Annotated in this window: 50 protein-coding genes, 2 pseudogenes and 2 riboswitches; of the genes and pseudogenes, 26 read left to right on the top strand and 26 right to left on the bottom strand. The window is 76.8% G+C overall.

The genetic code is table 11. The features are described from left to right. Window positions 1-36: 36 nt before the first annotated feature. A riboswitch (guanidine-III (ykkC-III) riboswitch) is annotated at window positions 37-100 on the top strand. Window positions 101-137: 37 nt separating this feature from the next. Beyond that, window positions 138-458, top strand: coding sequence for a quaternary ammonium compound efflux SMR transporter SugE (gene sugE, locus LO771_RS00785; protein ID WP_230647262.1), 321 nt, complete (start codon window positions 138-140; stop codon window positions 456-458). A 118-nt stretch (window positions 459-576) separates the two neighbouring features. Here the strand turns inward: sugE and LO771_RS00780 are convergent, their stop codons facing one another. Further along, window positions 577-1,107, bottom strand: coding sequence for a gamma carbonic anhydrase family protein (locus LO771_RS00780; RefSeq protein WP_230647260.1), 531 nt, complete (start codon window positions 1,105-1,107; stop codon window positions 577-579). A gap of 135 nt (window positions 1,108-1,242) precedes the next feature. On the opposite strand from LO771_RS00780, the gene LO771_RS00775 reads away from it, so the two are divergent. Both LO771_RS00775 and LO771_RS00770 read left to right on the top strand, forming a co-directional pair. Then, window positions 1,243-1,674 (top strand): VOC family protein, encoded by a 432-nt coding sequence (locus tag LO771_RS00775; RefSeq protein ID WP_230647258.1) that lies wholly within the window; start codon window positions 1,243-1,245, stop codon window positions 1,672-1,674. A gap of 7 nt (window positions 1,675-1,681) precedes the next feature. Continuing rightward, window positions 1,682-2,167 (top strand): SRPBCC family protein, encoded by a 486-nt coding sequence (locus LO771_RS00770; protein WP_230647256.1) that lies wholly within the window; start codon window positions 1,682-1,684, stop codon window positions 2,165-2,167. A gap of 343 nt (window positions 2,168-2,510) precedes the next feature. Here the strand turns inward: LO771_RS00770 and LO771_RS00765 are convergent, their stop codons facing one another. From LO771_RS00765 to LO771_RS00755, 3 genes are all read right to left on the bottom strand, one after another. Then, window positions 2,511-3,347: a TrmH family RNA methyltransferase gene (locus LO771_RS00765; protein ID WP_230647254.1), complete on the bottom strand. Its 837-nt coding sequence runs from the start codon at window positions 3,345-3,347 to the stop codon at window positions 2,511-2,513. A gap of 247 nt (window positions 3,348-3,594) precedes the next feature. Beyond that, window positions 3,595-4,338, bottom strand: coding sequence for a nucleotidyltransferase domain-containing protein (locus LO771_RS00760; RefSeq protein ID WP_230647252.1), 744 nt, complete (start codon window positions 4,336-4,338; stop codon window positions 3,595-3,597). A gap of 175 nt (window positions 4,339-4,513) precedes the next feature. Beyond that, the gene (locus LO771_RS00755; RefSeq protein ID WP_230647250.1) at window positions 4,514-4,924 is read right to left on the bottom strand and encodes an SseB family protein; all 411 of its coding nucleotides are present in this window, start codon (window positions 4,922-4,924) and stop codon (window positions 4,514-4,516) included. 217 nt (window positions 4,925-5,141) lie between these two features. Between LO771_RS00755 and LO771_RS00750 the strand changes: the two genes are divergently transcribed. The 4 genes from LO771_RS00750 to LO771_RS00735 all read left to right on the top strand — a co-directional run bounded on the left by LO771_RS00750 (window position 5,142) and on the right by LO771_RS00735 (window position 9,101). Then, the gene (locus LO771_RS00750) at window positions 5,142-6,506 is read left to right on the top strand and encodes an FAD-dependent oxidoreductase (RefSeq protein ID WP_230647248.1); all 1,365 of its coding nucleotides are present in this window, start codon (window positions 5,142-5,144) and stop codon (window positions 6,504-6,506) included. A 260-nt stretch (window positions 6,507-6,766) separates the two neighbouring features. Further along, window positions 6,767-7,537, top strand: coding sequence for a GntR family transcriptional regulator (locus LO771_RS00745; protein ID WP_230647918.1), 771 nt, complete (start codon window positions 6,767-6,769; stop codon window positions 7,535-7,537). Window positions 7,538-8,003: 466 nt separating this feature from the next. Then, the gene (locus tag LO771_RS00740; RefSeq protein ID WP_230647246.1) at window positions 8,004-8,378 is read left to right on the top strand and encodes a VOC family protein; all 375 of its coding nucleotides are present in this window, start codon (window positions 8,004-8,006) and stop codon (window positions 8,376-8,378) included. A gap of 267 nt (window positions 8,379-8,645) precedes the next feature. After that, on the top strand, window positions 8,646-9,101 hold the full coding sequence (locus LO771_RS00735; protein WP_230647244.1) for a VOC family protein: 456 nt from the start codon (window positions 8,646-8,648) through the stop codon (window positions 9,099-9,101). Between the two features lie 139 nt (window positions 9,102-9,240). On the opposite strand, the gene LO771_RS00730 is transcribed toward LO771_RS00735, so the two are convergent. Both LO771_RS00730 and LO771_RS00725 read right to left on the bottom strand, forming a co-directional pair. Next, on the bottom strand, window positions 9,241-10,404 hold the full coding sequence (locus LO771_RS00730; protein ID WP_230647242.1) for an ROK family protein: 1,164 nt from the start codon (window positions 10,402-10,404) through the stop codon (window positions 9,241-9,243). A 190-nt stretch (window positions 10,405-10,594) separates the two neighbouring features. Beyond that, entirely contained in the window at window positions 10,595-12,061 is a 1,467-nt protein-coding gene (locus LO771_RS00725; protein WP_230647240.1) for a PLP-dependent aminotransferase family protein, read from the bottom strand. Window positions 12,062-12,219: 158 nt separating this feature from the next. On the opposite strand from LO771_RS00725, the gene LO771_RS00720 reads away from it, so the two are divergent. Continuing rightward, the gene (locus tag LO771_RS00720; protein ID WP_230647238.1) at window positions 12,220-13,215 is read left to right on the top strand and encodes a DMT family transporter; all 996 of its coding nucleotides are present in this window, start codon (window positions 12,220-12,222) and stop codon (window positions 13,213-13,215) included. Here the strand turns inward: LO771_RS00720 and LO771_RS00715 are convergent. From LO771_RS00715 to LO771_RS00705, 3 genes are all read right to left on the bottom strand, one after another. Beyond that, on the bottom strand, window positions 13,101-13,766 hold the full coding sequence (locus LO771_RS00715) for a methyltransferase (protein ID WP_230647236.1): 666 nt from the start codon (window positions 13,764-13,766) through the stop codon (window positions 13,101-13,103). The genes LO771_RS00720 and LO771_RS00715 overlap by 115 nt on opposite strands. An 899-nt stretch (window positions 13,767-14,665) precedes the next feature. Then, complete coding sequence (locus tag LO771_RS00710; protein WP_230647234.1) at window positions 14,666-15,448, bottom strand: hypothetical protein; 783 nt, start codon at window positions 15,446-15,448, stop codon at window positions 14,666-14,668. A gap of 118 nt (window positions 15,449-15,566) precedes the next feature. Then, window positions 15,567-16,565, bottom strand: a complete 999-nt coding sequence (locus tag LO771_RS00705; RefSeq protein ID WP_230647232.1) for an aldo/keto reductase — start codon at window positions 16,563-16,565, stop codon at window positions 15,567-15,569. A 106-nt stretch (window positions 16,566-16,671) separates the two neighbouring features. On the opposite strand from LO771_RS00705, the gene LO771_RS00700 reads away from it, so the two are divergent. After that, window positions 16,672-17,559, top strand: a complete 888-nt coding sequence (locus tag LO771_RS00700; RefSeq protein ID WP_230647230.1) for a LysR family transcriptional regulator — start codon at window positions 16,672-16,674, stop codon at window positions 17,557-17,559. 310 nt (window positions 17,560-17,869) lie between these two features. Here the strand turns inward: LO771_RS00700 and LO771_RS00695 are convergent, their stop codons facing one another. Next, on the bottom strand, window positions 17,870-19,192 hold the full coding sequence (locus LO771_RS00695) for a type ISP restriction/modification enzyme (protein WP_374228019.1): 1,323 nt from the start codon (window positions 19,190-19,192) through the stop codon (window positions 17,870-17,872). A gap of 204 nt (window positions 19,193-19,396) precedes the next feature. After that, the gene (locus LO771_RS00690) at window positions 19,397-19,915 is read right to left on the bottom strand and encodes a DUF2087 domain-containing protein (RefSeq protein WP_230647228.1); all 519 of its coding nucleotides are present in this window, start codon (window positions 19,913-19,915) and stop codon (window positions 19,397-19,399) included. Window positions 19,916-20,432: 517 nt separating this feature from the next. Here LO771_RS00690 and LO771_RS00685 point away from each other — a divergent pair. The 3 genes from LO771_RS00685 (at window position 20,433) to LO771_RS00675 (ending at window position 23,844) form a co-directional block, all read left to right on the top strand. Next, window positions 20,433-22,790, top strand: a complete 2,358-nt coding sequence (locus LO771_RS00685; protein WP_230647226.1) for a M4 family metallopeptidase — start codon at window positions 20,433-20,435, stop codon at window positions 22,788-22,790. A 153-nt stretch (window positions 22,791-22,943) separates the two neighbouring features. Continuing rightward, the gene (locus LO771_RS00680) at window positions 22,944-23,447 is read left to right on the top strand and encodes a GNAT family N-acetyltransferase (RefSeq protein WP_230647224.1); all 504 of its coding nucleotides are present in this window, start codon (window positions 22,944-22,946) and stop codon (window positions 23,445-23,447) included. A gap of 130 nt (window positions 23,448-23,577) precedes the next feature. After that, on the top strand, window positions 23,578-23,844 hold the full coding sequence (locus LO771_RS00675) for a hypothetical protein (protein ID WP_230647222.1): 267 nt from the start codon (window positions 23,578-23,580) through the stop codon (window positions 23,842-23,844). 83 nt (window positions 23,845-23,927) lie between these two features. Here LO771_RS00675 and bioD read toward each other — a convergent pair whose 3' ends face one another. The 3 genes from bioD to bioB all read right to left on the bottom strand — a co-directional run bounded on the left by bioD (window position 23,928) and on the right by bioB (window position 27,339). After that, a complete protein-coding gene (gene bioD, locus LO771_RS00670) occupies window positions 23,928-24,680 on the bottom strand; it encodes a dethiobiotin synthase (RefSeq protein ID WP_230647220.1) in 753 nt (250 codons plus the stop codon). Window positions 24,681-24,745: 65 nt separating this feature from the next. Beyond that, window positions 24,746-26,047 (bottom strand): adenosylmethionine--8-amino-7-oxononanoate transaminase, encoded by a 1,302-nt coding sequence (locus tag LO771_RS00665; protein WP_230647218.1) that lies wholly within the window; start codon window positions 26,045-26,047, stop codon window positions 24,746-24,748. Then, window positions 26,047-27,339 carry a biotin synthase BioB gene (gene bioB, locus LO771_RS00660; RefSeq protein WP_230647216.1) on the bottom strand — a complete coding sequence of 431 codons (1,293 nt, stop codon included), beginning with the start codon at window positions 27,337-27,339 and terminating at the stop codon, window positions 26,047-26,049. The genes LO771_RS00665 and bioB overlap by 1 nt, the downstream gene beginning before the upstream one ends. A 207-nt stretch (window positions 27,340-27,546) precedes the next feature. Here bioB and LO771_RS00655 point away from each other — a divergent pair, with 207 nt between their 5' ends. Both LO771_RS00655 and LO771_RS00650 read left to right on the top strand, forming a co-directional pair. Next, window positions 27,547-28,422 (top strand): hypothetical protein, encoded by an 876-nt coding sequence (locus LO771_RS00655; protein WP_230647214.1) that lies wholly within the window; start codon window positions 27,547-27,549, stop codon window positions 28,420-28,422. A gap of 91 nt (window positions 28,423-28,513) precedes the next feature. Next, a pseudogene (locus tag LO771_RS00650) lies at window positions 28,514-28,777 on the top strand (hypothetical protein); the annotation flags it as partial. Window positions 28,778-28,794: 17 nt separating this feature from the next. On the opposite strand, the gene LO771_RS00645 reads toward LO771_RS00650, so the two are convergent. Next, window positions 28,795-29,448: a class I SAM-dependent methyltransferase gene (locus tag LO771_RS00645; RefSeq protein ID WP_230647212.1), complete on the bottom strand. Its 654-nt coding sequence runs from the start codon at window positions 29,446-29,448 to the stop codon at window positions 28,795-28,797. 560 nt (window positions 29,449-30,008) lie between these two features. On the opposite strand from LO771_RS00645, the gene helR reads away from it, so the two are divergent. Further along, window positions 30,009-32,156 (top strand): RNA polymerase recycling motor ATPase HelR, encoded by a 2,148-nt coding sequence (helR, locus tag LO771_RS00640; protein ID WP_230647210.1) that lies wholly within the window; start codon window positions 30,009-30,011, stop codon window positions 32,154-32,156. 205 nt (window positions 32,157-32,361) lie between these two features. On the opposite strand, the gene LO771_RS00635 is transcribed toward helR, so the two are convergent. Then, entirely contained in the window at window positions 32,362-34,866 is a 2,505-nt protein-coding gene (locus LO771_RS00635) for an RNA helicase (RefSeq protein ID WP_230647208.1), read from the bottom strand. Between the two features lie 121 nt (window positions 34,867-34,987). Between LO771_RS00635 and LO771_RS00630 the strand changes: the two genes are divergently transcribed. Then, complete coding sequence (locus tag LO771_RS00630; RefSeq protein ID WP_230647206.1) at window positions 34,988-36,337, top strand: 8-amino-7-oxononanoate synthase; 1,350 nt, start codon at window positions 34,988-34,990, stop codon at window positions 36,335-36,337. Between the two features lie 63 nt (window positions 36,338-36,400). On the opposite strand, the gene LO771_RS00625 is transcribed toward LO771_RS00630, so the two are convergent. Beyond that, complete coding sequence (locus tag LO771_RS00625) at window positions 36,401-36,988, bottom strand: C40 family peptidase (protein WP_308188800.1); 588 nt, start codon at window positions 36,986-36,988, stop codon at window positions 36,401-36,403. Window positions 36,989-36,990: 2 nt separating this feature from the next. Next, window positions 36,991-37,214, bottom strand: a riboswitch (cyclic di-AMP (ydaO/yuaA leader). Window positions 37,215-37,681: 467 nt separating this feature from the next. Then, window positions 37,682-38,260 carry an ATP-dependent Clp protease proteolytic subunit gene (locus LO771_RS00620; RefSeq protein ID WP_230647915.1) on the bottom strand — a complete coding sequence of 193 codons (579 nt, stop codon included), beginning with the start codon at window positions 38,258-38,260 and terminating at the stop codon, window positions 37,682-37,684. A gap of 75 nt (window positions 38,261-38,335) precedes the next feature. Here LO771_RS00620 and LO771_RS00615 point away from each other — a divergent pair, with 75 nt between their 5' ends. From LO771_RS00615 to LO771_RS00585, 7 genes and pseudogenes are all read left to right on the top strand, one after another. Beyond that, window positions 38,336-38,644 (top strand): type II toxin-antitoxin system Phd/YefM family antitoxin, encoded by a 309-nt coding sequence (locus tag LO771_RS00615; protein WP_230647204.1) that lies wholly within the window; start codon window positions 38,336-38,338, stop codon window positions 38,642-38,644. Between the two features lie 138 nt (window positions 38,645-38,782). Then, window positions 38,783-39,085 (top strand): urease subunit gamma, encoded by a 303-nt coding sequence (locus LO771_RS00610; RefSeq protein ID WP_230647202.1) that lies wholly within the window; start codon window positions 38,783-38,785, stop codon window positions 39,083-39,085. After that, a pseudogene (locus LO771_RS00605) lies at window positions 39,082-39,408 on the top strand (urease subunit beta); the annotation flags it as partial. The gene LO771_RS00610 and the pseudogene LO771_RS00605, both read left to right, overlap by 4 nt. A 153-nt stretch (window positions 39,409-39,561) precedes the next feature. Continuing rightward, on the top strand, window positions 39,562-41,268 hold the full coding sequence (locus LO771_RS00600; protein ID WP_230647914.1) for an urease subunit alpha: 1,707 nt from the start codon (window positions 39,562-39,564) through the stop codon (window positions 41,266-41,268). A 155-nt stretch (window positions 41,269-41,423) separates the two neighbouring features. After that, the gene (locus LO771_RS00595) at window positions 41,424-42,143 is read left to right on the top strand and encodes an urease accessory protein UreF (protein ID WP_230647200.1); all 720 of its coding nucleotides are present in this window, start codon (window positions 41,424-41,426) and stop codon (window positions 42,141-42,143) included. After that, entirely contained in the window at window positions 42,133-42,972 is an 840-nt protein-coding gene (gene ureG / locus LO771_RS00590; protein WP_230647198.1) for an urease accessory protein UreG, read from the top strand. The genes LO771_RS00595 and ureG overlap by 11 nt, the downstream gene beginning before the upstream one ends. After that, window positions 42,969-43,760: an urease accessory protein UreD gene (locus tag LO771_RS00585; RefSeq protein ID WP_230647196.1), complete on the top strand. Its 792-nt coding sequence runs from the start codon at window positions 42,969-42,971 to the stop codon at window positions 43,758-43,760. The genes ureG and LO771_RS00585 overlap by 4 nt, the downstream gene beginning before the upstream one ends. A gap of 164 nt (window positions 43,761-43,924) precedes the next feature. Here the strand turns inward: LO771_RS00585 and LO771_RS00580 are convergent, their stop codons facing one another. The 5 genes from LO771_RS00580 to LO771_RS00560 form a co-directional block, all read right to left on the bottom strand. Continuing rightward, entirely contained in the window at window positions 43,925-44,335 is a 411-nt protein-coding gene (locus LO771_RS00580; protein ID WP_230647194.1) for an SSI family serine proteinase inhibitor, read from the bottom strand. A gap of 142 nt (window positions 44,336-44,477) precedes the next feature. Further along, window positions 44,478-45,446: a cytochrome c oxidase assembly protein gene (locus LO771_RS00575; RefSeq protein ID WP_374228017.1), complete on the bottom strand. Its 969-nt coding sequence runs from the start codon at window positions 45,444-45,446 to the stop codon at window positions 44,478-44,480. 150 nt (window positions 45,447-45,596) lie between these two features. Beyond that, window positions 45,597-46,622 carry a 6-phosphofructokinase gene (locus LO771_RS00570; RefSeq protein WP_230647191.1) on the bottom strand — a complete coding sequence of 342 codons (1,026 nt, stop codon included), beginning with the start codon at window positions 46,620-46,622 and terminating at the stop codon, window positions 45,597-45,599. A 564-nt stretch (window positions 46,623-47,186) separates the two neighbouring features. Further along, complete coding sequence (locus tag LO771_RS00565; protein WP_230647188.1) at window positions 47,187-47,921, bottom strand: type 1 glutamine amidotransferase; 735 nt, start codon at window positions 47,919-47,921, stop codon at window positions 47,187-47,189. Window positions 47,922-47,967: 46 nt separating this feature from the next. Then, entirely contained in the window at window positions 47,968-49,236 is a 1,269-nt protein-coding gene (locus tag LO771_RS00560) for a MurT ligase domain-containing protein (RefSeq protein WP_230647185.1), read from the bottom strand. Between the two features lie 372 nt (window positions 49,237-49,608). Here LO771_RS00560 and def point away from each other — a divergent pair, with 372 nt between their 5' ends. After that, on the top strand, window positions 49,609-50,163 hold the full coding sequence (gene def, locus LO771_RS00555) for a peptide deformylase (protein WP_230647182.1): 555 nt from the start codon (window positions 49,609-49,611) through the stop codon (window positions 50,161-50,163). 175 nt (window positions 50,164-50,338) lie between these two features. Here the strand turns inward: def and LO771_RS00550 are convergent, their stop codons facing one another. The 3 genes from LO771_RS00550 to LO771_RS00540 all read right to left on the bottom strand — a co-directional run bounded on the left by LO771_RS00550 (window position 50,339) and on the right by LO771_RS00540 (window position 53,611). Continuing rightward, the gene (locus LO771_RS00550; RefSeq protein ID WP_374228016.1) at window positions 50,339-51,931 is read right to left on the bottom strand and encodes a SpoIIE family protein phosphatase; all 1,593 of its coding nucleotides are present in this window, start codon (window positions 51,929-51,931) and stop codon (window positions 50,339-50,341) included. A gap of 273 nt (window positions 51,932-52,204) precedes the next feature. After that, window positions 52,205-52,759, bottom strand: coding sequence for a DUF1360 domain-containing protein (locus LO771_RS00545; protein WP_230647176.1), 555 nt, complete (start codon window positions 52,757-52,759; stop codon window positions 52,205-52,207). Between the two features lie 162 nt (window positions 52,760-52,921). Next, window positions 52,922-53,611 carry an HAD family hydrolase gene (locus tag LO771_RS00540; RefSeq protein WP_230647173.1) on the bottom strand — a complete coding sequence of 230 codons (690 nt, stop codon included), beginning with the start codon at window positions 53,609-53,611 and terminating at the stop codon, window positions 52,922-52,924. A gap of 209 nt (window positions 53,612-53,820) precedes the next feature. Here LO771_RS00540 and LO771_RS00535 point away from each other — a divergent pair, with 209 nt between their 5' ends. Together LO771_RS00535 and LO771_RS00530 are read left to right on the top strand one after the other, a co-directional pair. Further along, window positions 53,821-54,126: a helix-turn-helix transcriptional regulator gene (locus LO771_RS00535; RefSeq protein ID WP_230647912.1), complete on the top strand. Its 306-nt coding sequence runs from the start codon at window positions 53,821-53,823 to the stop codon at window positions 54,124-54,126. Beyond that, the gene (locus tag LO771_RS00530; RefSeq protein ID WP_230647170.1) at window positions 54,123-54,512 is read left to right on the top strand and encodes a VOC family protein; all 390 of its coding nucleotides are present in this window, start codon (window positions 54,123-54,125) and stop codon (window positions 54,510-54,512) included. The genes LO771_RS00535 and LO771_RS00530 overlap by 4 nt, the downstream gene beginning before the upstream one ends. Window positions 54,513-54,942: the final 430 nt, after the last annotated feature.

Below are 54,942 nucleotides of genomic sequence, written 5' to 3'. Positions count from 1 at the left end.
CCCGCCGGGGCCGCAGTGCGGGCACACTGGAGGCGGAGACCGCCCCGGCGGGACCCCCGGACGAGGCGCGCCGTACCCGGTCATGCGAAGACGACGCGGATGTCCGCACGGAATCCGTCTCCGGGAGGTGCCCCGCCATGGCGTGGCTGTACGTCGTCGTCGCCGGTCTGCTCGAGGCCGCCTGGGCCGTCGGGCTCAGGTACACCGAGGGGTTCACCCGCCTCGTCCCCAGCGTCCTCACCGGCGCCGGGATCGTCTCCAGCATGGTCCTGCTCGCGCTCGCCGCCCGGACGCTGCCGGTCGGCACCGCCTACGCGGTCTGGGTCGGCATCGGCGCCACCGGCGCGGCGGTGCTCGGCGTCGTCCTGCTCGGCGAGTCCGCGAGCCCGGCCCGGCTGGCCTTCCTCGCCCTGCTGCTCGTCGCCGTCGTCGGCCTCAAGGCCACGTCCGGGCACTGACGGGCACCGACGGGCCCGACCCTCGGCCCCGGCCCGCGTGCCTCGGCCCGGGGCCGCCGTCCCTGCGGCGGCCCGCGTGCCGAGGCACGCGGGCCGAGGCGCTCCCGGCGCTCCCGGGTCAGCCCTTCCCGAGCGCCTCGCGGTGCGCCCGCGCCAGCAGCAGGTACCCCTCGGCGTTCGCCCGGATCCCGGCCCGCTCCTCCTCGCCCAGCGGCCGCTTCACCTTCGCGGGCACCCCCGCGACCAGGGAGCCCGGCGGGACCTGCATCCCCTGCGGGACCACGGCGCCGGCCGCGACCAGTGAACCCGCGCCGATCCGCGCCCCGTTGAGGACGGTCGCGCCCATCCCCACCAGCACGTCGTCCTCGATGGTGCAGCCGTGCAGCACCGCGTTGTGCCCCACCGAGACCCGCTCGCCCAGGACCGCGGGGAAGGCCGGGTCGGCGTGCACGGTGCAGTTGTCCTGCACGTTCGTGTCCCGCCCGACGGTGATGTCCTCGGCGTCGCCGCGCAGCACCGCGTGGTACCAGACGCTCGCCCCGGCGGCCAGCCGCACCCGGCCCACCACCACCGACGTCGGCGCGGTGAACGCCTCCGGGTCCACCTCCGGCTCCCGGCCCGCCACCGCCGCCACCAGCGCCTCCGCCATGCCCGCTCCTCGCCCTCGCCGCACCGTACGGCCGGGCTCCTGGCGGCCCGGGAGCCCGTACGCTACCGGCCGCCCGGGGAGGCGCCGCGCCGCGCCCCCGGGCGGCTGTCGGTGCCCGCGTCTAGGCTGCGGGGCATGACCGTTCCCGCAAGGATCAGCATCGTCACCCTGGGCGTGTCCGACCTGGAGGCCAGCGCCCGCTTCTACGAGGCCCTGGGCTGGCAGCGGTCCGGTGCCTCCAGCGCGGAGATCGTCTGGTTCCGCACCGCGGACTCCGCCCTCGGCCTCTTCCCGGCGGAGGAGCTGGCGGCGGACGCAGGGGTGCCCTCGGAGCCCGAGTCGGCGTTCCGCGGCGTCACCCTCGCGATCAACCTGGAGGACGACGCCGCCGTCGACCGGGCCATGGAGGGCGCGGTCGCCGCCGGCGCCACCGTCGTCAAGCCGCCGAAGCACACCTCGTGGGGCGGCTACTCCGGCTACTTCGAGGACCCCGACGGGCACCTCTGGGAGCTGGCCCACAACCCCGGCTTCCCCCTCACCGCCGAGGGCCGCCTCGACCTTCCCTGAGGCCGCCGTGGACCCCAACCACTACCGCTTCGCCTCCCGCTGGGAGCTCGCCGCGCCGCCGGGCGACGCCTGGCGGGTGCTGGAGGACGTCCCCCGCTACCCCCTGTGGTGGCCGGAGGTCCGGTCCGTCCGCCGCACCGACGACCGCCGGGGCGTGTTCACGGTCCGCTCGCTGCTCCCGTACGTCCTGGTGTTCGGCGCGGAGCAGGTCCGGCGCGACCCGGCGGCCGGGGTGTTGGAGGCCGCCCTCGACGGGGACCTGTGCGGCTGGTCCCGCTGGACCGTCACGCCCCGGCCCGGCGGCAGCCTCGTCCTCTTCGAGGAGGACGTGCGCCCCGGCAGGCCGCTGATGCGCCGCCTCGCCCTCCCGGCCCGGCCCGCCTTCACGGCCAACCACGCCCTGATGATGCGCAGCGGCCGGCGCGGCCTCGCGGCCTTCCTGGCGGGGTACGCCGCGGGCCGCGCGGACGCCGCCGGACCGCCCGCCGGCTGAACGGGGCCGCGAGCCCCCCTGGTCCGGCCGGGCGGTCGAGCGGGGCCGTCCGGGCCGTCCGGGCCGTCCGCGGCGGCCGGGTGTCGCCGGCGGGTGGTGGCCCGGTGGGCGCGGCCGGGGTCCGACGCCCGGGCCGGGGTCTCCGGAGTCCTCGGGCCGTCGGCGGGCAGGGGCTGCCGTCGCTCAGGCCGCTCGGCCTGCCGGGCCCGGAGCACGTCCGGAGCACGTCAAGGGCGCGTCCGGAGTGCGGCCGTCGAACGGCGGGGCCACGAGGTGGCCGCCGCGATGTACTCGGCGGTCCACGGCCGGGCGGCAGTCGGCGGGACCCGGGCCCGGACGGCGGTCACGCCGAGCGCCTCCGAGCAGCGATCCGCTGCCGGGAGGCCTCGTAGAGCACGGCGGTCGCGGCGTTCGCGGCGTTCAGCGAACTCGCGGCCCCGGTCATCGGGATGGCGACCGTGTGGTCGCACAGGTCCCGCCACGTACTGCTCAGCCCCGTGGTCTCGTTGCCGACCAGCAGCAGGGTCGGCTGGGTGAAGTCGAAGTCGAAGACGTCGCAGTCGCCTTCCTCGTCCGTGCCGACCAGCACGACCGGCGTCCCCTGGGCGCGCTTGGCGTCCACCCACCCGGTCACCTCGGCCGGCGACGGCACCCGGACCGCAGGCAGGGCGAACAGCGACCCGGTGCTGGCCCGCACCGACTTGGAGTCGTACACGTCGGCCGCATGGCCCGAGACGATCAGCCCGTCGGCCCCGAAGGCATCCGCACTGCGGATGATGCTGCCGATGTTCCCCGGGCTCGTCGGCCGGTCGAACAGCACGCCCAGGAAATCGTCCCCCGCGCTGATCCGGTCGAGATCGTCCGCCGGCATCCCCACGACGGCGATCACCTCCGGAACGCTCTCGTTCTTCTCCCCCAGGTCCGCCAGCATGTCCGGTGCCATCGCGATCCGCTCGGTCCTCACCGTGCGGAGGAGTTCCTCCGCCCAGCGCGACAGCTTCCGCCTCCCGTCGTAAAGCAGCGCGTGGATCGGCCAGCCGTGCTCCACGGCGAGGGAGATCGGGCGCACGCCCTGGACGAGGAACTCCCGCGCGCGCGTGCGCTTGCTGCGGTTGGTCAGCAGGGACTCCCACTGCTGGAACCGAGCATTGCGAGACGTCATCCGCTGAGCCGCCGGCACCCGTCCTCCAAGGTGAGCTGAGTCTTACGATGCGCCCCAAGCCTACGGAGTCCGCACCGGCGCATCCCGGGGGCTGCACGGGGCCGGCAGCCGGGAGCCGTCCGGGGCGGCGCCTCGACGCGCAGCGCGTGCTTCGGGGGCGGCAGTCCTCCTGGCGCCCCGGCCATGGCGGCAGAAGCACGGGGGCCGGGGCCGCAGCGCCGCCCGATGCGCCCTCCGCGGCCCGCCCCGAGGAGGACGGCGCCGGTCAGGGCGGCGTCGCGGGCCGGGGCGGAAGGGGCCGGACCCGGCCCGGGCACCTGCGGGCGTACCCCGCCCACAGCGGGCCGCCCGCCCGGTCCAGGACCTCCTCCACCACGTCCGCCAGGCGGCCGGACCGCCCCGCGGCCGCCTCGGCCGCCGCCTGCGCCAGCCGGTCGTGCAGCGACGGGTCCGCCTCCGCGAGCCGCCGCGACAGCCACGTGCCGCTGCCCAGCCAGTGCCCCCGCGCCAGCAGGGCGAACTCCGACGCCCGCAGCAGCAGCGCCGCCGCCAGGTACGCCTGCTCGCGGGTGTCGGCGCACCCCCGCAGGTCGTCCAGCAGGTCGGTGAGCACGTACCGGTGGTCGTCCAGCACGTCGGCCGGCACCGGCGGCGGACCGGCCGCGAACCGCTCCCGCGCCTCGGCCTGCAGGGCGGCCCCCAGGCCGTCCGCGTCCACGAGCAGCACCCCCTCGGCGCACATCGCCAGCAGCGGGGAGCGGCGCGCCGCCGTCTCCCGCTCGGCGAAGGCCCGCCAGTCCTGCTCCGTCTGCACGAACAGCTCCACCGGCCACCCCCGGTGCACCAGGCTCTCCCGGAAGGGGGCGGGCGGCCCGGCGAGCAGGACCACGACGTCCAGGTCGGAGGTGGGGGTGCGGCGCGCGGTCAGGACGCTCCCCGCCAGGAAGGCCGCCCTGGCCTGCGGGAAGCGGGTGCGGACGATCTCCTGCGCGGTCTCCAGGGGTTCCATGGGCGCAGTCTGCCGACGTCGGGGGGCGCGCGTCCCCCGGTTTTCCGTTCGTCCCCGCTCCTGTCCCCCCTCCTGCTCCCGCCCGGACCGGGGGGACCGGGGGCGGGCACGGACGCGGGGGGGGGCGGCACCCGGCACGGTGCCGCCCCCCGCCGCGCGTGGCCGCGGGCCGCCCTCAGGCGCCCGCGAGCGCCGGGAGGGCCTTGACGTTGTCGGCCGTCAGGTTGAGCGCGTCCGGCGAGCCGGGGTCCACGGCCAGGCACAGGTCGTCCGAGGGCCAGCCCCCGCCCAGCGCCGACATCGGCACGTTGCGGTACTGCCGCACGTCCGGCATGGCCGCCGCGAGCGTCGCCTCCGAGGTGAAGACCGGCACCAGGCGGGTGCCGTCCTGCTGCTCGTAGACGGGCAGCTGGACGACCTGCGGATCGCTCTCGCCGCCCTCGTCGGCCACCGGCAGCAGCACCTCGCTCTGCGCCAGCGTCGTCATCGCGGCCTGCTGGTCGCCGCCCGTGGCGATCGCGTGCAGGGCCTCCGCTCCGGGCACGTGCCCTTCGGAGGCGGGGGTGCCGGCGGTGTTCTCCGTCATGGTCTCTTCCTCCCTGGGGATTCCGGTACAAGGACCTCGGGTACCCGAGCCGTCCGGTCGCATGCGTACGGACTCCGCCGGATCCCGTGACGCCCGTCACCCGCCGCCCGTGCCCGGCCGTGTCGCCGCCCCCGCACCGGTCCGGCGGCCTAGGGTCGTGGCGCGGCCGGCGGGTGGGACGGTGCCCCCGGCGCACTGCGGAGAAGGAGCGGACGGCATGGCGGAGCGGCTGGTCGTCATCGGCGGAGACGCGGCGGGCATGACCGCCGCCTCCCAGGCGCGCCGCCGCCGCGGCGACCTGGAGGTCGTCGCCGTGGAACGGGGGCGCACCGCCTCCTACTCGGCCTGCGGCATCCCCTACTGGATCGGCGGGGACGTGTCCGCCGAGGACGCCCTGATCGCCCGCACCCCCGAGGAGCACCGCGCACGCGGCATCGACCTGCGGCTGCGCACCGAGGCCGTCGAGATCGACCCGGACCGCGGCCGGGTCCGGGTCCGCGACCTGGACGGCGACGGCGGCGGCGGGCAGTGGCTGGGCTACGACCACCTGGTGGTCGCCACCGGGGCCGAGCCGGTGCGCCCGCCCGTCCCCGGCATCGGCGCGCCGGGCGTGCACGGCGTGCAGACCCTCGACGACGGCCGGGAGCTGATCGCCGCGCTGGACCGCGACTGCCGCCGGGCCGTGGTGGTCGGCGCCGGGTACATCGGCGTCGAGATGGCCGAGGCCCTGGTCCGCCGCGGTCTGGAGGTCACCGTGGTGGACCGGGCCGAGCAGCCCATGGCGACCCTCGACCCCGACATGGGACGCATGGTCCACGAGGCGATGGAGGGCATGGGCATCGACGTCGTCACCGGCGCCGAGGTCACCGGGGTGCTGCTGGACGGGGACGGCCGCGCCCGCGCCGTGGCCACCGCGGACGCCGAGTACCCGGCGGACGTCGTCGTCCTCGGCCTGGGCGTGCGCCCCCGCACCGGACTGGCCCGCGAGGCGGGCCTCCCGCTGGGCGCCCACGGCGGCCTCGTCACCGACCTGGCGATGCGGGTGCGCGGCGCCGAGCGCGTCTGGGCGGGCGGCGACTGCGTGGAGGTCCTCAACCTGGTCTCCGGCCGTCTCGCCCACATCCCCCTCGGCACCCACGCCAACAAGCACGGCCTGGTCATCGGGACCAACATCGGCGGCGGCTACGCGACCTTCCCGGGCGTGGTCGGCACGGCCGTCAGCAAGGTCTGCTCCCTGGAGATCGCCCGCACCGGGCTGCGGGAGCGGGACGCCCGCGAGGCCGGCCTGCAGTTCACCACGGCGGTGGTGGAGTCCACCAGCCGCGCCGGCTACCACCCGGGCGCGGCGCCGATGACCGTCAAGGCCATCGCCGAGCTGCGCACCGGGCGGCTCCTCGGCATGCAGATCGTCGGTCGGGAGGGCGCGGCCAAGCGGATCGACACCGCCGCCGTGGCGATCACCGCCCGGATGACCGTCGAGCAGATGACCGCCCTGGACCTCGGCTACGCGCCGCCGTTCTCCCCGGTCTGGGACCCGGTGCTGGTCGCCGCCCGCAAGGCCGCGGCCGCCCTGTCCGCCTGACGGCCGCCCGGGCCTGCCACCTGCGGACCCGCCCGCCCGGTCCGCGGGTCCGCCCCGCCTTCCGGCCTGCCGCCGGGCGGCCGCCCGGTGCCGCCCGCGCGGCCCGCCCCCTGCGGTCCGCCCCGGCGGCCCGCCGCGGCCACATTGGTCTTGACCATCTCCCCACGGGCGCCCTACTGTCCCTTACTGCAAACACCTTTAATAAAGAAGGACGCGAAAAGGCCCGTCCGCGGCCCGGCCGTCCAGGGGTGGAGGACATGGTGGGGACCACGGGGCACGAACCTGCACCGGAGCCCAAGTACTGGCACCTGCGCACCGTGCTGCTGCGCGCCATCGACTCCGAGTTCGCCACCGGCGAGGTCATCCCCAACGAGCGGGAGCTCGCCGCCCGCTTCGGCGTCGCCCGCGCGACCCTGCGCCAGGCCCTGGACCAGCTGGAGCTGGAGGGCCGGCTGGTCCGCCGCCGCGGCATCGGCACCCTCGTCGCCGCCCCCCGCACGGCCGTGCCGGTCCGCCCCGCGGAGGAGAGCTGGCCCGGTACCGAGGACGCCGCCTGGCGGATCGTCGGCTGCACCACCGCCGCGCCCGCCCCGAAGCTGGCCGAGGCCCTCGGCATCCCCGCCGACGAGCCCGTCCACACCGTCCGGCGGGTCCGGTCGACGGGCGGCCAGGCGGTCGGCACCGAGGTGCTCCACGTGCCCGACTCCGCCGTGCCCCACCTGCCCGGCTTCGCCGCCGACACCGGGCGCGGCCGCTCCGTACTGCGCCAGCTCCAGCGGCTGGAGCTGGCGGGGGAGTCGCGTGCGGTGGAGCTCGGCGTGGCCGAGGCCGAGGAGGCCCGGCTGCTGCAGCGGCCGCCGGGCACGCCCGTCCTGGTCGTCACCACCCAGTACGCCGCCGGCGGCCGCATCGCCGCGCTCGCCGTCTCCACCTACCGGGCCGACACCTGCCGGCTCACCTTCGGCGAGACCGGCCTGGTCGAGGTCGCCCCGGTGGGCGCCGCCCTCTCCGAGGTCCGTACGGCCTCCTGACGCTCCGTCGCAAGACTGCCCCCCGTCGCTGTTCCGGCCCGCTCGACCTCCGACCGCTCGACCTCCGACCGCGCGAGGGCAGGGCCCGGTGGCAGGCAGGACCCGCCGACCGCGGGCGGCGTGCGGCCGCCACGGCGGCACGGCGGCACGGTGCGCCTGCCCGCCGCCCCCGGCCCGGCCGCCGACGGGATCCCTGCCGGAGCAGTGGACCTCGTGCCGGGTCATGGATGCGTGACGAGCCGTTCGGCAGCCGGCCGCTGTGCTGTTGTCGCAGCCGAGACGATCAAGTAGGGTCACCTGACATGAACACCGGACCGGCGTCACGCCACTCACGGATCGGCTGTCCGGTGGAGGGCTGACCGCCCGCTGGGTGCGGAGAAGGCACCCCGATCGGGCACGTGGACCTCCCGGCGCTCGCGCACTGCGAATCCGTTCTCCGTGTCGAGCAACAGCGAGGTCAAGCCGTATGACAGCCACGTTCAACCACACCATCATCGCCGCCAGGGACCGCAACGAGTCGGCCCGCTTCTTCCGGGAGCTGCTGGAGCTTCCGGAAGCACCGTCCTGGGGGCCGTTCACCAACGTCCGGCTCGACGACGGGGTGCTGCTCCAGTTCGCCGAGCCGCCGGTGGAGATCCAGATGCAGCACTACGCGTTCCTGGTCGACGATGCACTGTTCGACCGGGCGTACCGGCGGCTGTGCGACCGCGGCATCGAGCACTGGGCGGACCCGCAGATGCGGCGGCCCGGTGAGACCAACGACGAGCACGGCGGTCGCGGGGTGTACTTCAAGGACCCCGCCGGTCACGCGGTCGAGCTGATCACCCGCCCGTACCTGTGACCGCGGGGAGGCCCGGCCGGGCGCCCGGAACACGGCGCCCGGCCGGGCGGTCGCCGCGGCGGCCCCGCCGGTCCGGCGTTCCGCAGCGACCGTGCAGGCCGGCCCCGCCCTCCGCGCCCTCGACGCGGGGCGGCGTGGCGATCACCGGACCGGCGATGAGGGGCGGGCCGCCGGTGCCTGTTGCACACGTGGATCCTTCTGGTCGAGGGGGCGGCCGGGCAGGCGCGGGGAAAGGCATCTGTCAGCCCCGTCTGGCAGGCTCCGGGCATGGAGATGACGCTGCAACTGACCGTCGACTGCGCCGACCCGCGGAGACTGGTGGCGTTCTGGAGCGAGGCCCTCGGATACGTGCCCGAAGCCCCACCGGGAGGCCATGCCACGTGGCGGGACTACTGGGTGGCCTCGGGGGTGCCCGACGAGGAACTGCCGGCCGGTGCCGGGGACACGCCGGAATCGATCGTCGATCCGACCGGGCAGAGGCCGCGCGTGTGGTTCCAGCAGGTCCCGGAACCCAAGACCGCCAAGAACCGGATCCACTTCGACCTGAAGGTCGGCGGCGGACGCGACGTCCCGGTGGCCGTGCGCAGGCAGCGCGTGGCCGCCGAGGTGGAACGGCTGGTCAGAGCCGGTGCCACGGTGGTGCGGACCACGGATGAGCCGGACAGCGGCCACTGTGCCGTCCTGCTGCGGGACCCGGAGGACAACGAGTTCTGCGTCGTCTAGGAACTCCGGGAGCCGGTGCGGCCGCGCCGGTCGCCGCCACGCGTCGACGGCTTCGACCGGCACGGCTGCGCCACGGGGGACGGCGGACCTGCCGTCCCCCGTGGCGGACAGGGGGACAGGGCGCCCGCCCGTGCCCCGCTCAGCTCCGGTCGCCCCCCGCGGCGGCGGGCTCCAGCGCGAAGAGCTGGGCCTCCACCCGGTCCAGGGCCACCCGCAGCGCGCCCGTGGCGATGACCTCCTCGCCCAGCGCCGACAGGGCGACCTCCGGCGGCCTGAGGCAGAACCGGCCCAGCTGCTCCCGCAGCGGCTCCAGCACCCCGTCCAGGCCCGCCGCCCAGCCGCCCACCACGACGACCTGCGGGTCGATCGCCAGCACCAGCGCCGCCACGTCGTGGACCAGCCGCCGCAGGAAGCGGTCCCGGGCGCCCCGCGCCACCGCGTCGCCCTCCCGGGCCAGCCGGAGCACCCGGGCGACCGCGGCCTCGTCCAGCGGGTCCAGGGGCGTGTCCGTGAGGGACAGCAGCCGTTCCGGCGACGCCTCCCGGCCCAGCAGGTGCAGGGCGCCGATCTCGCCCGCCGCCCCGCCGAAGCCGCGGTGCAGCCGTCCGCCGATCAGCGACCCGGCGCCGGGGCTGAGCCCCGCCAGGACGAAGACCACGTCGTCCATGCCCGCCGCCGAGCCCCGCCAGTGCTCGGCGATCGCCCCGAGGTTCGCGTCGTTCTCCACCAGGACCGGGCAGCGGAACCAGCCCCGCAGCCGGGCGCCCAGTTCCAGCCCGGTCCAGCCCGGCATCGCCGTGCCCAGCCGCACCGTCCCCTCCGTGTCGAGGATGCCCGGCGTGCCGACGCCGACCGCCCACAGCGCCTCCCGGGTCACCCCGGCCCGGCGCAGCAGCTCGTCCACGACCTCCCGGAGGGCGGACAGCCGTGCGTCGGCCCCCAGCGCCTCGTCCACCGGACGCGCGCAGCCGCCCGTGATGCGGCCGGTGAGGTCCGCGAGGACGGCCCGCACCGTGTGGGCGCCGATCTCCGCGCCCAGCACGCGGCCCGCCTCGGCCCGGAACCGGAACCGGCGCGCCGGCCGCCCCCGCTGCCGCGCGCCGTCCGGCGCCTGCTCGACCTCGGCGACCAGCCCGGCCCCGGACAGGTCCTCGATGACCCCCTCGACCGTCGGCCGGGACAGCCCCGTGTCACCCGCCAGACGGGTGAGGGTGAGGGCCTGGCCGTCGCGCAGCGCGCGCAGCGTCACCGCGGAGTTGATCCGGCGCAGCAGCGAGGAGTCGCCTCCCGTGAGCCGATCCACCGCACCGCCCTTCCGCCGAGCCCGACAGCACCGCCCCGGCGTCCCGGTACCGGCGGCGTGAGCGGATCGTACCGGCGCCCCCGCGGCCTGGCGACCGTCGCCGCAGCTCACCGCCGCTTCGGTACCGAAAGGTGAGCGGACCGGGACCTCCCCGGCACCCGGGCCGTCCCGGCCGCCCCCGCATCCGCCGTCACCTCCCGGACCGTCCCCGCAGGGCCTCCGCCACCGCCGCCACCGCCCCTTCGATCTCCGCGGGCGCCAGGTGCGGGTACCCCAGGACGAACCGGGCCGGTCCGGTGCCGCCGCCGGGGGAGGGCTGCGGAACCGGCAGCCGCCAGTCGTCCAGCGGCCGCAGCCGCACGCCCGCCCGGGCGGCCGCGCCGGTGACCTCCCGCTGCGTGCCGTACCGCTCGGGGAAGGCGGCGACCAGGTGCAGCCCCGCCGCCACCCCCGAGACCCGCACGTCCGGCAGGTGGCGTCCCAGCGCACCGGTCAGGGCGTCCCGCCGCTGCCGGTAGCGCCGCTGGCACAGCCGCAGCTGCCGGTCGTACCGCCCCGAGCGCACGAACCCGGCGAACGCCGCCTGCTCCGGCACCGCGTTGCCCAGGTCGGCCACCCGCTTCGCCTCCACCACCTCCGCGAGCAGCCCCGGCGGCGGCACCAGCCACCCCAGCCGCAGGCCCGGCGCCAGCGACTTGCTCACCGAGCCGGTGTACGCCACCAGTCCGGGGTCCAGGCCCTGCAGCGCCCCCACCGGGGCCCGGTCGTACCGGAAGTCGCCGTCGTAGTCGTCCTCCACCACCAGCCCGCCGCACCCCCGGGCCCACCCCAGCAGCGCCGCCCGCTGCGCCGGCCCCAGCGCCGCGCCCAGCGGGAACTGGTGGGCGGGCGTCACCACGGCGGCCCTCGCCCCGGACCGCGCCAGCGCCTCCAGGTCCGGGCCGCCGTCACCGACCGGCAGCGGCACGCACCGCAGCCCGGCCGCCCCGAACAGGGAGACCTCGCCGGGACTGCCGGGGTCCTCCAGCGCCACGCTCCGGTGCCCCCGCGCGTGCAGCACGCGGCCCAGCAGCGTGAGCGCCTGCGCCACGCCGGAGCAGACCACCAGGCCCTCCGGCGCGACCGCGACACCGCGGCGCCGGGCCAGCAGCTCGGCCAGCGCCTCCCGCAGCTCCGGCAGCCCCTGGGGGTCGGGGTAGTCCAGCGCCGTGTGCGGCAACCGGTCCAGCGCGTCGCGCACCGCCCCCTTCCAGGCCGCGCGCGGGAACGCCGACAGGTCCGCCAGGCCGGGCCGGAAGTCCACCGCGGCCGCCCGCGGCGCGGCCTCCCGGCCCGGGGCGGCGGTCCGCTCCCGCCGTGCGGGCAGCTCCGCCACCCAGGTGCCCGCCCCCGGACGGCTCGTCAGGTACCCCTCCGCGAGCAGCTGCCCGTACGCCTCCGTGACCAGTCCGCGCGACACGCCCAGGTCCCGGGCCAGCTCCCGGCTGGACGGCAGGAGCGTGCCCGCCGCCAGCCGCCCCGACCGGACCGCCTCCCGGAAGGCGGCCTGCAGCACCTGGCCGCGCCGCCGGACGGGCGCACCCGCCGCGGGCAGCAGCAGCTCCCACGCCGCGCCCGGCCACCCGCCCGCACCCGTACCCGTACCCGCGTCCCCCATCGCCCCTCCGCCGCCCGCCGGCACCCACCGGCCCCACCCGTCCGCCAGAACCGGTCCACGGGAACCGGCCCGCGGGAACCGGCCCACGGGAACCGGTCCACGAAACGGAGCCCGGACCGGACCTCGTCGCGGACCGCCCGCCCCGCCAGCATCGGATCATGGATTCCCCGAACGCCGCCCGCAACGGCGCCCTGCTCGCCGCCGTCGCCACCCTCGCCGTCGGCAGCTCCTTCACCGCCGGCAGCGTGCTCTCCCACTACCCCGTCCTCGGCGGCCAGGCCCTGCGCTACGGCGCGGCGGCCCTGCTGCTCGGCGCCCTCGCCGCCCGCCGGGGCGGCCGCCCCCTGCGGACCCTGCGCGGGCTCACCGCCCGCGAGTGGGCCCGGCTCGCCGTGCTCGCCGCCACCGGCATGGTCGGCTTCAACGCCGCCGTCCTCGCCGCCGAGCGCCACGCCGAACCCGCCGTCCCCGGGGTGGTGGTGGGCTGCGCGCCGCTCGTCCTCGCGGTGCTCGGCCCGCTGCTCGCCGGACGCCGCCCCTCCGCCCGGCTCGCCGCGGCCGGGGCGCTGGTCGCCGGGGGAGCGGCGGTGGTCCAGGGGCTCGGCCGCACCGACACGGCGGGCCTGCTGCTCTCGCTCCTCGCCCTCGCCGGGGAGGTGGCGTTCGCCCTGGTGGCGGTCCCGCTGCTGGGCGTGCTCGGCCCGGTCCTGACGTCCGCCGCGGCGTGCGCCGCGGCCGCCGGGGAGGCGGGGCTGTCGGCGGCGGTCCTCGACGGAGGGGCGGCGCTGAGGGTGCCCACGGCGGCGGAGGCGGCCGCCCTCGCCTGGTACACGCTGCCGGTGACCGTCCTGGCCTTCTGCTGCTGGTACACCGCCGTGCAGCGGCTCGGGGCGGAGCGGGCGGGCCTGTTCTCCGGACTCGTCCCGGTCGCCGCGGCCCTGTCCGCCCCCCTCGCCGGCGCCGGCGTCCTCGGGCCCGCGCAGCTCGCGGGCACCGGCCTGGTGTCGGCCGGGGTGCTGCTCGGATCGCTGACGGAGCGTCAGCGGCCGGTCAGGCGCCAGACGGTGGTCGTCTTGACCTCCCGGTCCTCCAGGTCGGCCTCCACCGGCACCTCGTGCACCGAGACCGCCTCGAACCGCTCCCGGGGCAGGTAGGCCCGTCCCGGGTCGCCCACCAGGACCAGGGCGCCCCGCCGGTGCGCCCGCTCCAGGAACGGCAGCACCCGCTCCGCCATCGGCCGCTCGTAGAAGACGTCCCCGGCGAGCACCACCTCGGCGCCCTCCCCGTCGCCGTCCAGCAGGTCGCCGAGCCGGGCCTCCACCCGGACCCCGTTCAGCGCCGCGTTGAGCCCGACGGCGGCCGCCGCGAACCGGTCCACGTCGCTGGCGGCCACCGGGCCCGCCCCCGCCAGCGCCGCCGCCACCGCCACCAGGCCCGAACCGGACGCCAGGTCCAGCACGGACCGTCCGGCGACGGCCTCCGGCCGGTCCAGGAGGTGCCGGGCCAGCGCCTGCCCGCCCGCCCAGGCGAACGCCCAGAACGGCGGCGGCATCCGCACCCCGGCCTGCGCCGACTCCGTCAGCTCCCACAGCCCGATCGCCTCGGCCGCCTGGTGCAGCCGCACCTCCGGCACGTACCGCACGGCGGTGACCCGGGTGTGCGCCCGCACGAACTCCTCCGCCCGCACGAACTCCTCCGGCCGCACGGGGTCCCCGGGCCGTACGGGGCCGTCCGTCCGCGCCTCCCCGCCCGCCCGTGTGCCCGCCCGTATGTCCGCTGGGGTCCCGACCGTCTCCGCCACGCGCCCTCCAGCACCGCAGGTCTGCCTGCGGCCGACCCTACAGCCCTCCCGCCGCATCCCCGCGCCCCGCTTCCCGCCGCGGGGCCCGGCACCGCGTGCTGCGCCTCGTGCGGTCCCGGTGCAGGTCCGACGCCGTGATCACCACACCCGCGGCTGTGGTCATCCCGCCTCGGCGCGGGTCGACCACGGTTTCCGTCACCCCCACTCCGACCTGTCGGCCAGGCGGCGGTGCCACCAGAGCTGTGTGCGCCACTGGCGCCGGTGCGCGAACGGGTCCGGCGCAAGAACGCCGCATCCAGAGGCCTCACGAGCCGGCCGAGCTCGGCACGGGCTCGTTCCGGCAGCCTCTCCAGGACCTCCTCCAGCACGTCGCGTGCGTGCCTGACGTCGTCGAAGGAGCACCAGGTGCACGAGCAGGACGACTCCCGCGGGTACAGCGGACGCCTGCCCGGCGGTTGGAGGAACGCGCGGTACCGCCGCAGTGCTTCGTCGGTGGCGCCCGGGTGGACGGGGAAGCCGCCGCTCAGGTGCTCGACCCGGTGCACGGCCAGGCTCGCCCCGGTGGAGAGTCCATGAATCCGGAACGGCGGGGTCGGCCCCCAGACACGGGGGACCGGCTGCTCGGCGCGCAGTGCGCGTGGCCGTCTACGCGGCATCGGCCTTTCGACACTCGATCACGGGAGCCATGATGCCGGGCGGTCATGCCCTGCTGCACCCGGTTTCCGACGTCCGTCACAGCGGCCGGAGGCCATGGGGTCGGTCACGGGACGCCCCTCGGTGGTCAAGCCGTTCGAGGCGATCTCCTACCCCCAGGCCTGCACGTCGCCCTTTTTGGAAACCCTGTAGTAGTAGACCGTCGACAGCTCGAGTTCGAACACCATTCCATGCTTCCCGCGGATCCCCGCCACCGTCTGCCCGGCCGGCTCGCGCAGGCACCGCACGACAGGCGGGTCGTGCATCGTGCACGGCCTCGGCTCCTCAACCAGTCTTCTCCGGCTGCTGCGCACGGTGTCCCAGGACAGGGTCTGCCCTGAAGCCGACACCTGGGTTGTCTCCGACGCGTCCGGCCCCACCGGGTTCGGGCCGAGGCCGCGGTAGTGGTCGACGAGGCGCCTGCGGACATGGTCGTGCTCGAACGGGATGGTCTGCCCGGAAGCCCCTGTTTCGGAGGCGTCGTGGTCGCCGGCGGTGAAGACACCGTCCAGGACGTCGGCGATCCGGCGCGGATCGGCGCCGTAGTAGGCGGTGACCACCATGCTGCAGCGGATCCTGTACTGGTCGTCGCCGGTCGGGAAGAACAGCTCCCTCGCCTGCCCCCCTGCGCACAGGTCGTTCACCGCGACCAGGCCGAGGGTGAGGGGCGTGTGCTCGTCGTAGGCACGCACGACGGCCCGCAGGCGGTCCTCGGCCGCCTGCCGGGCCTGCCGGGCCTGTGTGCTGCCCGCCAGCCTGCGCACCTCCTCCGGGCTCGTGGCGCGGTCCCGGGAGGTGCAGGCGTAGATCGCGAAGACGAAGAGGAGGCTGAAGAGGCGCCCGGCGGTGTCACGCAGCTTGGACGCGGCAGCCACCGCCCGTGTCACCGTCATGTGTCCATTGTCGCGCGACGGTTGGCGGATTTCATCCACGCGTACGCACAGGGGGCCGGGGCGCCCGTGCTGGGTGTCCCCGACCCCGTGCGGCCGCGGCCGGCGGGGCGCGGTCCGCTCAGCCGCCGAGCACCGCGCCGGCGCCCTCGGGGGCGAACCGGCCCAGCGCCCCGTCGATCCGGGCCAGGGTGTCGGGGTGCAGCTCCACCCGCGCGGCGGCGAGGTTCTCGGCGATGTGGCCGGGGGTGCGGCTGCCCGGGATGGGGACGACGTGCTCGTCCTGGTGGAGCAGCCAGGCCAGGGCCAGCTGCGCCGGGGTGAGCCCGAGGTCGGCGGCGATGCCGCGCAGCGGTGCGTAGCGGTCGTGGTTCGTCCGGAGGTTGGCCGGGTCGAAGCGGGGGAGGTTGCGGCGGAAGTCGTCCTCGGCGACCTCCTGCACGGTGCCGGTGAGGAAGCCTCCGCCGAGCGGGCCCCAGGCGACCAGGCCGACGCCGAGCTCGCGGGCGGCCGCGTGCAGCCCGGGGTCGACCGGCTGCCACATCGACCACTGCACCTGGACGGCCGCGACCGGGTGGACGGCGTGCGCCCTGCGCAGCTGGTCGGCGGTGACGTTGGACAGGCCGAGGTGTCGCACCAGCCCGTCGGAGACCAGGTCGGCGACGGCGCCGACGGTGTCCTCGATCGGGACCTGCGGGTCGGGGAAGTGCGGGTAGTACAGGTCGATGACGTCCGTCTCCAGGTTGCGCAGCGACTGCTCGGCGTAGCCGCGCACGTACCTCGGCTCGGCGTTGACGGCCAGCTCCCCGAAGGCGTAGGAGACCGGGAACCGGTGCGCCTGCGCGCCCTCGGGGATGCGGAAGCCGAACTTGGTGGCGACCACCGCCTCCTCGCGCCGGCCGCGCAGCGCCCGGCCGACGATCCGCTCGTTGTGGCCGTCGGCGCCGTAGCCGTCGGCGGTGTCGACCAGGGTGACGCCCTCGTCGAGGGCGGCGTGCAGGGCGGCGACCGCGCGCCGGTCGTCGACCTCCCCGTACATGCCGGGCGACAGGACCATCGCGCCGAATCCGATCGCGGAGGTCCCGAGGTCCGCCAGGCGGCGGACGGGCAGCGTGGCCATGGTGCTCTCCCGTGGGTCAGGGGTGCGGGCCGGGGTCCCGGCCGTGCCTCCACCCTCCGCCCCCGTCGGCCGCGGCGTCCAAGACCTCTTGCTATAACCGTCGGATATGGACGTCCATCTCCGTGACCTCAGGTACTTCGTGGCGGTGGCCGAGGAGCTGCACTTCACCCGGGCGGCGGAGCGGCTCTACGTCTCCCAGCCCGCGCTGTCGAAGCAGATCCGGGTGCTGGAGCGGCAGCTGGGCTTCCCGCTGTTCGACCGGCGCCCGGGCGGGCCGGTGCTCACCGCCCAGGGGGAGGCACTGCTCCCCCGCGCCAGGGAGCTGCTGGCGGCCTGGCAGGACGCGCTCGGGGCGGCACGGGCGGCCGGGCCCGCCGTCGCGCTCACCGTGGGCATGCAGACCGCGGTGGGCCGGGACGTGCAGCGCGACGTGCTCAGCGGCTTCCGCGACCGCGGCTGGCGGATCACCCTGCGGCTGGTGCCCTGGGAGGACCCCAGCGCGGGACTGGCCGACGGCACCTCCGACCTGGCCTTCGTCTGGCTGCCGCTGCCCGGTGCGGGCCTCGCGACCCGCACCCTGGCGCGGGAGCGGCGGTGGGTCGCGCTTCCCGCGGGGCACCGCCTGGCGGACCGGTCCGAGGTCGACTTCGCCGAGCTCGACGACGAGCCGTTCGTCGCCCTGCCGCGCAGCGCGGGCCCGCTGCGGGACTTCTGGCTGGCGACGGAGGCCCGCGGCGGCCGGGAACCGCGGGTCGGCGCCGAGGCCGCCTCGCCCGACGAGGTCTTCGAGGCGGTGGTCTCCGGTCAGGGCGTGGTGCTGATCGCGGAGGGCAACGTCGGCCTGTACCGGCGCTCCGACCTCGTCTACCGGCCGGTCCGGGGGCTGCCCGCGGCCGAACTGGCCATCGCCTGGCGCGCCGACGACCACCGGCCGGAGGTGGCCGAACTGGTCGCCGCCCTCACCCGCGGCGGCCACCCGCAGCCGGGCGGCTGAGCCGCTCCCGCCGCCCGCCGCCGGCCGCCGGCCGTCGGCCGCCGGCCGCCGGCCGCCGGCCATGGGCCGGGGCCGGAAGCGGCCGTGAGGAGCCCTGCGGCTCCGGGCGGACGGCCCGGCACGCGGAGGCGGGCGCTCCGCGGTTGCGGCAGCCGCCGGACGCCGTGCCCGGACGGCGGCGACGGTCCCGACGTCCGGCCCGTCGGGCCCGGCCCGTCCCGTCCGGCCCGTCCGGTTTGATCGACTGTCCTGTCCTGTTCTGTCCCGTCCTGTCCTGTCCGGCCCGCCCGGGCCCACCCGCGACATGCCGTCAGAGCAGGGCGAACTGCCCCTCCGGGCCCTCCTCCAGGTGCGCCAGCACCGAGGCGGGCCGCGCCGCCCAGTCCGGGGCGGGCAGCACCCCGGCGGCGCGCAGGGCGGCGGCGCCGAGCCGGGGCGCGGCGGCCAGGTCGCGGACCAGCTCGGCCTGGGCGCCGTGCAGGCCGGCGAGCAGGGCCAGCACGGTCGCCAGGTCGGTCAGCTCGGTGGTCCACGTCCGGGGCCAGGACGCCGGGCGGACGGCCTCCAGGGAGCCGTGCGCGGGTGCGTCCGCGCCGGGCCGGGGGGCCGCCCGCCCGGCGAACCAGGTCTCCAGCACCCGCTCCCCGCCGACGCGGTACTCCCACGCCGAGGCGGGCACCGGCGCGATCCGGCCGTCGCCGAGCAGCAGCGCCTCCTCCTCGGCGTCGTACGCGAGCGCCGCCGGGAAGCCGGCCGGGGTGTCCGGGACCGGCCTGCGGACGAACGGCCGCCGCCCGCCCGGCATGCGCGGCCGCCCGGCGGGCCGCCCGTCGGCCGGGTCGGTGCACCGCTCCCCGAACGTGCTCAGCCACACCACCTCCCGCCCGAGGGCCGTCCCCCGGCGCCACAGCCCGGGGTCGTCGGGCAGCGGGACGACCACGGCGCCCGCGCCCGCCCGCCCCGGGGCCTCCGGCGCGGCGGGGTGGCAGGCGACGGCCGCCGTCCAGGCGGCCACGTCCCCGGCGGCCACCGCGCAGCCGAACCGCGCCGCGAGCAGGTCGGTGAGGCCGGGGGCGAGGTTGGGTTCGGCGGCGCCGGGCCTGCGGTACAGGGGGCGCACCGGCCCGCGGCCGGGGGAGCGGTGCCCGTCGGGCAGCTCGGCGCCGAACACCAGCGCCGGTCCCGGCCGCTCCTGCACCACGGCGAAGAGCTGTCCGCCGTCGGCGACCCGCCACAGCTCGGGCCGGGCGGCGTCGAGCAGCCGGTGGTCCGGCAGCAGCCACTGCCGGTCGAAGGCGCCGTGCCGGACCGGCTCCGGCTCCGGGCAGGGCCCGGCCTCGCGGGCCAGCCGCACGGTGGAGGCGGCGCGGCCGGGCAGCTGGGCGACGGCGCTGCGCAGCGTGCGGGAGCGGCTGGGCCGGAACAGGGCGGCCCGCTCCTCCCCGGCGGCGCCGATCAGGCGGCGCCAGCGTGCCCGCAGGGTCTCCGGGTCGGGGGAGCGCACCCAGTCGCGGCCGGTGCGCAGGGCGGGCACGGACCAGGGCATCAGGTCGGACAGCAGGGGGTCGCCGTCCCAGGGGCCGGGCGCGCCGCCGCTGCGGCCGCGCTTCGCCGGCCGGGCCCTGTCCGCCACGCGTGCGCCCTCCTCCGCCCGGCCGCCCTCCGCCTCTCCCGTCCCCGGCATGGTACCGAGGGGCGGGGCACGGCCGGGAGAGGCGGACCCGGGAGAGGCGCCCTGCCGGCAGGCCCGTACCTCCGCACGTCCCTACATCCGCAGATCGACAGGACGACAGGTCGACAGGGCGTCATGCCGCCCGGCCGCCCGGTTGCCAGGAGGTCAGGCGGCGACCCGGTACTCCCGCCCGTCGGCGGAGCGGACCAGCAGGCCGCCCTCCACCAGGTAGCGGCGCAGGGCGGCGCAGTCGTCCCAGTACTGCCGGATGGCGATGTTGACCTCGCCCTCGGAGTAGACGGCGCCGGTGTCGAACATCCGGTCCACCAGGTGCTCCAGCAGGGCCCGCCGCAGCTCGCGGCGGACCGGCACGGAGGTGAGCCGCCCGTCGGGGGCGAAGAGGGCGCGCAGGGCGGGACCGCGGTCGTCCGAGGGCTCCTCGCGTCGTCGCAGCGCCTCGGCGAAGACGTCCGGACGGGCCGTCAGGAGACCCTCGGGGGAGCGTCCGACCATCCCTGCGGCGGCCAGCCGGTCCACCGCGTGCGACGCCCGGGGCTCGGCCGCGGAGAGCTCGTCCAGGGTCGTCCCGGCGTCGCCGGCGAGCACGATCCGGGAGAGGACCCGCAGCCGTCCGGGGTCGGCCAGGGCCGAGACCAGGCGTGCGGAGTGGCCGGATTGCGTCATGGGGGGATCCGCCTTCGTGTCGTGTTCCCGGCGCCGGGGGCGCCGGCGGCCGGGGCCCCGCTCCGGCGGCGTCGGCCGCCCGGGGTCCGTACCCACGGTGGCGGGCGCCCGCTGCGTACGCAAACGTTTTTGCGGCCCCGGCCGGGTCCCCGCCGCGGCCGCGCGGGCCAACGGTGCATGTGATCCTCGCCCACCGGTGACCGCCGCGGCAAGAGGGTGCGTCGATTCCCGGACAAACTCTGTTCTGTACCTGTCATTCACATCCGGTTTCCTGCCACGATCGCCTCCGGCCGTAGGAGTACCCGTCCGTACGGTCGGTCGGCCGCCCCGAGGGCCCGTGTACGCCCCCCGGACCGGCCGGACCGGCGCGCCGTCCCACGCGCGCCGCCGCACCAGGCTCCGCGTTCCGCCGCACCGCCCCGGTCCGCCCATCGGCGTACCGGGCCCCTCACGGCCGTCACCCAGCGGCCAGGTTCCTGATCGGCCGTCACCCAGCGGCCGACCGGAAGGAGTCCGTATGTCCCGCCCCGTCCCCGCACGCGTCGCCACGGCCGCACTGGCCGCGGCGACCGCGCTGCTCGCCGCCGGCGTGCCGCTGACCGCCCACGCGGCGACGGCCTCCGCCGCCGGCGGCGCCGCGAAGACCCGCGCCCTCCCGCTGGGCAAGGCCCAGCGCGCCGAGCTCCTCACCAAGGCCGGTCAGGACAGCGGCCGCGTCGCCGCCGCCCTCGGCCTCGGCGCCCGGGAGAAGCTGGTCGCCAAGGACGTCATGGTCGACAGCGACGGCACCCGCCACGTGCGCTACGACCGGACCTTCGCCGGCCTGCCCGTGCTCGGCGGCGACCTCGTCGTCCACGAGCGCGCGGACGGCACCCCGAAGGCCGTGGACCGCGCCAGCACCGCCGCGCTGGCCGTCAGGAGCACCACGCCCGGCATCGCCAGGGCGCAGGCCGGCAAGGCGTCCCTCGCCGCCGCCCGCGGCGCCAAGGCCTCCGGCGTCGCCCCCCGCCTGGTCGTCTGGGCCGCCAAGGGCACGCCGAAGCTCGCCTGGGACACCGTGGTCGAGAGCGTGGAGAAGGACGGCACGCCCAGCCGCCTGCACGTCGTCACCGACGCGAAGTCCGGCACGGTGCTCGGGAAGTTCGAGGACATCAAGACCGGCACCGGCACCGGCGTGTACGTGGGCCAGGTCAACCTGACCACCACCCTGTCCGGGTCGACGTACCAGCTCAAGGACGGCTCCCGCGGCGGCCAGTACACCACCGACCTCAACGGCGGCACCTCCGGCAGCGGCACCCTCTTCACCGACGCCGACGACGTCTGGGGCAACGGCAGCGCCTCCAACCGGCAGTCCGCCGCCGTCGACGCCCAGTACGGCACCGCCGCCACCTGGGACTTCTACAAGAACACCTTCGGCCGCACCGGCATCAAGAACAACGGCGTGGGCGCCTACAACCGGGTCCACTACGGCAGCAGCTACGTCAACGCCTTCTGGGACGACACCTGCTTCTGCATGACCTACGGCGACGGCTCCGGGAACACCCACCCGCTGACCGCCCTCGACGTGGCCGGCCACGAGATGAGCCACGGCGTCACCTCCGCCACGGCCAACCTCACCTACTCCGGGGAGTCCGGCGGCCTCAACGAGGCCACCTCCGACATCCTCGGCACCGGCGTCGAGTGGTACGCCAACCTGCCCGCCGACCCGCCGGACTACCTCATCGGCGAAGAGATCGACATCAACGGCAACGGCACGCCGCTGCGCTACATGGACCAGCCCTCCAAGGACGGCTCGTCCAAGGACAGCTACTACTCCGGCATCGGCAGCATCGACGTGCACTACTCGTCGGGCCCGGCCAACCACTTCTTCTACCTGCTCTCCGAGGGCAGCGGCGCCAAGGTGATCAACGGCGTCAGCTACAACAGCCCCACGGTCAACGGCATCACCGTCACCGGCATCACCCGCGCCAAGGCCCTCGCCGTCTGGTACCGGGCGCTGACGACGTACTTCACCTCCAGCACCAACTACGCGGGCGCCCGCACCGGCACCCTCAGCGCCGCCGCCGACCTCTACGGCTCCGGCAGCGCCGAGTACAACGCGGTCGCCACCGCCTGGGCCGCCGTCGGCGTCGGCTCCGTGCCGAGCGGCGGCGTCACCGTCACCAACCCGGGCAACCAGTCCACCGCCACCGGCACCCCGGTCAGCCTGACCGTCAAGGCCACCGGCGGCACCGGCAGCTACACCTGGAGCGCGACCGGCCTGCCCGCGGGCCTGTCCATCAACTCCTCCACCGGCGTGATCAGCGGCACCCCGACCACGGCGGGCACCTCCAACGTCACGGTCACCGCCAAGGACAGCGCCAACGCCTCCGGCTCCACCTCCTTCACCTGGACCGTCAGCACCGGCGGTGGCGGCGGCTGCACCGCGCAGCAGCTCCTCGGCAACGCGGGCTTCGAGACCGGCAGCGCCGCCCCGTGGACGGCCAGCTCCGGCGTGGTCGACAACAGCACCGGCGAGGCCGCGCACTCGGGCTCCTGGAAGGCCTGGATGAACGGCTACGGCAGCACCCACACCGACACCCTCTCCCAGACGGTGTCCGTGCCGGCCGGCTGCAAGGCCACGCTTACCTTCTGGCTCCACATCGACACCGCGGAGACCACCACCACCAGCGCCTACGACAAGCTCTCCGTCCAGGCGAACTCCACCACGCTGGCCAGCTTCTCCAACCTCAACAAGAACACCGGCTACGTGCAGAAGTCCTACGACCTGTCCTCCTTCGCGGGGCAGTCGGTGACCCTGAAGTTCACCGGCACCGAGGACTCCTCGCTGCAGACCAGCTTCGTGGTCGACGACACCGCCCTGACCACCGGCTGACCCCGGTCCCCCGGGCAGCGCACCTGAACACCTGAACACCTGAGCACCCGGGCGCCACCGCCCGGCACGACGGGCCCGGCAGCACCGCTGCCGGGCCCGTCCGCATGCCGGAAACCCCGGCGGGCCGCCCGGCCGCCGTACTACACCCTCCCCATGGACACCCCGAACGCCACCGCGGCCGCCGTACCCGCCCCCGCTCCCGCTCCCGCCGCGCCGGCCCCCGCCGCGCCCGCCGTCGGCCCGGCCGCACCCGCGGACATCCCCGACCTGCTCGCCTTCTGGGCGCAGGCCGCCGAGGGGCGGAGCATCACCGACGACGAGGACGGCGTCGCCCGGCTGCTGGCACGCGACCCGGGTGCCCTCCTCACCGCCCGCGTCGACGGCGTGCTCGCGGGCACCGTCATCGCCGGCTGGGACGGCTGGCGCTGCCACCTCTACCGCCTCGCCGTCCACCCCGCCCACCGCCGCCGCGGCGTCGCCACCGCCCTGCTCGCCGCCGCGGCGGAGCGCTTCCAAACCCTCGGCGGCCGCCGCGCCGACGCCATGGTCCTCGACCGCAACACCGCAGGCCGCGCCGCCTGGCAGGCCGCCGGGTACGCCCCCGACGCGGGCTGGACCCGCTGGACGAGGCCCCTGCCCGACTCCCCGGAGGGATGACCGGCCCCGCCGGGGGCCGGGCCGGTCCGCGCCGCGGCGACCCGGCCCGGAACGGCGAAGACGCTGCGCCCCGCCCGCACCGGGCCCTACGGTGTTCTCCTCGCACGGCGCCCCACCGCTGGAGGAGCACATGGCCGGGAACCCCGACCTGCCCGAGAAGGTCTTCTCCGAGCAGCTCGCGCTGCCCGACGGACGCCGGGTCCGCGTCCTCGCCTACGACGACGGCAGCGTCCGCTTCTGCCTCAAGGGTCTGCCCTACGTCCTGACCGAGGCGTACCTCAGCGGCGGTGGGGACGACGAGGCGATCGTGCGGCTGTCCCCGGGGAGGCAGGGCAGCGCGGCGGACCGCAACTGGATGGCCAGGAAGCTCGACGGCCGGGGCGGCGCCTCCGCGTGAGGCGGGGACGCGGCGCAGCGCCGCCGCGCCGCGTCCGCGTGGAGGCGCCGCCCCGGCCGTCCTCCCGGTCCGCGGAGGGTGTCTCAGACCGCGGGCAGGGGCGGCGGGGCGGCGTGGGCGGCGGTGAACGCGGACGCGTCCCAGGTGCCGCCGAGGCGGGGGGAGAGGCCGGCCCGGGCGGCGGACAGGAAGCCCGGGCCGCCGGAGGCCGCGCAGCCCGCCGGGAGGGCGCCGAGCAGGGGCGCGCCGGTCACCGCCGGGAGGTCGGCGAGGTTGCAGCGGGCCGCCAGGTCGGGGTCGGCGGGCCAGGAGCCCACCACCAGGCCCAGCAGCGGCAGGCCGCGGGCGCGCAGCGCCTCGGCGGTGAGGGCGGCGCCGTTGAGGGTGCCCAGTCCGGCCGGGGCGACGGCCAGCACCTCGGCGGGGAGGCCCGCGGCGCGCATCGCCAGCGCCGCGTCGGCCAGGGTGTGCCCGGCCGCGTCGAGGCGGACGAGCAGTCCGCCCGCGCCCTCGACCAGCACCAGGTCGTGACCGGCGGCCAGCCGGGCCGCCTCCTCGGCGACCTCGCGGTGGCCGACCGGCGGCAGGCCGCAGCGGCGGGCGGCGGTGTCCGGGGCGAGCGGCTCGGGGTAGCGGGCGAGTTCGCTGCGGGTCACCGGACCGGCGAGCCGCGCCACCTCGTCCACGTCGCCGGGGTCGCCCGGCGCCACGCCCGTCTGGGCGGGCTTGAGCACCGCGACCCGCCGTCCGGCGTCGAGGGCCAGTGCGGCGACGGCCGCGGTGGTGACGGTCTTGCCGATCTCGGTGCCCGTCCCGGTGACGACCAGTACGGCCATGTGCCCTGCTCCGTTCCTCGTTCCGTTCCGCCGACGGGGTCCCGTCCCCCGGGCGGGGATCCGTGCTATCCCGCGGCGGCCGCCGCCGTGACCGCGGCCCCGATGCGGGCCAGGTCGTCGTCGCCGGTCACGTACGGCGGCATCGTGTAGACCAGGTCGCGGAACGGCCGCAGCCACACGCCCTCGCGGGCCGCGGCCCGGGTCGCCGCCGCCACGTCGACGGGGTGGTCCAGCTGCACCACGCCGATCGCGCCCAGCACCCGCACGTCGGCCACGCCCGGGACGTCCGCCGCCGGGGCGAGCCCCGCCCGCAGCCCGGCCTCGATCCGCTTCACCCCGCCGCGCCAGTCCTGCTCCAGCAGCAGGCCGGTGGAGGCGAGGGCCACGGCGGCGGCCAGCGGGTTGCCCATGAAGGTCGGCCCGTGGGCGAGGACCGGCACCTCGCCGCCGCTGATCCCCTCCGCCACCCGGGGCGTGCACAGCGCCGCGGCCATGGTGAGGTAGCCGCCGGTCAGCGCCTTGCCCACGCACATCACGTCGGGGGCGATCCCGGCGTGCTCCGCGGCGAAGAGCGCGCCGGTGCGCCCGAAGCCGGTCGCGATCTCGTCGAGGACCAGCAGCACGCCGTGGGCGTCGCACGCCTCCCGCAGCACCCGCAGGTAGCCGGGGGAGTGGAACCGCATCCCGCCCGCGCCCTGCACGACCGGCTCGACCACCACGGCGGCCAGCTCGTGCGCGTGGCGCTCCACCAGCCCGGCCAGCTCCGCCGCGTACGCGGGGTCGACGGGCGCGTCGAAGCCCGCCGGGGGCTCCGGCGCGAAGACCTGCTCGGGCAGCACGCCGTGCCACAGCCGGTGCATGCCGCCGTCGGGGTCGCAGACCGACATGGGGTGGAAGGTGTCGCCGTGGTAGCCGCCGCGCCAGGTCAGCAGCCGCCGCTTCTCCGGGCGGCCGAGCGAACGCCAGTACTGCAGGCACATCTTCACGGCGACCTCGACGGCCACCGAGCCGGAGTCGGCGAGGAAGACGTGCCGCAGCGGCTCCGGGGTGATCTCCGCCAGGAGGGCGGCCAGCCGCACGGCCGGCTCGTGGGTGAGCCCGCCGAACATGACGTGGCTCATCCGCCCCAGCTGGTCGCGGACCGCCGCGTCCAGCACCGGGTGCCCGTACCCGTGGACCGCCGCCCACCACGACGACATGCCGTCGACCAGCTCGCGCCGGCCCTCGACGGGCTCGGCCATCCGTAGCCGCACCCCCGACGCGGACTCCACCACGTACGGGGGCACGGCGGCCGGCATCGCGCCGTAGGGGTGCCAGACGTGCGCGCGGTCCAGGTCGAGCAGCTCCTGCGGGGTCGGACGCCCCATCAGGCGTTCGGCGGCAGGTCGGTGCCGGCGCCGCGCCGCCGCACCTGGACCAGGTCGGTGCGGGCCGCCCCGGCGGCGGCGGGCTCCGCCTCGCGGTCGGCGTCCGGGCCGGTCGCGGTCGCGGTCGTGGTCGCGGAGGCGGTGGCAGTGGCCGCGGCTGCGGGGGCGTGCGCGTGGCCGCAGGCGTCGCCGCAGCCGGCGGCCTCCGCGCCGCCGCAGCCGGACCCGGCCTGCTCCCCGCCGCCGCACGGCCCGCAGCCGCCCCCGGCGGCTGCGGCCCGGGCGTCGGCCCGGTGCTGCGGCAGGGTGGTCCGGTCGGCGCCCTCCACCTCGAAGCCGGCGTCGGCGATCATGTCGAGGTCGGCCTGCCCGGCCTGCCCCTCACTGGTGAGGTAGTCGCCCAGGAAGATCGAGTTCGCCAGGTGCAGCGCCAGCGGCTGCAGGCTGCGCAGGTGCACCTCGCGGCCCCCGGCCAGCCGCACCTCCACGTCGGGGCAGACGAACCGGACCATGGCGAGGATGCGCAGGCAGCGCTGCGGGGTGAGGTTCCACTCCTTCGCCAGCGGGGTGCCCTCGAAGGGGATCAGGAAGTTGACCGGCACCGAGTCCGGGTCCAGCTCCCGCAGCGAGAAGACCACGTCCACCAGGTCGGCGTCGCTCTCGCCCATGCCGGCGATCAGGCCGGAGCAGGCCGACAGCCCGGCGGCCTGGGCCTGCCGCACGGTGTCCACCCGGTCCTGGTAGTCGTGCGTGGTGCAGATCTCGGCGTACTTGTCGCCGGCCGTGTTGAGGTTGTGGTTGTACGCGTCGGCGCCGGCCGCCCGCAGCCGCTCCGCCTGGTCGTCGGAGAGGAGGCCCAGACAGGCGCACACCTCCACGCCCTCGTTGGCGCCCTTGACCGCCGCGATGGTGTCGGCGACCCGCTGCACGTCCCGGTCGGTCGGGCCGCGGCCGCTGGCCACCAGGCAGACCCGCTTGGCGCCGCCCGCCACGCCCGCGGCGGCGGCCTGCGCGGCCTGGTCGGGCTTCAGCCACGTGTACTTGAGGATCCCGGCCTCGGAGCCGAGCCGCTGCGAGCAGTACGAGCAGTCCTCGGGGCAGAGGCCGCTCTTCAGGTTGACCAGGTAGTTGAGCTTCACCCGGCGGCCGAACCAGTGCCGCCGCACCCGCCCCGCCGCGGCCACCACGTCGAGCAGGTCGTCGTCCGGGGTGGCCAGGACGGCGAGCGCCTCCTCCCGGGTGGGGAGCTCGCGGCTGAGGCCCTTCGCGACCAGCGTGTCCAGGAGATCCATGGGCCAGATCCTGCCGCCGTAGGCGGCGGCCGCGCCAGAGCGGAACCCGCCAGAAGATCCGCGCCCGGCTTTGACCGGTTGTCACAGGACCGGCGCGTACCGTAGTGACGCAGGTCACGGCGGTGGACCGGGCCGTCCCGGGCCCCCTGCGCCGAGGGCCCGCCCCCTCCTGGCCGCCCATGATCCTCCCGCATAGACTCCGGTGCCATGACAGAGCAGGAGGGGGGCGCCGCCCCGCAGCGCGTCCCGGCAGACGACACCGCGCGCGTCCCGGACGGCACCGACGGCACCGACGGCACCCCCGGCCCCGTCGGCCCGGCCGCGCCGCAGGAGGCGCAGGAGCCGGCCCGCCTGCGCCGCCGGCCCTCGCCCCGCCTGTGGGCCGTCCTGTCGGTCCTCCTGGTGGCCGGCCTCGCCGCGGCCCTCTGGGTGGACCGCTCCGACGGCAGCAGCCTCCTCGGCGGCTCGCAGGACGCCGCCCCCGGCTCCCCGTCCGGGCCGGGCCCCGCCGCCTCCGCCTCGGCCGACCCGGACGCCTTCACCGCCGACCGCTACTTCCCCGCGTCGCGCGGCGTCGACGAGGGCTCCGGCCAGGCGTCCCGCACCGCCGCCCGGCAGGGGGCGGACTGCGCGGACACCGTCCGCGGCGGCACCGCCGGCCGGATCGCCCGGATCGGCTGCACCGGCTACGTCGGCGCCACCTACACCCGGCTGGACGGCGCCGTCCTCACCACCGTCACGGTGCTGCGCTTCAAGGACGACCAGGGGGCCCGCAAGGCGGCCCTGACGCTCGGAGCCCACCCGGCCGACCTCGCCTTCGAGCCCGTCCCCGGCCCCGCCGGCGGCCCGTCGCCCGCCGCCGCGTCCCCGTCCACGGCCCCCGCCGCGACCCCGGCCGTGACCCCGGCCGTGACCGACCCGGCGGCGCTCTTCACCCGGGTCGCGGCGGTCCGGGGGTACGTGACCGTCACCAGCTCGGCCTTCCGCGACGGGCACCGTCCGACCGGCGCCGACCGCCAGCAGCTCGAGGACGCCACCCGGGCCGTCGCCCACACGGCGGGCGCGCAGCTCATGTGGCTCTGATGCGGTGATCGCCCACGATCACCGGGGCGGTGGTCGTGGCCCTCGGGCCGGTCGGATGTGACGACACGTCCGACCGGCGCGGGGAGACGGTGTGGTGCAACCGGTCAGGGCCCGCAGGCTGACCGGACAGGAGCGGCGGAAGCTGCAGCGCATCGTGCGTCGGGGCGGTACGGGCACGGTGCGGTTCCGGCGGGCGACGATGCCGCCGGCCGCGGCGGCCGGGAACAGGGTGCCGGTGATTGCGCGGCCCGTGCGGGCGGACGAGGGCGCGGTCCACGACGTGGTCCACCGCTTCGACCAGGTCGGGCCGGCCTGTCCGGACCGTGACCGCCGGCGGTCCGGGCCGGCGGCCTCACCCCGGGAACGGGCCCGTCAGGGCGTTTCGGGCTTGCAGGCCAGGAGACAGGCGTGCGGCCTCTTCACACGTCCATCGGGCTCCTGTTCCAGTCTCGCGGTGACGACGAGTCCGGCCTCCTCCAGCAGGTCGGCGATGCGGTCCAGGGGCAGGAGGTACGACTCGTAGGACACCGGACGGCCGTAGCCGTGGGTCGGCTGCAGCCGCTCATCGCCGACGTAGTCCCCCCAGAGCAGGTGGCCGCCGGGTGCGAGCGTGCGGTGGAACTCGGCGAACACGTCCGGCAGCCACTGCGGGGGCGTGTGATGGGTGGAGTACCAGGCCAGGATGCCGCCGAGCTCGTCGTCCCCCGTCTCCAGGGCGGTCATCGAGCCCTCGGTGAACCGCAGGTCCGGATGGGCGCGGCGGGCCAGCGCGACCATCTTCGGCGACAGGTCGACGCCGAAGGCGGACACCCCCAGCCCGGCCAGGTGCGCCGTCACGCGTCCGGGGCCGCACCCCAGGTCCGCGACCGGCCGCGGACCGGCCGTCCGCACCAGTTCGGCGAACCCCGCCAGCATCGCGCGTGACAGCGGGTCCATCTCGGCCGGAGGCGGGACGCGTTCCACGTAGTCGGCGGCGACCGTGTCGTACGACTCGCGGACGGCGGTCAGAAAGGAGGGCTCGGCCATGCGGGCGACCCTAGACCAGGCAACGGACAGGCCGTGGCGCGACCCTCGGCCGACCTGCGGGACATCCGCCGCTGCCGGCACCCGGCCGTCCCGCCACGCCGGTGGTCGTCCGCGGTCACGGCGCCGGCTGCCCGGCCCGGCCCGGACGGACGGTCGGGCGGCTGGTCCGTCGCCCTCCTGGCGCGGCCCGGGGACGGGCCGCGCGGAGGCCTTCCGCCCCGTCGCGGGGCGCCACCGCCCTGCGGGACCCGGGGACGACGAAAGGCGAGGAAAGAGGGAACACCCTCTCCTCGCCACTCTCAACGTATAGCGCATGGGGGGTCTTGCGGCAAGGCCCCGGTGCTGCCCCAGAATGGCCCGCCCAGGACGGAACCTGAAGAAATGAGAGATTCGCGACGTGTGCGTGTTTTCGTCGGCCGGCGGGCCGTGCGGTGACGTCGGACCGGTGGCCGGACCTGCGCCGAGGAGGCGGGTGCCCGCCACCGGGGCGGGGCTCTGCGCTCCGCGGTGCCCCGCGGCGCCGGACGGAGCGGCGCCGGCCGCGGATCGGAGCCGCTGACATGGGCCCTCTGACCACCGGCGCCTTCGACCTCCCCGACCACCTCTCCGCCAAGGCCGACCCGGCGCTGACCGCCGGCGACGAGCGGCACTTCGCGGTCGTCGCGCAGAGCCTCGGGCGGACGGTCGCCGACCTGTCCGACCGCCTCGACGCCGCGCGCAGGGCGCCCGGAGGTGTCGGCCGGGCCGCGATGGACCGGGACGCGGAGGTCCACCGGCTGACCGGCCGCCTGCGCGCCCTGCGCCGCTTCGGCCTGGACCTGTGCCTCGGCCGCATCGTCCGCGCCGACGACCCCGAGCCCGTGTACGTCGGACGGCTCGGCCTCACCGACGGCGCGGGCAGCCGGCTGCTGGTCGACTGGCGCTCCCCGGCGGCCGAGCCGTTCTTCGCCGCGACCCACGCCGACCCGATGGGGCTGGCGAGCCGCCGCCGGTACCGCTGGACCCGCGGCCGGATCAGCGACTACTGGGACGAGGTGTTCACCGCGGACGGGCTCGAGGGGCACGCCGCGCTCGACGACCAGTCCGCCTTCATCGCCGAGCTGGGTGCCCACCGGTCGCCCCGGATGCGGGACGTGCTCGCCACCATCCAGGCCGACCAGGACGCCGTCATCCGGGCCGGGTCCCGCGGCGCCCTCGTCGTGGACGGCGGCCCGGGCACGGGGAAGACCGTCGTCGCCCTCCACCGCTCCGCCTACCTCCTCCACTCCGACCCCCGGCTCGCCCGCGGCCGGGGCCGCGTGCTGTTCGTCGGCCCGCACCAGCCGTACCTGGACCACGTCGCCGACGTCCTCCCGAGCCTCGGGGAGGAGGGGGTGCAGACGTGCACCCTGCGGGACCTCGTCGCGGAGGGGGCCGGGGCGGCGGCCGAGACCGACCCGGAGGCCGCCCGGCTGAAGTCGTCCGCGGACATGCTGAGAGCGGTCGAGGCGGCCGTCCGGTTCTACGAGGAGCCGCCCGCCGAGGGGATGACCGTCACGACCGACTGGTCCGACGTGCGGCTGGGCCCGGACGACTGGGCCGAGGCGTTCGAGGCGCCGGAGCCGGGAACCCCGCACAACGAGGCGCGCGGGCAGATCCGGGAGGAGCTGCTCGCGATCCTGGCGGCCCGGCACGACGAGGACGTCCCGCCCGGCCTGCTCCGCAGGGCGCTCCTGGAGGACGAGGAGCTGATGGGGGCCCTCGACCGCGCATGGCCGCTGCTCGACGCGGCCGACCTCGTCGGGGACCTGTGGTCGGTCCCCGCCTACCTGCGGTTGTGCGCTCCCTGGCTCGGCCCCGACGAGGTCCGGAGGCTGCAGCGCGAGGACCCCCGGGCCTGGACGGTGTCCGACCTGCCGCTGCTGGACGCGGCGCGGCACCGGCTCGGCGACCCGCGGGCGGAACGCCGGAGGATCCGGCACGAGGCCGCCGTCGCCGCCGAGCGCGCGCGCATGGCCGCCGTCGTGGACCGCCTGCTCGAGGCCGACGACGACGGCGAGGGCGCGGTGACGATGCTGCGCGGACAGGACCTGCTGGACAGCCTGGTCGACGGGACCGCCCTGCCGGGCGCCGACCCGGACCGGCTCGCCGGCCCGTTCGCGCACGTCGTCGTGGACGAGGCCCAGGAGCTGACCGACGCGGAGTGGCGGATGCTGCTGCTCCGCTGCCCCTCCCGGAGCCTCACCGTCGTGGGGGACCGCGCCCAGGCCCGGCACGGGTTCACGGAGTCGTGGCGGGAGCGGCTGGGGCGGATCGGGCTCGACCGGGTCGAGGTGGCCTCCCTGGGCGTCAACTACCGGACGCCGGAGGAGGTCATGGCGGAGGCCGAGCCGGTCATCCGGGCGGTGCTCCCGGACGCCAACGTGCCGGTCTCCGTCCGCAGCAGCGGCGTCCCCGTCGTCCACGGGTCCGTCCGGGACCTGGACGCGGTCCTCGGCGCCTGGCTCGCCGAGCACGCCGAGGGGACCGCCTGCGTCATCGGCGACCCGGCGTTCCGGGCGACGCCCCGCGTCCGGTCGCTCACCCCGGAGCTGGCGAAGGGGCTCGAGTTCGACCTGGTCGTCCTCGTCGGCCCGGAGGCGTTCGGCGGGGGTGCGGAGGGGGCGGTCGACCGCTACGTCGCGATGACCCGGGCGACCCGGCAGCTCGTGGTCCTCACGGACTCCTGACGCCGGACGGGGCGGCACGACGGCGGCCCGGCGACGGCGGCCCGGCGGCCGCGGGGATCTGTACCGGCGCGGCCGCCCCGGGGACCGGTACCGGCCCGGACCGCGGGCGCCCCGGCGCACGGACCCGTGCACGGACCCGTGCACGGACCCGTGCGCGGACGCGGCGGGCCTCCCCGGCCGGGGGAGGCCCGCCGCACGCGCGTCCCTACATCCGGTCCACGGCGGTGACCCGCACCACGGCGTGCCCCGCCTCGTCCGACGCGGCCAGGTCCACCTCCGCGGAGATGCCCCAGTCGTGGTCGCCCGCCGGGTCGTCGAAGACCTGGCGCAGCCGCCACAGCCCGCGCTCCTCCTCGATGAGCAGCAGCTTGGGCCCGCGCGCGTCCGGCCCGGTGCCCAGGTCGTCGTGCTCGTCCCAGTAGGCGTCCATGGCGTCCGCCCAGCGGTCGGCGTCCCAGCCGTGCTCGCCGTCCAGCTCGCCGAGCTCGTGGTACCGCTCCAGGGCGGCCAGCTCCACCCGTCGGAACATCTCGTTGCGGACCAGCACCCGGAAGGCCCGGGTGTTGGCGGTGACCGGCGTGGTCCGCTCCTCCATCACGGCCGGGGAGCCGTCCTCCTCCGTCGGGTTGGCCAGCTGCTCCCACTCGTCGAGCAGGCTGGAGTCGACCTGGCGGACCAGCTCGCCGAGCCACGCGACGAGGTCCTTGAGGTCGTCGGTCTTCACGTCCTCCGGCACCGTCTGCTCCAGCGCCTTGTACGCGCCCGCCAGGTAGCGCAGGACCAGGCCCTCGCCGCGCGCCAGCTCGTAGTGGCCGACGTAGTCGGTGAAGGTCATCGCCCGCTCGTACAGGTCGCGGGCGACCGACTTGGGCCGCAGCGGGTGGTCGCCGATCCACGGGTGGGCGCGCCGGTACACGTCGTAGGCGTGGCCGAGCAGCTCCTCCAGGGGCTTCGGGTAGGAGATGTCCTGGAGCCGCTCCATGCGCTCCTCGTACTCGACCCCGTCCGCCTTCATCTGCGCCACGGCCTCGCCGCGGGCCTTGTTCTCCTGCGAGGCGAGGATCTGCCGCGGGTCGTCGAGGGTGGACTCCACCACCGACATCACGTCGAGCGCGTACGTCGGCGACGCCGGGTCCAGCAGCTCGAACGCGGCCAGGGCGAAGGTGGAGAGCGGCTGGTTGAGCGCGAAGTTCTCCTGCAGCTCCATGGTGAGCCGGGCGATGCGGCCCTCCGCGTCCGGCTCGGGCAGCCGCTCCACCACGCCCGCGTCCAGCAGCGAGCGGTAGATGGCGATCGCGTTGCGGATGTGGCGGCGCTGCGCCGGGCGCTCCTCGTGGTTGTCGGTGAGCAGGCGCCGCATCGCCTCGAAGGCGTTGCCGGGCCGGCCGATGACCGACAGCAGCATCGCGTGGCTCACCCGGAACCGGGAGACCAGCGGCTCCGGCTCGGCCGCGATCAGCCGCTCGAAGGTCTCCTCGCCCCAGTTGACGAAGCCCTCGGGCGCCTTCTTGCGGACCACCTTGCGCCGCTTCTTCGGGTCGTCGCCCGCCTTGGCCAGCGCCTTCTCGTTCTCCACCACGTGCTCGGGGGCCTGCGCCACCACCTGGCCGACGGTGTCGAAGCCCGCCCGCCCGGCGCGGCCCGCGATCTGGTGGAACTCGCGGGCCCGCAGCAGGCGCACCCGCTGCCCGTCGTACTTGCTGAGCGCGGTGAACAGCACCGTGCGGATCGGCACGTTGACGCCCACGCCGAGGGTGTCCGTGCCGCAGATGACCTTCAGCAGGCCGGCCTGCGCCAGGCGCTCCACCAGCCGCCGGTACTTGGGCAGCATGCCGGCGTGGTGCACGCCGATGCCGTGCCGCACGTAGCGCGACAGGTTGCGGCCGAACTTCGTGGTGAAGCGGAAGTTGCCGATCAGCGCGGCGATGGCGTCCTTCTCCGCCTTGCTGCACATGTTGATCGACATGAGGGACTGGGCCCGCTCGACCGCCGCCGCCTGGGTGAAGTGCACGACGTACACGGGGGCCTGCCCGGTGGAGAGCAGCTCCTCCAGGGTGTCGTGCATGGTGGTGCGCCGGTACTCGTAGAAGAGGGGCACCGGCCGCTCCGCCGACTTCACCACCGTCGTCGGGCGGCCCGTACGGCGCGTCAGGTCCCCCTCGAAGCGGCGGACGTCGCCGAGCGTCGCCGACATCAGCAGGAACTGCGCCTGCGGCAGCTCCAGGATCGGCACCTGCCACGCCCAGCCGCGGTCCGGCTCGGCGTAGAAGTGGAACTCGTCCATCACCACCTGGTGGATGTCGGCCCGCTCGCCGTCGCGCAGCGCGATGTTGGCGAGCACCTCGGCGGTGCAGCAGATGACGGGGGCGGTCGGGTTGACGCTGGCGTCGCCCGTCATCATGCCGACGTTGTCCGTGCCGAACATCTTCACCAGCTCGAAGAACTTCTCCGACACCAGCGCCTTGATGGGCGCGGTGTAGAAGGTGCGCTCCCGGCGGGCGAGCGCCGCGAAGTGCGCCCCCGCCGCCACCAGGCTCTTGCCGGAGCCGGTGGGCGTGTTGAGGATGACGTTCGCCCCGGAGACGATCTCGATCAGCGCCTCCTCCTGGTGGGGGTACAGCGTGATCCCCCGCTCCTCGGCCCAGCCGGCGAAGACTTCGAAGAGGGTGTCGGGGTCAGCGCTGCCGGGCAGCTCGTCGATGAGGCTCACCGCCCCATACTGCCTGGTCGGCCCGGACCCGGGCAAAGCTCCGCGTCCCCCCGCCCGGTACGCGCCGGTGTGGCCGGGAACGCGTTGCCGCCCTCCGGCGGCCCGTGCCAGAGTGCCCGGCATGGCCCACCCCACCGCCGCCGAGCCCGCCGCAGCGTCCACCGCCGGGCTTTCCGCCGAGGTCTCCGCCGAGCCTTCCGCCGGGGTTTCCGGCGCCCCGCCCGCGGCCGCCGGCCCGGCGTCCCCGGACCGCCCGGCCGCCCCGGCGTCCCCCGACCGCCCGGCCGCCCCGGCGCCGCCGCCCGCCGGACCGCCCGCCGGCCCCGGCGCCGTCTTCGACTGGCTCGACCGCGCCGCCGAGCAGCGCGCCCGCGCCGGGCTCACCCGCACCCTGCGCAGCCGCCCCGCCGACGACCCGGTGCTCGACCTGGCGGGCAACGACTACCTGGGCCTGGTCCGCCACCCCCGGGTGACCCGGGCCGCCGCCGACGCCGCGCTGCGCTGGGGCGGCGGCGCCACCGGCTCCCGGCTGGTCACCGGGACCACCGCGCTCCACACCGCCCTGGAGGAGGAGCTCGCGGAGTTCTGCGGCGCCGAGGCCGCACTGGTGTTCTCCTCCGGCTACGCCGCCAACCTGGCCGCCCTCACCGCGCTCACCGGCCCCGGCTCCCTCGTCGTCTCCGACGCCCACAACCACGCCTCGCTGATCGACGGCTGCCGGCTCTCCCGGGCGCAGGTCCGCCCGGTGCCGCACCGCGACCCGGCGGCGGTCCGGGCGGCGCTGGCCGCGCACGCCGGTCCGGCGCTCGTCGTCACCGACTCCCTCTTCTCCGTGGACGGCGACGCGGCGCCGCTGCCGGAGCTCTCCGCGGCCTGCCGCGCGCACGGCGCCGCGCTGCTCGTCGACGACGCCCACGGCCTCGGCGTCCTCGGCCCCGGCGGGGCGGGCGCGGCGGCCGGGTGCGGGCTGGCCGGCGCCCCCGACACGGTGGTCACCGCCACCCTCTCCAAGTCGCTCGGCTCCCAGGGCGGGGCGGTGCTCGGCCCCCGCAGGGTGATCCGCCACCTCACCGAGACGGCGCGCACCTTCATCTTCGACACGGGGCTGGCCCCCGCGGCCGCGGGGGCCGCCCTCGGGGCGCTGCGCCTGCTCCGGGAGGAGCCGCAGCGCGCGGACCGGGCCCGCGAGGTGGCGCGGCTGCTCGCCGACGGCCTCGCCGCCGCCGGGCTGCACGTCTCCGACCCGGCCGCCGCCGTGGTGTCGGTCCGGGCGCCCTCCCCGGAGGAGGCCGTGGCGTGGGCCGCGGACTGCCGGGCGGCCGGGGTCGCGGTGGGCTGCTTCCGGCCGCCGTCCGTCCCCGACGGCCTGTCCCGGCTGCGGCTCACCGCCCGCGGCGACCTCACGTCCGAGCAGGTCGACCGGGCGGTCGGCGTCCTTTCCCGGACGGCCCCGCGGAATGCGTTCCGATAAACGGGTGATCCCGTCGGGGGCCGTTCCGCCGAACGGCCCCCGACGGGATCGCGGTATTCCGGATCAGCCGATCCGGCCGTACCAGACGCTCTTCGTCCAGATGCGCTCCAGACGCACCCGGGCCCCCGAATGGGGTGCGTGCCAGATCTTCCCGCTGCCCGCGTAGATACCGACGTGGTAAATGCCCGAACCGCTGTGGAAGAAGACCAGGTCCCCCGGCCGGCGGCTGTCCGACCGGATGTGGTGCGTGCGGTTGTACTGGGCCTGGGCGGTGCGCGGAAGGGTCTTGCCGGCCTTCCGGTACGACCACATCACGAGGCCCGAGCAGTCGAACCGGGTCGGCCCGGCGGCCCCGTACACGTACGGCGCCCCCCGCTTGCCGGCGGCGATCCTCAGGGCCTTGGCGGACAGCGTCCCGGCGTCCGCCGTGCCGGACAGGCCGGGCGCCAGGCCGGCGCCCGCCACCGCGGCCACCGTCAGGACGGCGGTCGCCCCCACGCGGTTGACGAGCCGGCTGCGCCGGGTGCCGCTGCTGCGCCCCAGGTGGGGGCGGCTATCGCTGCCCTCCTCGGCGGCCCGCCGCCCCGAGGGGGCGGTGCCGGCGGAGGGTTCGCGGCGCACTGCGGCACGGGTGCGAGACATCGCGGACATGCATGTCCTTCCGGAACCGCCTGCGAAAGATGACCTGTCGGATTCGGGCACCGAAAGCTGCCCGGCCACCGTGGTGGCTTCACCCCAAGAGGCGGCGACCACCCCCGCCGCGGCGCTGCCGCGGAGGAGGAGCTCCCACCCCGTCGTGCTCGGGTCTCCCGCTCCCGTCGAAAACGAGTTCGCGCCTGACATCCGGGCCGGTGACGGGATTAGGCGTCCGACCGGATCGCCCCGCCACGGTGACGGGGACTTGTCGCGTTCGGCCGCCAGTATTGGCAGATTCCTGACTGTTCTTCATCTCGGGACCGGCCTTTGTGACACTTGTCACCCGGTTGAACCGGAACCGGAAGCCGCGTCCGGGCGGGTATTCCGCCCTCCTGCGCCACCCGGGTGACAGCACTTCAGAAAAGCGCTTTCACCTGGGGGAACGCGCGTATCCGGAAGGCGTGGTTCCCCCGTTCTCCACGCCTGTCGGCGACCCTGTGCGGACCGGTGCTCCTGCATCCGGGGGAGCGGGCTGCGGCACGCGGGCGACACGCCGCCCCGGGGCCCGTCCGGGTGGGCCGTTCACCCGTCCGGGGCGGATCGGGGACCCCGGCCGCCACCCGTCCCCGGCCGACGCGTTGTCAGGGTTTGCCCCTGTCGGTCCGGCCGTGCCGGGACCCGCCCGGCCGCCGCCGGAGTGATCCGGTGTCAGGCGCCCGGCTCCGGCCGCGGCACGCCCCGCTCGGCGACCCGGTCGGCCGGCCCGTAGCCGACCGCCTCCGCCGCCTCCAGGTACCGGCCCCGCCCCAGGTCGGCCGCGACCCGCTCGGGCGTGCGGCCGCAGTACCCGGCGAGCAGCTCCACCACCCGCCGCCGGGTGCGCTCCAGGTGCCGGACGTGCGCCTCCAGGTCCGCAGCGCGGCCCCGCAGCCCCTCCGCCGCCGGCTCCCGCAGCACCACGGACGACCCCGGCAGCACGACCCGCCTGCCGGGCGTGCCCGCCGCCAGCAGCAGCGCCGCGGTGCCCTCCGCCCGCCCCGCGCACACCGTCCCCACCTCGGGGGAGAGGTGCCGCATCGTGTCGTGCACCGCCGCGAACGCCTCGAAGGGGCCGCCGGGGGAGTGGACGCAGAGCCTCACCGGGGCCTCCGGGGCGGCCTGGTCCAGCTCCACCAGCTGCGCGACCAGCTCCCCGGCCGCCGCGTCGTCCAGCGGCCCGCGCAGGAAGACGGTGCGCTGCTCCCGCAGCAGCCGGTCGTACGGGGACGGTGCGGGGCTCCACGGCATCTGCTGCACGGTGTTCCACCTCTCCCGGTCGGCCCCCGGTTGCGTACAGAATGTACAGAACGCGAGAATGCCGGCATGCCCGCCGACATTCCGGTCACACAAGCCCGCGCCGCCCTCGCCGACCTCGTGAACCGGGTCGCGTACGGCGGCGAGCGGATCGCGCTGACCCGCCACGGGCGCACCGTCGCCGCCCTGGTCCCCGCCGAGGACCTGGAGCGGCTGCGCCGCCGGGACGCCGGGCAGGACGCGCCCGCCCACGCGGTCTCCGAGGTCTCGGGGCCCGGCGCGGGGCCGGACCGGGCGCCCGCCCGCCCGTTCGGCATCGCCGCCCGCGCTTCTGAGCCCCCCGCGACACGACGCGACCCCGACCTGCGGGACCTCTGACCAGGGGCGCCCCCTCTCCGCTACGGTGGCGGGCACGAGCACGACCTCCCGCGAGGCGGCCGCGGCGCCGCGCGCGGGAGCGCCACCGCGGCACAACGGCGTGTCCGCACCCTCCGACCGGAGCCGAGGTGCGCACCCGTGAGACTGACCCCCCACGAGCAGGAGCGCCTGCTCATCCACGTCGCGGCGGACGTCGCCCGCGCCCGCCGGGCCCGGGGACTGCGGCTCAACCACCCCGAGGCCGTCGCGCTGATCACCTCCCACATCCTGGAGGGCGCCCGCGACGGGCGGACCGTCGCCGAGCTGATGGAGTCCGGGCGGACCGTCCTCGGCCGCGACGACGTCATGGACGGCGTCCCGGAGATGGTCCCGGACGTGCAGGTCGAGGCGACCTTCCCGGACGGCACCAAGCTCGTCACCGTCCACGGGCCCCTCGCGTGACGGCCCCCGCGGGCGGCACCCCCGGGCCGGTGCCGGGGGAGGTCCTGCACGGCGACGGCACGGTCGGCCTCAACCACGGACGGCCCGTCACCCGGCTCACCGTCGTCAACGCCGCCGACCGGCCGGTCCAGGTCGGCTCCCACTACCACTTCGCCGAGGCCAACCCCGGGCTGGAGTTCGACCGCGCCGCCGCGTACGGCCTGCGGCTGAACATCCCGGCGGGCACCGCGGTCCGCTTCGAGCCGGGCATCCCGGCCGAGGTCGGGCTCGTCCCGCTCGGCGGCCGCCGCGAGGTGGCGGGGCTGCGCGGCGGGACCGCGGGGCCGCTCGACGCCGTTCCGGGCGGCCGGGAGGCGGCCGCACAGGATCCCGGCGGCCGGGGGCCGGCCGCGCAGGACACCGCCGTGCAGGACCCGGCCGGGCCCGGGCCCGCCGCCCCGGGCCCGGGCCGCAAGGCCCCCGCCCCCGCTCCCGCCCTGGTCGTCACCCGCGCCCGCTACGCCGACCTGTACGGCCCCACCGCCGGCGACCGGATCCGCCTCGCCGACACCGACCTGCTCGTCGAGGTCGAGCGGGACCTCGCGGGCGGCGGCGACGAGGCCGTCTTCGGCGGCGGCAAGGTCATCCGCGAGTCCATGGGCCAGTCCCGGGCGAGCCGCGCCGAGGGCGCCCCCGACACGGTCGTCACCGGCGCGGTCGTGCTCGACCACTGGGGTGTGGTCAAGGCCGACGTGGGCATCCGCGACGGCCGGATCACCGCCCTCGGCAAGGCCGGCAACCCGGAGACCATGGACGGCGTCCACCCCGGCCTGGTGATCGGCCCCGAGACCGAGGTGATCGCCGGGAACGGCCGGATCCTCACCGCGGGCGCCGTCGACGCCCACGTCCACTTCGTCTGCCCGCAGCTCGCCGACGAGGCGCTGGCCTCCGGCGTGACCACCCTGGTCGGCGGCGGCACCGGACCGGCCGAGGGCACCAAGGCGACCACGGTCACCCCCGGCGGCTGGCACCTCGCCCGGATGTTCGAGGCCATGGACGGCCTGCCGGTCAACGTCGGCCTGCTCGGCAAGGGCAGCACCGTCAACCCGGACGCCCTCCACGCCCAGCTCCGCGCCGGGGCCCTGGGCTTCAAGATCCACGAGGACTGGGGCGCCACCCCGGCCGCCATCGACGCCTGCCTGCGCGTCTGCGAGGCCACCGGCGCCCAGCTGGCCCTGCACACCGACACCCTCAACGAGGCCGGGTTCGTCCACGACACCCTGGCCGCCATCGCCGGGCGCGGCGTCCACGCCTACCACACCGAGGGCGCCGGAGGCGGCCACGCCCCCGACATCATCAGCGTGGTCTCGCAGGCCAACATCCTGCCCAGCTCCACCAACCCGACCCGCCCGCACACCGTCAACACCGTCGAGGAGCACCTCGACATGCTGATGGTCTGCCACCACCTCAGCCCGTCCGTGCCCGAGGACCTGGCCTTCGCCGAGTCCCGCATCCGGCCCTCCACCATCGCCGCCGAGGACCACCTGCACGACCTGGGCGCCATCTCCATCGTCAGCTCCGACTCGCAGGCCATGGGCCGCATCGGCGAGGTGGTGCTGCGCACCTGGCAGACCGCCCACGTGATGAAGCGCCGCAACGGCGCCCTGCCCGGCGACGGGCGCGCCGACAACCACCGGGCCCGCCGCTACGTCGCCAAGTACACGATCAACCCCGCCGTCGCCCAGGGAATCGACCACGAGATCGGCTCCGTCGAGCCCGGCAAGCTCGCCGACCTCGTGCTGTGGTCCCCGGCGTTCTTCGGCGTCAGGCCCGACCTGGTGATCAAGGGCGGGCAGATCGCCTGGGCGCAGATGGGCGACGCCAACGCCTCCATCCCCACCCCGCAGCCGGTGCTGCCGCGCCCCATGTTCGGCGCAGCCGGCCGCGCCCCCGCCGCCAACTCGGTCAACTTCACGGCCCCCGCCGCCCTGGAGGACGGCCTGCCGGAGCGGCTCGGCCTGGGCAAGCCCTTCACGGCCATCCGCAGCACCCGCGGCGTCACCAAGAACCACATGGTGAACAACACCGCCCGCCCCGACGTCCGGGTCGACCCCGACACCTTCACCGTCACCGTCGACGGCGGGGTCGTGGAGCCCGCCCCGGCCGCCGAGCTCCCGATGGCCCAGCGGTACTTCCTCTTCTGATCCCGCCCGGGCCCGACCGGACCCCGCACCTCCGCCGGGGCCCGGCCGGGACCGGCCCCCCGGCCCCGCCCCTGGACGCCGACCCCGCCTCCGGACCCCCGCCTTCCCGGCCCGACCCCTCAGGCCCGACCGGGCCCGAACCCCCCGGGAGAACCGTGCACCCCTCGACCACCCGCAGCGGAAACGGCGACGGCGGACCGGCCGCCCGCACCGCCCTGCTGCTCCTCGCCGACGGCCGCTTCCCGGCCGGCGGCCACGCCCACTCCGGCGGCGCCGAGGCCGCCGTCCACGCCGGCCGGATCCACGACACCGCCACCCTGGAGGCCTTCCTCACCGGCCGCCTGCACACCGCCGGACTCACCGCGGCGGCCCTCGCCGCCGCGGCCGCCGACGGCCTCGACCCGCTGGAGCTGGACGCGGCCGCCGACGCCCGCACCCCCTCGCCGGCCCAGCGCTCCACCTCCCGCCGCCTCGGCCGCCAGCTGCTCCGCGCGGCCCGCACCGCCTGGCCCGCCCCCGCCCTCGACGACCTCGCCGCCGCCCTGCCCGGCGGCCCCCACCAGCCCGTCGCCCTCGGCCTCACCGCCACCGCCGCCGGACTCGGCCCCGGCGACGCGGCCGCGGCCGCCGCGTACGAGAGCGTCAACGGCCCCGCCACCGCCTGCGTGCGCCTCCTCGGCCTGGACCCGTACGCCGTCGCCGCCGTCCTCGCCCGCCTCGCCCCCGCCGCCGACCGGATCGCCGCCGACGCGGTCGAGGCCGCCGGCGACGCCCGCGCCCTGGGCCCCGAGGCCCTGCCCGCCGCCTCCGCCCCCCTGCTCGACCACTACGCCGAGCAGCACGCCTCCTGGAAGGTGCGTCTCTTTGCATCGTGACCACGCCGACGACCCCGGCGCCGCCGTCCCCACCCGCCACACCTGGGCCCCCGCCGCACCCCCCGCGGCCGCCGCACCCCCCGCCACCGTCCCGGACCCCGCCACCGTCCCGGACCCCGCAGCCGCCCCGGCCCCCGTCCCCGCCGCACGGCCCGGCGGCGACCGCCGCCGCGCCCTGCGGATCGGCCTGGGCGGCCCGGTCGGCTCCGGCAAGACCGCCACGGTCGCCGCCCTCTGCCGGGCCCTGCGGGACCGGCTGTCCATCGCCGTCGTCACCAACGACATCTACACCACCGAGGACGCCGAGTTCCTGCTGCGCAACGCGGTGCTCCCGCCCGAGCGGATCGCCGCCGTCGAGACCGGCTGCTGCCCCCACACCGCCATCCGCGACGACATCTCCGCCAACATCGAGGCCGTCGAGGAGCTGGAGGACGCCCTCGGCCCGCTCGACCTCGTCCTGGTGGAGTCCGGCGGCGACAACCTCACCGCCACCTTCAGCCAGGGCCTGGTCGACGCCCAGGTCTTCGTCATCGACGTCTCCGGCGGGGACAAGGTCCCGCGCAAGGGCGGCCCCGGCGTCTCCCGCTCCGACCTGCTGGTCGTCAACAAGACCGACCTCGCCCCGCTGGTCGGCGCGGACCTCGGCGTGATGGCCCGCGACGCCCGCGCCCAGCGCGGCGACCTGCCCACCGTCTTCTGCTCGCTGGCCGCCCCGGACGGGGTCGCCCCCGTCGCCTCCTGGGTCCTGGAGCGGCTCGCCGCCTGGCGGGCCGCCGACGGCGGCCCCGGAGCCCCCGGGGCCCCCGGACCCGCCGGCGCCCCCGCGTGACCCGGACCGCCGCCCCCGCACCGCCGCCCTCGGCGGTGCGGGCCGCCGTCCGCATCACCGCCGCCCCCGACGGCCGGGGCGGCACCGCCCTCCCGGTCCTCGCCGGGAGCGGCCCGCTCGCCGTGCGCCGCACCCGCGGCCCCGGCGGTCCGCGCACCGCCCAGGCCACCCTCGTCGGCGCCATGGCCGGACCGCTCGGCGGGGACCGGCTGCGGATCGAGGCCGAGGTGCGGGCGGGCGCAGCCCTGCGCGTCACCTCGGCCGCGGCCACGGTCGCGCTGCCCGGCCGCGGCGGCGAGGCGGCCCACTGCGCGGTGGTGCTGCGGGTGGAGGCCGGGGCCGTCCTGGAGTGGCTGCCCGAACCGGTCGTCGCCGCCGCGGGCAGCCGCCTGCTCGCCGACACCCGCATCGACCTCGCCCCCGGGGCCCGCCTGCTGCTGCGCGAGGAGCACGTCCTCGGCCGGTACGGGGAGGAGCCGGGCCGCATCACCTCCCGGCTCACCGTCCGCCACGGCGGCCGCACCGTCCTGGACCAGCGGACCGACCTGGGCCCCGGCGCCCCCGGCTGGGACGGTCCCGCCGTCCTCGCCGGCCACCGGGCCTGCGGGCACCTGCTGCACGCCGCCCCCGGGGACGGTCCGCCGGTGCTCCCCGCCCCGCCCGACGGCGCCGACGCGGCCCTCCTGCCGCTGCCCGGCTGTCCCGCAGTCCTCCTCACCGCCGCCGCCCCCGACGCCCTCGCCCTGCGCCGCCTGCTCCCCGCCCCGGCCCCGGCCGGATCGCCCTGACCGCCCCCGTCCCCGCCCGCGCCGTTACGCCCCGCCCGGGACCCGTACCGGCCCCCCGGCCCCGGCAGCCACCCCGCCGTCGGGGCCGTGCCCGTCCCGGCAGGACCCCCGGGCGGGCGCTGCCCCCGGGGCCCTCAAAACCGGAACCGTCGGAACCGGAACCGTCAGAACCGGAAGACGCCCCCCGACTCCGCCCCCGCCGCACACCGGTTGGCGTACCGGCGGGCGAACCCCACCGCCCGGCCGTCCCACGTCCCGGTGGCCTCGCCCGTGACCGGCGCGTAGACCATCGGGCACATCACGCCCCGCTGCGCCCGCAGCGCCGCCGGGTCGCCCCCGGCGGCCCGCAGCGCGTCACAGGCGGCGGCCGGGTCCGGGTGCGGGCCGCCGTCCGGGCCGCACTCCAGCACCACCGAGTCCAGCACCCGGCCGGAGACGTCCTCCCCGCTGTGCAGGGTGAGCACCAGGCGGCCGCCGGGGGAGCCGCCCGGGTCCGCCGCCGCCGGCGGGGCGGCGAGTCCGAGGGCGGCGGCGGCCGCCAGTCCGGCGGCGGCGAGGGTGTGGCTCCAGGGCATCGGGACCTCCGGGCGCGGTGCGGGTCTGCGGGCGTCGCAGCCACTCCTACCGCAGGGGGCCGGTCCGGGGCGCGCCGCCTCACCCGAACGTGGGCGCGCCGCCCCGGACCGGCCCCCGTGGACCCTCCCGGCCGCCGGACCCTCAGCCGGCCTGCCGCGACCGCGTGTCCAGCGACGCCAGGTAGGCGTTGTACGCGGTCAGCTCGGCGTCGCCGTCGCGGTCGGCCGCCCGGTCGCGCCGCCGCGCCTGCCGGTCCTCCGAGCGGGACCACTGGAAGACCAGCGCGATCAGCACGATCGCGGTCGGGATCTCGCCGAAGGCCCAGGTGATGCCGCCCGCGATCTGCTGGTCGGCCAGGGGGGCCGCGCCGAGCACCGCCGGCGGGTGCGCGAAGGTGTCGACCAGCAGGTGGCCCGCCATCATCACGGCCACGCCGAAGAAGGCGTGGAACGGCATCCCCATGAAGAGCTCCAGGATGCGCATCACGAAGCCGGGCCGGTGCGGCCCCGGGTCCACACCCATGATCGGCCAGAAGAAGACCAGCCCGACCGCCAGGAAGTGCACCATCATCGCCACGTGCCCGACCCGGCTGCCCATCAGGGTGTCGAAGAGCGGCGTGAAGTACAGCCCGTACAGGCTGGCGATGAAGAGCGGGATGGTGAACGCCGGGTGCGAGACCACCCGCACGTACCGGCTGTGCAGCAGCTTCACGGCCAGCTCGCGCGGCCCGGTGCGCCCCTTGCCCGCCGGGTGCAGGGCGCGCAGCGTCAGGGTGATCGGCGCACCGAGCAGCAGCAGGATGGGGGCGAGCATGCTGAGCACCATGTGCTGGAGCATGTGGGCGCTGAAGAGCACCATGCCGTAGTCGTTCAGCCCGGTGCAGGTGGTGAGCAGCACCGTGGCCACGCCGCCCGTCCAGGCGGTGGCCCGGCCGGCGGACCACCGGTCGCCGCGCCGCCACAGCCGCACCGCGCCGGCCCAGTACAGCAGCAGCCCGGCGAGGCCGCCGAGCAGGAAGACCCAGTCCGGCGACCAGGTGAGGGCGGTCGACAGCGTGTACGGTCCGGGCACCCCCCCGTGGTGGTGCATCCCTGCCATGCCGTCGCCCATGGGCGGATCCCGCTTTCCCTCGCTCCGGCACCGGGCGTTTCGCCCGACTTCCGACCGAACCAGGGTAGAACCGCCGCGGCCGCCGCCCGCCGCCGGGGTGGGCGGTGGACGGCGGCCGCGTCCGTGCGTGCCGTCCCGGGCCTGCGTGCCTCAGACGACCGTCTCGGCCTCGGCGTAGCGCTCGGCCGGGACCGTCTTGAGGTCGGCGACGGCGTCGGCCAGCGGCACCAGCTTGATGTCGGTGCCCTGGAGGGCGGTGATGTGGCCGAAGGCGCCCTTGTGGACGGCCTCCACGGCGTGCCAGCCGAACCGGGTGGCCAGCACCCGGTCGTACGCGGTGGGGGTGCCGCCGCGCTGCACGTGGCCGAGGATCACCGGCCGCGCCTCCTTGCCCAGGCGGTGCTCCAGCTCGCGGGAGAGCTGGGTGGCGACGCCGGTGAAGCGCTCGTGGCCGTAGATGTCGGTGGTGCCGGCCTCCCAGTGCATGGTGCCCGGCTCCGGCTTGGCGCCCTCGGCGCAGACCACGATGGCGAACTTCTTCCCGCGGTCGAAGCGCTCGCGGACGACCTCGGTGACCTTGTCGATGTTGAACGGCCGCTCGGGCACCACGATGGCGTGGGCGCCCGCCGCCATGCCGGCGTGCAGGGCGATCCAGCCGGTGTGGCGGCCCATGAGCTCGACCACCATGACGCGCTGGTGCGACTCGGCGGTGGTCTTGAGCCGGTCCAGCGCCTCGGTGGCGACCGAGACGGCGGTGTCGAAGCCGAAGGTGACATCGGTGCAGGCGATGTCGTTGTCGATGGTCTTGGGGACGCCGACGATCGGCACGCCGCCGTCGCTGAGCAGCCGTGCGGCCTTGAGGGTGCCCTCGCCGCCGATCGGGATGATCCCGTCGAGGCCGAGGTCCTCGCAGTACTTCTTGGCCCGCGCGACGCCGTCGCGCAGGTGGCTGGGCTGGACCCGGGTGGAGCCCAGGATCGTGCCGCCCTGGGCGAGGATGCCGCTCACCGAGTCCAGGGTCAGCGGCCGGTGGCAGCCCTCCAGCAGGCCGCGCCAGCCGTCCTCGAACCCGATGATCTCGTCACCGTGGTCGACCACTCCGCGGTGGACCACGGAACGGATCACGGCGTTCAGACCAGGGCAGTCACCGCCGCTGGTCAGCACACCAATACGCATCGCTTTGCAACTCCCGAGCAGAACCGGACGGCCGGACTACACGTTGGGACGACTCCGCCACCGTAGCGGCCGGCTCCGACGCCGGTCCGGCGAGGAGGTTGCCGCGGGGATGACGGAAGGCGTCGGATCGGATCACGGTCATCCTCATCCGATCATACCGGCCCCGGCGTCCGGCCAGACGGGGGCGGAGGCGGGGGCGGCGCCTTCGGCGCCCCCGCGCTGGAGGCCATCGCGGGGTGCCCTGCGGGTCGCGCGGGCACCCCGTGTGCAGTTGTTCGGCGTGCGGTCGCCCGCGCTACCCGCCCCAGCGTACGGGGCGGGGCCGTGCGGCACCCGGTGCCCGGTCGTCCTCCGGGCGCCGGGGGCTCCCGACGGGGCCGGCCGCCGCACCGCGCCGGCCCGCGCCGTGGGACAAGCCTCCCACGGCCGGGCGTCCCCGGACCCCGGCGCACGGGGAGCGCGGGCGTACGGCCCGGCCCGTGCGTGCGCCGGGTCCGCGGGGAGCCGTGCCGTGCGGCGGGCGCGGGCCCCGCCCTGCGGCGGTCCCGTGCCCCCGTGCGGCCGTCAGGCGCTCTGCTGCTGCCGGGCCGCCGCGATCCGCTCCCCGCGCAGCGCGTCGTACCAGGTGTTGTCGGCCGGCGGCAGGGCGCTGACGTCCAGCGCCAGCTTGAGCAGCAGGTCCGCCATGGCGGGGTTGCGGGCCATCACCGGGCCGTGCAGGTAGGTGCCGAACACGGTGTCGCGCCAGGCGCCCTCGGTGCCGTCGCCGGTGCCGTTGCCGCCGCCGACCTGGACGGTCGCCAGCGGGGAGACGCCCTGGCCCAGGTGCGTGACGCCCTGGTGGTTCTCGAAGCCGGTCAGCGGCGGCAGGCCCAGGCGCGGGTCGACCTCCGCGAGGATGTCGCCGACGTTGCGGGCGCCCTCGCCGCGGGTGCTGTGCACGTCGAGCAGGCCCAGGCCCGCCTCGCGCTGCCCCAGGTCGTTGATGAACTCGTGGCCCAGGATCTGGTACCCCGCGCAGACCGAGAAGACGATGGCGCCGTTGTCCACCGCCCGGGGCAGGCCCGGGTCCACGCGCAGCCGCTCCGCGGCCAGCCGCTGCGGCCGGTCCTCGCCGCCGCCGATCAGGTAGATGTCGCCGCTGGTCGGGACGGGCTGGTCGGACCGCACGTCGATGCGGGCGACGTCCAGGCCGCGCTGGCGCGCCCGCCGCTCCACCACCAGCACGTTGCCGCGGTCGCCGTACGTGCTCAGCAGGTCGGGGTAGACCCACACCAGGCGCAGGCTGCTGTCACTCATGCTCGTCCCTCGATCTCCCACGTCATCGGTGTTGCCGCCCGCCGTCTCAGCCCGCGACCGCGCGGCGCAGCTGCTGGAACGCGGTGTAGTTGGCGATGGCCTCGATGCGGCCCTGCGGGGCCGTCCGGACCGCCTCCGCGAGCGAGTCGACCACCTGGAACGGCAGGCCCGCGACCTCCAGCCGGACGGCCAGGTCGAGCTTGCGCTGCCCCATCACGAACAACGGGTGGCCCACCAGGCCCTCGTAGTCCACGTCCCACAGCCAGGAGGTGTCGGTGCCGTCCGCGTCCAGCGCGTTCACCGAGAGGACCACCGGCGTCGGCGGGCCGTCGATCAGCGAGAACGTCTCCAGCCAGCCGGCCGGGTTCTTCGCGAGCAGCAGGCGCACCTGGCGGCCCTCGTACGTCACCACGTCGTACCGGCCCGCGACCGCGGCCACCGACTGCATCCGCTGCAGCGAGGTCGCCGGCGGCACGCCGAACACGGCCGCGACCGCCGCCGAGGTGGCGGCGTTGGCCAGGTTCGCCCGGCCCGGCAGCTGGAGCTGGATCGGCCACGCGGCGCCCTGCGGGTCGTACACGTGGCTGCCCGACAGCGCCCAGTGCGGCTGCGGCCTGCGGAAGCCGCACTCCGCGCAGAACCAGTCGTCGCCGGGGCGCTGCATGACGCCGCCGCACGACGGGCAGGACCAGGCGTCCTCCTTCCACGCCTGTCCGGCGGCCACCCACACCACCCGGCGGCAGGACGACGCGGCCCAGGTCACCAGCGGGTCGTCCGCGTTGGCGATGACGACGGCCTCGGTGTCCTTCAGGCCCTCGCGCCAGCGCTCGGCCAGCATGCGGGTCTCGGCCGCGCGGTCCAGCTGGTCGCGGGAGAGGTTGAGCAGGGCGATCGCCTTGGGGCGGGTGTCCCGGGCCACGCCGGCCAGGTACTTCTCGTCCACCTCGATCACACCGAAGCGGGACTCGCTGCCGCCCGCCAGCGCCGCGGTGATGCCGGCGGGCATGTTGGCGCCCAGCGCGTTGGAGACCACGGGACCGGCGGCGCGCAGCGCCTCGGCGATCAGACGGGTGGTGGTGGTCTTGCCGTTGGTCGCGCTCACCAGGACGACGTCCAGGTGGTCGGCGAGCTTGGCCAGCAGGTCGGGGTCGAGCCTCAGCGCGACCTTGCCGCCGATGACCGAGCCGCTGCCGCGGCCCGCCGTGCGGGAGACTGCGGCCGCCACCCGGCCGGCAGTGACGGCGATCTTCGCGCGTGCGGGCAGCGACGCGTCGCGCCCGCCCTGCGCCGGGGCCTCCGAACCGGTGCCTGGCATCGTCAGTGGTTCCTCCTCGGTGCGGCGCCACCCTGGCCGGAACACGGCCGCTGGGGCAACGGGGACGCCGTCAGCCTACCGACTCCCGCGCCCGGCGCCGCGCGCCCCACCCCCGCAGATCGTGCGCGCCCCCTCCGGCGGACCCTCCGTGGCCTCGCCGGACGCGCCCCGGCGGCCCTCACCGGGCGTCAGCCGGGGCCGTCCGGACGGCCGCCACCGCGGCCACCGCCACCGGCGCGGCCGTCCGTGCCGGGGCCGGTCGCGGCGGGAGCGCCGGCGCCGCGCACGCCCGCACCGGCCGGCCGCGCCGGGGGCGCCTCCCGCCGACCCGACCGGTACGGCCCCCGGCCGGGCCCGGATAGGCTCGGCGCCATGGCAGCAGGCACCACCCGCGTCCGCATCCCCGGCAGCTCCGGCCGCGTCCACCCCGTGCGCGTCCTCGGCGACCCGGTCCTCCGCGAGCCCTGCGCGCCGGTCACCGCGTTCGACGCCGACCTCGCCCGGCTGGTCGAGGACATGTTCGCCACCATGTACGCCGAGGACGGCGTCGGCCTGGCGGCCAACCAGATCGGCGTCCCGCTGCGGGTGTTCGTCCACGACTGCCCCGACGACGAGGACGTCCGCCACCTCGGCGCCGTCGTCAACCCCGTCCTCGTCGAGGCCGACGGGGTGACCGTCACCGGGGAGGAGGGCTGCCTCTCGGTCCCCGGCGTCCGGGCCGGCACGCCCCGCCCGGACCGCGCCGTGGTCGAGGGGTACGACCCGGCCGGGCGCCCGCTGCGGGTGGAGGGGACCGGCTTCTTCGCCCGCTGCCTCCTGCACGAGACGGGCCACCTCGACGGCGGCCTCTTCCTGGACGGGCTCACCGGCCTGCGGCGCCGCCGGGCCCTGCGCGCCGTCCGCCGCGCCGGCCTGCCCGCCGCCTGACGCGGCCCGCCGCGCGGCCTCCCGCCGTCCGGCCTCCTGCCCACCGTCCTCCCGCCCCCCGGCCTGCTGCCACCCCCGGCCTCCGCGCGGCGCCCCGGCTCCCCGACCCCGGCGGCGGGCCCGTACGGGCCGGGGCCGGTGCCCGCGGGCGCCCGTCCGGCGACGGGTCCGCCCCTCAGCCGCAGCGGGCCGCGAGCAGCGCGATGTCGTCGCCCTTGCCGACCCCGAACACCGTCACCAGCGCGTCGCACAGCTGCTCCAGGTCGGCGGGGCCCTCCTCCGCCGTCCGCCGCAGCGCCGCGAGGCTGTCCTCCAGGTCCACCCCGCGGACCTCCACCAGGCCGTCGGTGACCAGCAGCACCCGGGTGCCCGGGGCCACGTCCTCGACCACCGGCTCCGGATGCCCCACGCCCAGACCCAGCAGCGTGCCGCGGGCCGCCGAGTACCGCGTGCCGCCGCCCGGGTCGAGCAGCAGCGGCGGCAAGTGGCCGGCGTTGGCGATCCGCACCCGCCGCCCGCCGGGCTCCACCAGCGCCAGGCAGACCGTCGCCGTGACACCGGGCTGGAACCGCACCAGCAGCCCGTCCAGCAGGTCCAGCACCTCGCGAGGCCCGTGGCCCTCGGCGGCGTAGGCCCGCAGCGCGTGCCGCAGCTCGCCCATGACCGCCGCCGCCTCCAGCGAGTGCCCGGCGACGTCCCCGATGGCGAGCAGCAGGCCGTGCGGCGTCTCCACCGCCTCGTAGAAGTCGCCGCCGATCTCCGCCTGGGTCGACGCCGGCACGTACCGGACCGCCAGCTCCACGCCCGCCACCCGCGGGAAGCGGCTGGGCAGGAAGCTCCGCTGCAGGGTCAGCGCCAGCGAGTGCTCCTCCGAGTACGTGCGCAGCGCCTCCACCGCCATCGCGGAACCGTGGGCCAGCTGGTTGAGCAGCTCCCGGTCCTCGGCGTCCTCCACCGACGACGCCTCCACCGCCAGGCACACCGGGGGACGCGCCCGCTTGGTGCGGGCCAGCACCAGGCACACGTCGCCGTCGAAGACCGCGTCGGGCACCTGCTCCTTCCAGTCGCGGTGCGGCACCACCGCCAGGCCGGCCCCGATCCGGTCGCCCAGCGCGCGGCTCCCCAGCCACTGCAGCAGGCCCGGATGGGCCGCCCGCACCTCCGGGCGGCCCGCCGGCGTCGGCGACGTCATCCGCAGCACCCGCCCGTCGGGGGAGAGGACCACCGCCGCCGCGGGCGAGGACATCAGGCGGGCCGCCCCGGACGCGGCCGCCGCGGCCAGGGTCTCCACCCGGGTCGCCGCGTACACGGCCAGGGTGGCCCGGTTGAGCTGCGTCATCCGGGCCGCCAGGCGCTCGGCCCGCCGCCGCGCGCGCCCGTACCGCAGCAGGGCCCCGACCGTCGCCAGCAGCTCCTCCGGGGCGACGGGCTCGGTGAGGTAGGCGTCGGCCCCGCGCTCCAGGCCCCGCGTGCGGTCCGCCGACGCCGTCAGCGCCGCCGAGTCCGAGATGTGGACCACCGGGAGCGCCGCCGTACTGGGGCGGCCCTTGATGTAGTCGCAGACCTCGTGGCCGCTCATGTCGGGCAGCCGCACGTCGATGACGGCCGCCTCGGGCAGGTCGTCGGGGTTGCCGAGGGCGGCCAGCGCCTGGGCGCCGTCCGCGGCCTCGACCACCCGGTGCCCGGCGCGCCGCAGCCACTCGGCCACCGACCGCCGGCCGGTCCGGGCGTCGACCACCAGGACGGTCCCCGGCAGGCCCGCGGTCACGGCCCGCCGCCCGTCCGCGGGCGTGCCGCGACACCCCCGGCAGCCCCCGGACATGCCGCCGCGCGCGAGCGCGCGAGCGGTGCCGACCCCATCCGTACGACCGCACGCCTCATGCAGTGATCCTCGCCCAACCTGCGGCGGCGCGCCAGCGACGGGGGCCGCCGGGGCGCGGCCGCACGCCGCGGCGGGCCGGCGGGCCCCGGACCCGCCGGTCCGGTCAGATCCCGTCGGCGGGCACCCGGCTCCGGCGGCCCCGGCGCGGAGGGGCTCCCGTCACTCGCCCACGGCCTGCTGCATCCGCACCCGTGCGAAGTGCAGCAGGTCGGAGCCGGTCAGCGCGGTGAGGGCGAACGCGGCGAGCCGGGTGGCGCGGGGCGCGAACACCAGACCGGCCGACAGCCCGGTGGCGATCCACATGCCCGCGCAGAACGGGCAGGTCAGCAGTTCCCCGATCGCCTTGCGGGCCCCCGACCCGCGGACCTCCTCCTTCAGCTCCGCCGGTCCGGTGGTGCCCAGGAAGCGGGTGAAGGGCATCCGCAGCGGGCTCGTCACCGGGTCCTTGGTCAGCAGCCGGCTGAGGCGGTGCGTCGCGCCGGTGCAGACCACCAAATCCCAGGGCGTCGGCGAGGGCAGCGGGCGCCCGCTCAGGCGGGCGGCGCCGGCGAGCGCGGCGACCGAGGCCGCGTACACGCCCATGGCGCCCGCGTAGCCGCCGAGCGGGTGGTCGGACTCCCCGGCGTAGGCCCGCCGCTCCGCCTCGACCGCGCCGCGCAGACCCCCGTCGCCTCCGCTGTCGCCGTCGTGGCCGTCGGACCCGTGCGAGGACATGGCACCTCCAGAACGCCCGCCGGTGGAAGGTCCACCGGCTCCGGCCGCCTCCGCGTACCCGGGCCCCGGAGGCCGAAACGACGGCCGCGGCAGGGCCCGCCCGCCGCAGGGCCGCCGGGAACGGTGCGCCGCGCCCGGCGCCCGGCAGCCCCGGCCCCCGGCTCAGGCCGGGGGAGCGGCGAGCAGGCTGTCGTCGATGTGCTCCAGCAGGTCGCGCGGACCCCGGAACACCTGGGCCGCCCCCGCCCCGCGCAGCTCCGCCTCCGAGACCCCGCCGGAGAGCACCCCGACGCACGGCACCCCGGCGCGGCCGCACGCCTCCACGTCCCAGACCGTGTCGCCGACGAACACCGCCCGGCCGGCGGGCACCCCGGCCCGCTCCAGGGACTGCCGCACCAGGTCGGGCGCGGGTTTGCTCCCCTCCACGTCGTCCGAGCTCGTCGCGTCGGCGACGGCGTCGTCCGCCCCCACGGCCTTCCGCATCACCGCCAGCTCCTCGGCCTCGGCGGAGCTGGCCAGCACCACCGTCCAGCCGCGGCGGGCGCACTCCCGCAGCAGTTCCGCGGCGCCCTCCAGCGGTGCCAGCCGCGGCCAGTACTCGGCGTACAGGGTGCGGTGCGCGGCGCTGACGGCGGCGTCCCCGCCGCGGTCGCGGTCCTCGCCCAGCAGGTGGTCCAGGAGATGGTCGGAGCCCATCCCGACGGCGCGGTGGACGTCCGCCATCGGCACCGTCCGCCCGGCCTGGCGGAACGCCTCCCACCAGGTCACCGTGTGCAGGTACGTGCTGTCCACCAGGGTCCCGTCCACGTCGAACAGCACCGCCCCACGACCCCCGCCGTCCTCCGTGCCCATCCGCCGCTCCGTTCCGTGGACCATCCGTGACCGGACCGCTGCCCACGGGAGCCGCGGGCATGCTCCGCCGTCCGGGAGTTCTGCGGCATGTCCGGCGGCATGCGCGCACACGAGTGCGGCCGGCCCCCCTCCGAGCCGGCGGAGGAGCCGCCCGCCCCGGCCGGGCGGCGGCAGGACACCCGGCCTGACAGGCAAGTAGGTACTTGCCTATGGTGGTGGTCGTGGAGGACGATGTCTTCAAGGCGCTCGCCGACCCCACCCGTCGGCGCATCCTCGACGGACTGGTGGAGCGGGACGGCCAGACCCTGTTCGAGATCTGCGCGCGACTGGCGGCCGAGGGCGGTCCGGGACTGTCCCGCCAGGCGGTCAGCCAGCACCTGGCCGTACTGGAGTCCGCGGGTCTCGTCGTCCCGCGGCGCCAGGGCCGCTACAAGTTCCACGATCTGAACACCGAACCCCTCGAACGCATCGCGGCCCGATGGCGCAGGCCCGACAGACCGGAGAGTGCCCCATGAGGATCCACCTCACCAGCGTCTTCGTCGACGACCAGGACCAAGCCCTGCGCTTCTACACCGAGGTGCTGGGCTTCGTGAGGAAGCACGACGTCCCGCTGGGCGAGCACCGGTGGCTGACCGTGACCTCGCCGGAGGACCCCGACGGGACCGAACTGCTGCTGGAGCCGTCCGGCCATCCCGCAGTGGAGCCGTACAGGACGGCACTGGCCCAGGACGGCATCCCGGCCGCCTCCTTCGCGGTGGACGACGTCCGGGCCGAGTTCGACCGGCTGCGCGGCCTCGGGGTGCGCTTCACCCAGGAGCCGCTGGAGACGGGCGCGGTCACCACCGCGGTGCTGGACGACACCTGCGGCAACCTGATCCAGATCCTCCACAGCAAGTCGTAGGACGTCCGTCGCGGCCTGCCGTCCCCGCTCACCGGGCGTTCCGCCTCCGGTTCCGGGCCGCTTCCGGGCCGCGTCCCACGCCGGGTCGGACCGCCCTCCCCGGGGGCCGGGTGCGGCCGTCGTCCGGCGGCTCCCGGCCGAGGCCGCCCCCTCGGCCGGGACGCAGCGGCGCCGGGGATCCCGGGGGCGGGTGTGTCCGGCCACGGCCTGCGCCGGACGGACGCCCGGCCTCCGACTGGGCGTCACCGGCGGCTGCGGCCCGCAGCCGCCGGGGAGACCCCCGGCCTGGCCGCCGTGCCGGACCGCTCCGGTGTCCGCGGGGGTGACGGTGCATCCGGAGCGGTCCGGACGCGGCGCAGGTCCGCGGGTGCGGGCGGCTGCCGCCGGCCGCGGGGTCCGTCCGTGGGCGGCCGCGCCGGCTCCCCGGTCC

The sequence above is a fragment of the Streptacidiphilus sp. ASG 303 genome (assembly GCF_020991365.1).
In the GTDB taxonomy this organism is placed as follows: Bacteria; Actinomycetota; Actinomycetes; order Streptomycetales; family Streptomycetaceae; genus Peterkaempfera.
This window is presented reverse-complemented; position numbering and strand designations above follow the sequence as displayed.

What these genes read in the sequence shown, in the direction of transcription:
- LO771_RS00615 (WP_230647204.1), top strand. Translation starts at nt 38,336, where the DNA reads ATGCCCGCCGACATTCCGGTCACACAAGCCCGCGCCGCCCTCGCCGAC.
- LO771_RS00700 (WP_230647230.1), top strand. Translation starts at nt 16,672, where the DNA reads ATGGACGTCCATCTCCGTGACCTCAGGTACTTCGTGGCGGTGGCCGAG.
- LO771_RS00540 (WP_230647173.1), bottom strand. Translation starts at nt 53,611, where the DNA reads ATGGGCACGGAGGACGGCGGGGGTCGTGGGGCGGTGCTGTTCGACGTG.
- def (WP_230647182.1), top strand. Translation starts at nt 49,609, where the DNA reads ATGGCAGCAGGCACCACCCGCGTCCGCATCCCCGGCAGCTCCGGCCGC.
- LO771_RS00645 (WP_230647212.1), bottom strand. Translation starts at nt 29,448, where the DNA reads ATGGCCGAGCCCTCCTTTCTGACCGCCGTCCGCGAGTCGTACGACACG.
- LO771_RS00720 (WP_230647238.1), top strand. Translation starts at nt 12,220, where the DNA reads ATGGATTCCCCGAACGCCGCCCGCAACGGCGCCCTGCTCGCCGCCGTC.
- LO771_RS00760 (WP_230647252.1), bottom strand. Translation starts at nt 4,338, where the DNA reads ATGGAACCCCTGGAGACCGCGCAGGAGATCGTCCGCACCCGCTTCCCG.
- LO771_RS00780 (WP_230647260.1), bottom strand. Translation starts at nt 1,107, where the DNA reads ATGGCGGAGGCGCTGGTGGCGGCGGTGGCGGGCCGGGAGCCGGAGGTG.
- LO771_RS00710 (WP_230647234.1), bottom strand. Translation starts at nt 15,448, where the DNA reads ATGACGGTGACACGGGCGGTGGCTGCCGCGTCCAAGCTGCGTGACACC.
- bioB (WP_230647216.1), bottom strand. Translation starts at nt 27,339, where the DNA reads ATGGATCTCCTGGACACGCTGGTCGCGAAGGGCCTCAGCCGCGAGCTC.
- LO771_RS00675 (WP_230647222.1), top strand. Translation starts at nt 23,578, where the DNA reads ATGGCCGGGAACCCCGACCTGCCCGAGAAGGTCTTCTCCGAGCAGCTC.
- LO771_RS00740 (WP_230647246.1), top strand. Translation starts at nt 8,004, where the DNA reads ATGACAGCCACGTTCAACCACACCATCATCGCCGCCAGGGACCGCAAC.
- LO771_RS00575 (WP_374228017.1), bottom strand. Translation starts at nt 45,446, where the DNA reads ATGGGCGACGGCATGGCAGGGATGCACCACCACGGGGGGGTGCCCGGA.
- LO771_RS00620 (WP_230647915.1), bottom strand. Translation starts at nt 38,260, where the DNA reads ATGCCGTGGAGCCCCGCACCGTCCCCGTACGACCGGCTGCTGCGGGAG.
- LO771_RS00625 (WP_308188800.1), bottom strand. Translation starts at nt 36,988, where the DNA reads ATGTCCGCGATGTCTCGCACCCGTGCCGCAGTGCGCCGCGAACCCTCC.
- LO771_RS00755 (WP_230647250.1), bottom strand. Translation starts at nt 4,924, where the DNA reads ATGACGGAGAACACCGCCGGCACCCCCGCCTCCGAAGGGCACGTGCCC.
- LO771_RS00580 (WP_230647194.1), bottom strand. Translation starts at nt 44,335, where the DNA reads ATGCCCTGGAGCCACACCCTCGCCGCCGCCGGACTGGCGGCCGCCGCC.
- LO771_RS00690 (WP_230647228.1), bottom strand. Translation starts at nt 19,915, where the DNA reads ATGACGCAATCCGGCCACTCCGCACGCCTGGTCTCGGCCCTGGCCGAC.
- LO771_RS00775 (WP_230647258.1), top strand. Translation starts at nt 1,243, where the DNA reads ATGACCGTTCCCGCAAGGATCAGCATCGTCACCCTGGGCGTGTCCGAC.
- LO771_RS00570 (WP_230647191.1), bottom strand. Translation starts at nt 46,622, where the DNA reads ATGCGTATTGGTGTGCTGACCAGCGGCGGTGACTGCCCTGGTCTGAAC.
- helR (WP_230647210.1), top strand. Translation starts at nt 30,009, where the DNA reads ATGGGCCCTCTGACCACCGGCGCCTTCGACCTCCCCGACCACCTCTCC.
- bioD (WP_230647220.1), bottom strand. Translation starts at nt 24,680, where the DNA reads ATGGCCGTACTGGTCGTCACCGGGACGGGCACCGAGATCGGCAAGACC.
- LO771_RS00705 (WP_230647232.1), bottom strand. Translation starts at nt 16,565, where the DNA reads ATGGCCACGCTGCCCGTCCGCCGCCTGGCGGACCTCGGGACCTCCGCG.
- LO771_RS00665 (WP_230647218.1), bottom strand. Translation starts at nt 26,047, where the DNA reads ATGGGGCGTCCGACCCCGCAGGAGCTGCTCGACCTGGACCGCGCGCAC.
- LO771_RS00685 (WP_230647226.1), top strand. Translation starts at nt 20,433, where the DNA reads ATGTCCCGCCCCGTCCCCGCACGCGTCGCCACGGCCGCACTGGCCGCG.
- LO771_RS00545 (WP_230647176.1), bottom strand. Translation starts at nt 52,759, where the DNA reads ATGTCCTCGCACGGGTCCGACGGCCACGACGGCGACAGCGGAGGCGAC.
- sugE (WP_230647262.1), top strand. Translation starts at nt 138, where the DNA reads ATGGCGTGGCTGTACGTCGTCGTCGCCGGTCTGCTCGAGGCCGCCTGG.
- LO771_RS00655 (WP_230647214.1), top strand. Translation starts at nt 27,547, where the DNA reads ATGACAGAGCAGGAGGGGGGCGCCGCCCCGCAGCGCGTCCCGGCAGAC.
- LO771_RS00535 (WP_230647912.1), top strand. Translation starts at nt 53,821, where the DNA reads ATGGTGGTGGTCGTGGAGGACGATGTCTTCAAGGCGCTCGCCGACCCC.
- LO771_RS00530 (WP_230647170.1), top strand. Translation starts at nt 54,123, where the DNA reads ATGAGGATCCACCTCACCAGCGTCTTCGTCGACGACCAGGACCAAGCC.
- LO771_RS00565 (WP_230647188.1), bottom strand. Translation starts at nt 47,921, where the DNA reads ATGAGTGACAGCAGCCTGCGCCTGGTGTGGGTCTACCCCGACCTGCTG.
- LO771_RS00725 (WP_230647240.1), bottom strand. Translation starts at nt 12,061, where the DNA reads ATGGGGGACGCGGGTACGGGTACGGGTGCGGGCGGGTGGCCGGGCGCG.
- LO771_RS00680 (WP_230647224.1), top strand. Translation starts at nt 22,944, where the DNA reads ATGGACACCCCGAACGCCACCGCGGCCGCCGTACCCGCCCCCGCTCCC.
- LO771_RS00560 (WP_230647185.1), bottom strand. Translation starts at nt 49,236, where the DNA reads ATGCCAGGCACCGGTTCGGAGGCCCCGGCGCAGGGCGGGCGCGACGCG.
- LO771_RS00750 (WP_230647248.1), top strand. Translation starts at nt 5,142, where the DNA reads ATGGCGGAGCGGCTGGTCGTCATCGGCGGAGACGCGGCGGGCATGACC.
- LO771_RS00735 (WP_230647244.1), top strand. Translation starts at nt 8,646, where the DNA reads ATGGAGATGACGCTGCAACTGACCGTCGACTGCGCCGACCCGCGGAGA.
- LO771_RS00630 (WP_230647206.1), top strand. Translation starts at nt 34,988, where the DNA reads ATGGCCCACCCCACCGCCGCCGAGCCCGCCGCAGCGTCCACCGCCGGG.